At 67.3% G+C, this 56,083-nt stretch carries 56 protein-coding genes (2 of these 56 only partly in view); 22 read left to right on the top strand and 34 right to left on the bottom strand.

Going from position 1 to position 56,083, the window contains the following annotated elements; genetic code table 11:
* Window positions 1-973, top strand: partial view of a N(5)-(carboxyethyl)ornithine synthase gene (locus tag QN239_RS03345; protein WP_499008171.1) — the 3' portion only. Its footprint begins 158 nt before the window's first position; only the last 973 of its 1,131 coding nucleotides appear in the window; the start codon falls outside the window, past its left edge; its stop codon occupies window positions 971-973.
* Between the two features lie 7 nt (window positions 974-980).
* Here QN239_RS03345 and QN239_RS03340 read toward each other — a convergent pair whose 3' ends face one another.
* A complete protein-coding gene (locus QN239_RS03340; RefSeq protein WP_499008170.1) occupies window positions 981-2,321 on the bottom strand; it encodes an FAD-dependent oxidoreductase in 1,341 nt (446 codons plus the stop codon).
* An 87-nt stretch (window positions 2,322-2,408) separates the two neighbouring features.
* Here QN239_RS03340 and ygiD point away from each other — a divergent pair, with 87 nt between their 5' ends.
* Both ygiD and QN239_RS03330 read left to right on the top strand, forming a co-directional pair.
* A complete protein-coding gene (ygiD, locus tag QN239_RS03335; protein ID WP_499016542.1) occupies window positions 2,409-3,176 on the top strand; it encodes a 4,5-DOPA-extradiol-dioxygenase in 768 nt (255 codons plus the stop codon).
* A gap of 67 nt (window positions 3,177-3,243) precedes the next feature.
* Entirely contained in the window at window positions 3,244-3,993 is a 750-nt protein-coding gene (locus QN239_RS03330; RefSeq protein WP_499016541.1) for a serine hydrolase, read from the top strand.
* Here QN239_RS03330 and QN239_RS03325 read toward each other — a convergent pair.
* The 3 genes from QN239_RS03325 to QN239_RS03315 are packed head-to-tail and all read right to left on the bottom strand — an operon-like array spanning window position 3,986 to window position 7,214.
* The gene (locus QN239_RS03325) at window positions 3,986-5,266 is read right to left on the bottom strand and encodes a GAF domain-containing protein (protein WP_499008169.1); all 1,281 of its coding nucleotides are present in this window, start codon (window positions 5,264-5,266) and stop codon (window positions 3,986-3,988) included. The two genes, QN239_RS03330 and QN239_RS03325, sit on opposite strands and share 8 nt — an antisense overlap.
* A gap of 53 nt (window positions 5,267-5,319) precedes the next feature.
* Window positions 5,320-6,132 carry an acetoin reductase gene (locus tag QN239_RS03320; RefSeq protein ID WP_499008168.1) on the bottom strand — a complete coding sequence of 271 codons (813 nt, stop codon included), beginning with the start codon at window positions 6,130-6,132 and terminating at the stop codon, window positions 5,320-5,322.
* A gap of 35 nt (window positions 6,133-6,167) precedes the next feature.
* The gene (locus tag QN239_RS03315) at window positions 6,168-7,214 is read right to left on the bottom strand and encodes a 2,3-butanediol dehydrogenase (RefSeq protein ID WP_499008167.1); all 1,047 of its coding nucleotides are present in this window, start codon (window positions 7,212-7,214) and stop codon (window positions 6,168-6,170) included.
* A 148-nt stretch (window positions 7,215-7,362) separates the two neighbouring features.
* On the opposite strand from QN239_RS03315, the gene QN239_RS03310 reads away from it, so the two are divergent.
* Complete coding sequence (locus QN239_RS03310; RefSeq protein WP_499008166.1) at window positions 7,363-9,186, top strand: NAD(P)-binding domain-containing protein; 1,824 nt, start codon at window positions 7,363-7,365, stop codon at window positions 9,184-9,186.
* A gap of 1 nt (window position 9,187) precedes the next feature.
* On the opposite strand, the gene QN239_RS03305 is transcribed toward QN239_RS03310, so the two are convergent.
* From QN239_RS03305 to QN239_RS03280, 6 genes are all read right to left on the bottom strand, one after another.
* Entirely contained in the window at window positions 9,188-9,772 is a 585-nt protein-coding gene (locus tag QN239_RS03305; RefSeq protein ID WP_499008165.1) for a hypothetical protein, read from the bottom strand.
* A 26-nt stretch (window positions 9,773-9,798) separates the two neighbouring features.
* The gene (locus QN239_RS03300) at window positions 9,799-11,046 is read right to left on the bottom strand and encodes an MCE family protein (RefSeq protein WP_499008164.1); all 1,248 of its coding nucleotides are present in this window, start codon (window positions 11,044-11,046) and stop codon (window positions 9,799-9,801) included.
* Between the two features lie 101 nt (window positions 11,047-11,147).
* Window positions 11,148-11,618, bottom strand: coding sequence for a DUF5078 domain-containing protein (locus QN239_RS03295; RefSeq protein ID WP_499016539.1), 471 nt, complete (start codon window positions 11,616-11,618; stop codon window positions 11,148-11,150).
* 16 nt (window positions 11,619-11,634) lie between these two features.
* Complete coding sequence (locus QN239_RS03290; RefSeq protein ID WP_187097641.1) at window positions 11,635-11,976, bottom strand: DUF732 domain-containing protein; 342 nt, start codon at window positions 11,974-11,976, stop codon at window positions 11,635-11,637.
* A complete protein-coding gene (locus tag QN239_RS03285) occupies window positions 11,973-14,876 on the bottom strand; it encodes an MMPL/RND family transporter (protein ID WP_499016537.1) in 2,904 nt (967 codons plus the stop codon). The genes QN239_RS03290 and QN239_RS03285 overlap by 4 nt, the downstream gene beginning before the upstream one ends.
* Window positions 14,877-14,893: 17 nt before the next feature.
* Complete coding sequence (locus QN239_RS03280; RefSeq protein ID WP_499008163.1) at window positions 14,894-15,325, bottom strand: MmpS family transport accessory protein; 432 nt, start codon at window positions 15,323-15,325, stop codon at window positions 14,894-14,896.
* Between the two features lie 187 nt (window positions 15,326-15,512).
* Here QN239_RS03280 and QN239_RS03275 point away from each other — a divergent pair, with 187 nt between their 5' ends.
* Complete coding sequence (locus QN239_RS03275; RefSeq protein WP_499008162.1) at window positions 15,513-16,103, top strand: TetR/AcrR family transcriptional regulator; 591 nt, start codon at window positions 15,513-15,515, stop codon at window positions 16,101-16,103.
* Window positions 16,104-16,111: 8 nt separating this feature from the next.
* A complete protein-coding gene (locus QN239_RS03270; RefSeq protein ID WP_499016535.1) occupies window positions 16,112-16,669 on the top strand; it encodes a chorismate mutase in 558 nt (185 codons plus the stop codon).
* Here the strand turns inward: QN239_RS03270 and QN239_RS03265 are convergent.
* The 3 genes from QN239_RS03265 to QN239_RS03255 all read right to left on the bottom strand — a co-directional run bounded on the left by QN239_RS03265 (window position 16,655) and on the right by QN239_RS03255 (window position 18,398).
* A complete protein-coding gene (locus tag QN239_RS03265; RefSeq protein WP_499008161.1) occupies window positions 16,655-17,071 on the bottom strand; it encodes a hypothetical protein in 417 nt (138 codons plus the stop codon). The genes QN239_RS03270 and QN239_RS03265 overlap by 15 nt on opposite strands.
* Window positions 17,072-17,116: 45 nt before the next feature.
* Window positions 17,117-17,659 (bottom strand): hypothetical protein, encoded by a 543-nt coding sequence (locus tag QN239_RS03260; RefSeq protein ID WP_499008160.1) that lies wholly within the window; start codon window positions 17,657-17,659, stop codon window positions 17,117-17,119.
* A gap of 121 nt (window positions 17,660-17,780) precedes the next feature.
* Entirely contained in the window at window positions 17,781-18,398 is a 618-nt protein-coding gene (locus QN239_RS03255) for a DUF3159 domain-containing protein (RefSeq protein ID WP_499008159.1), read from the bottom strand.
* 97 nt (window positions 18,399-18,495) lie between these two features.
* Here QN239_RS03255 and QN239_RS03250 point away from each other — a divergent pair, with 97 nt between their 5' ends.
* Genes QN239_RS03250 through QN239_RS03240 form a run of 3 tightly spaced genes read left to right on the top strand, consistent with a single transcriptional unit; the run spans window position 18,496 to window position 21,052 of the window.
* The gene (locus QN239_RS03250) at window positions 18,496-19,080 is read left to right on the top strand and encodes a TetR/AcrR family transcriptional regulator (protein WP_499016534.1); all 585 of its coding nucleotides are present in this window, start codon (window positions 18,496-18,498) and stop codon (window positions 19,078-19,080) included.
* A gap of 25 nt (window positions 19,081-19,105) precedes the next feature.
* Window positions 19,106-20,317 carry an acyl-CoA dehydrogenase family protein gene (locus QN239_RS03245; protein ID WP_499008158.1) on the top strand — a complete coding sequence of 404 codons (1,212 nt, stop codon included), beginning with the start codon at window positions 19,106-19,108 and terminating at the stop codon, window positions 20,315-20,317.
* Between the two features lie 48 nt (window positions 20,318-20,365).
* On the top strand, window positions 20,366-21,052 hold the full coding sequence (locus QN239_RS03240) for a phytanoyl-CoA dioxygenase family protein (RefSeq protein ID WP_499008157.1): 687 nt from the start codon (window positions 20,366-20,368) through the stop codon (window positions 21,050-21,052).
* Here the strand turns inward: QN239_RS03240 and QN239_RS03235 are convergent.
* Together QN239_RS03235 and QN239_RS03230 are read right to left on the bottom strand one after the other, a co-directional pair.
* Entirely contained in the window at window positions 21,039-22,259 is a 1,221-nt protein-coding gene (locus QN239_RS03235; RefSeq protein ID WP_499008156.1) for a DUF7373 family lipoprotein, read from the bottom strand. The genes QN239_RS03240 and QN239_RS03235 overlap by 14 nt on opposite strands.
* Window positions 22,260-22,279: 20 nt before the next feature.
* Window positions 22,280-24,172 carry a serine/threonine-protein kinase gene (locus tag QN239_RS03230; RefSeq protein ID WP_499008155.1) on the bottom strand — a complete coding sequence of 631 codons (1,893 nt, stop codon included), beginning with the start codon at window positions 24,170-24,172 and terminating at the stop codon, window positions 22,280-22,282.
* 63 nt (window positions 24,173-24,235) lie between these two features.
* On the opposite strand from QN239_RS03230, the gene QN239_RS03225 reads away from it, so the two are divergent.
* A complete protein-coding gene (locus QN239_RS03225) occupies window positions 24,236-26,776 on the top strand; it encodes a DEAD/DEAH box helicase (RefSeq protein WP_499008154.1) in 2,541 nt (846 codons plus the stop codon).
* A gap of 157 nt (window positions 26,777-26,933) precedes the next feature.
* A complete protein-coding gene (locus QN239_RS03220) occupies window positions 26,934-27,626 on the top strand; it encodes a cutinase family protein (protein ID WP_499016532.1) in 693 nt (230 codons plus the stop codon).
* Here the strand turns inward: QN239_RS03220 and QN239_RS03215 are convergent.
* Window positions 27,623-28,660 (bottom strand): LLM class F420-dependent oxidoreductase, encoded by a 1,038-nt coding sequence (locus QN239_RS03215; protein WP_499008153.1) that lies wholly within the window; start codon window positions 28,658-28,660, stop codon window positions 27,623-27,625. The two genes, QN239_RS03220 and QN239_RS03215, sit on opposite strands and share 4 nt — an antisense overlap.
* Entirely contained in the window at window positions 28,657-29,055 is a 399-nt protein-coding gene (locus tag QN239_RS03210; protein WP_499008152.1) for a nuclear transport factor 2 family protein, read from the bottom strand. Before QN239_RS03210 ends, QN239_RS03215 begins: the two co-directional genes overlap by 4 nt.
* Before the next feature lie 57 nt (window positions 29,056-29,112).
* Here QN239_RS03210 and QN239_RS03205 point away from each other — a divergent pair, with 57 nt between their 5' ends.
* Window positions 29,113-29,688 carry a PadR family transcriptional regulator gene (locus tag QN239_RS03205; RefSeq protein WP_499008151.1) on the top strand — a complete coding sequence of 192 codons (576 nt, stop codon included), beginning with the start codon at window positions 29,113-29,115 and terminating at the stop codon, window positions 29,686-29,688.
* Here the strand turns inward: QN239_RS03205 and QN239_RS03200 are convergent.
* The gene (locus QN239_RS03200; protein WP_090359297.1) at window positions 29,665-29,886 is read right to left on the bottom strand and encodes a hypothetical protein; all 222 of its coding nucleotides are present in this window, start codon (window positions 29,884-29,886) and stop codon (window positions 29,665-29,667) included. The two genes, QN239_RS03205 and QN239_RS03200, sit on opposite strands and share 24 nt — an antisense overlap.
* A 112-nt stretch (window positions 29,887-29,998) precedes the next feature.
* Here QN239_RS03200 and QN239_RS03195 point away from each other — a divergent pair, with 112 nt between their 5' ends.
* Both QN239_RS03195 and helR read left to right on the top strand, forming a co-directional pair.
* Window positions 29,999-30,682: an HxlR-like winged helix-turn-helix transcriptional regulator gene (locus QN239_RS03195; RefSeq protein ID WP_499008150.1), complete on the top strand. Its 684-nt coding sequence runs from the start codon at window positions 29,999-30,001 to the stop codon at window positions 30,680-30,682.
* 48 nt (window positions 30,683-30,730) lie between these two features.
* Window positions 30,731-32,905 (top strand): RNA polymerase recycling motor ATPase HelR, encoded by a 2,175-nt coding sequence (gene helR / locus QN239_RS03190; protein WP_499008149.1) that lies wholly within the window; start codon window positions 30,731-30,733, stop codon window positions 32,903-32,905.
* Here the strand turns inward: helR and QN239_RS03185 are convergent.
* The gene (locus tag QN239_RS03185) at window positions 32,879-33,688 is read right to left on the bottom strand and encodes a cutinase family protein (RefSeq protein WP_499008148.1); all 810 of its coding nucleotides are present in this window, start codon (window positions 33,686-33,688) and stop codon (window positions 32,879-32,881) included. The two genes, helR and QN239_RS03185, sit on opposite strands and share 27 nt — an antisense overlap.
* 583 nt (window positions 33,689-34,271) lie before the next feature.
* Here QN239_RS03185 and QN239_RS03180 point away from each other — a divergent pair.
* Both QN239_RS03180 and QN239_RS03175 read left to right on the top strand, forming a co-directional pair.
* Window positions 34,272-36,251, top strand: a complete 1,980-nt coding sequence (locus QN239_RS03180) for an MFS transporter (protein ID WP_499008147.1) — start codon at window positions 34,272-34,274, stop codon at window positions 36,249-36,251.
* A 13-nt stretch (window positions 36,252-36,264) separates the two neighbouring features.
* Window positions 36,265-37,080 carry a glycoside hydrolase family 16 protein gene (locus QN239_RS03175; protein ID WP_499008146.1) on the top strand — a complete coding sequence of 272 codons (816 nt, stop codon included), beginning with the start codon at window positions 36,265-36,267 and terminating at the stop codon, window positions 37,078-37,080.
* A 1-nt stretch (window position 37,081) separates the two neighbouring features.
* Here the strand turns inward: QN239_RS03175 and QN239_RS03170 are convergent, their stop codons facing one another.
* A complete protein-coding gene (locus tag QN239_RS03170) occupies window positions 37,082-37,921 on the bottom strand; it encodes an SDR family oxidoreductase (protein WP_499008145.1) in 840 nt (279 codons plus the stop codon).
* Window positions 37,922-38,055: 134 nt separating this feature from the next.
* On the opposite strand from QN239_RS03170, the gene QN239_RS03165 reads away from it, so the two are divergent.
* Window positions 38,056-38,799, top strand: a complete 744-nt coding sequence (locus QN239_RS03165; protein WP_499008144.1) for an SDR family oxidoreductase — start codon at window positions 38,056-38,058, stop codon at window positions 38,797-38,799.
* Between the two features lie 3 nt (window positions 38,800-38,802).
* Here QN239_RS03165 and QN239_RS03160 read toward each other — a convergent pair whose 3' ends face one another.
* Window positions 38,803-39,657, bottom strand: a complete 855-nt coding sequence (locus tag QN239_RS03160; RefSeq protein WP_499008143.1) for an SDR family NAD(P)-dependent oxidoreductase — start codon at window positions 39,655-39,657, stop codon at window positions 38,803-38,805.
* 54 nt (window positions 39,658-39,711) lie between these two features.
* Here QN239_RS03160 and QN239_RS03155 point away from each other — a divergent pair, with 54 nt between their 5' ends.
* Complete coding sequence (locus QN239_RS03155; RefSeq protein ID WP_499008142.1) at window positions 39,712-40,335, top strand: TetR/AcrR family transcriptional regulator; 624 nt, start codon at window positions 39,712-39,714, stop codon at window positions 40,333-40,335.
* On the opposite strand, the gene QN239_RS03150 is transcribed toward QN239_RS03155, so the two are convergent.
* From QN239_RS03150 to QN239_RS03115, 8 genes are all read right to left on the bottom strand, one after another.
* On the bottom strand, window positions 40,280-41,437 hold the full coding sequence (locus QN239_RS03150; RefSeq protein WP_499008141.1) for an RNA polymerase sigma factor: 1,158 nt from the start codon (window positions 41,435-41,437) through the stop codon (window positions 40,280-40,282). The two genes, QN239_RS03155 and QN239_RS03150, sit on opposite strands and share 56 nt — an antisense overlap.
* A complete protein-coding gene (locus tag QN239_RS03145) occupies window positions 41,437-41,844 on the bottom strand; it encodes a YciI family protein (protein ID WP_090359315.1) in 408 nt (135 codons plus the stop codon). Before QN239_RS03145 ends, QN239_RS03150 begins: the two co-directional genes overlap by 1 nt.
* Before the next feature lie 79 nt (window positions 41,845-41,923).
* Complete coding sequence (locus tag QN239_RS03140; RefSeq protein ID WP_499008140.1) at window positions 41,924-42,289, bottom strand: VOC family protein; 366 nt, start codon at window positions 42,287-42,289, stop codon at window positions 41,924-41,926.
* A 91-nt stretch (window positions 42,290-42,380) separates the two neighbouring features.
* Complete coding sequence (locus QN239_RS03135) at window positions 42,381-43,211, bottom strand: LLM class F420-dependent oxidoreductase (protein WP_499008139.1); 831 nt, start codon at window positions 43,209-43,211, stop codon at window positions 42,381-42,383.
* A gap of 3 nt (window positions 43,212-43,214) precedes the next feature.
* Window positions 43,215-43,382: a hypothetical protein gene (locus QN239_RS03130; RefSeq protein WP_090359320.1), complete on the bottom strand. Its 168-nt coding sequence runs from the start codon at window positions 43,380-43,382 to the stop codon at window positions 43,215-43,217.
* 113 nt (window positions 43,383-43,495) lie between these two features.
* Entirely contained in the window at window positions 43,496-44,941 is a 1,446-nt protein-coding gene (locus QN239_RS03125) for a phospholipase D-like domain-containing protein (RefSeq protein ID WP_499008138.1), read from the bottom strand.
* A gap of 49 nt (window positions 44,942-44,990) precedes the next feature.
* On the bottom strand, window positions 44,991-45,485 hold the full coding sequence (locus tag QN239_RS03120; protein ID WP_499008137.1) for a GNAT family N-acetyltransferase: 495 nt from the start codon (window positions 45,483-45,485) through the stop codon (window positions 44,991-44,993).
* A gap of 21 nt (window positions 45,486-45,506) precedes the next feature.
* Window positions 45,507-45,674 carry a hypothetical protein gene (locus tag QN239_RS03115; RefSeq protein ID WP_499008136.1) on the bottom strand — a complete coding sequence of 56 codons (168 nt, stop codon included), beginning with the start codon at window positions 45,672-45,674 and terminating at the stop codon, window positions 45,507-45,509.
* 343 nt (window positions 45,675-46,017) lie between these two features.
* Between QN239_RS03115 and QN239_RS03110 the strand changes: the two genes are divergently transcribed.
* From QN239_RS03110 to QN239_RS03100, 3 genes are all read left to right on the top strand, one after another.
* Window positions 46,018-46,482 carry a hypothetical protein gene (locus QN239_RS03110; protein ID WP_499008135.1) on the top strand — a complete coding sequence of 155 codons (465 nt, stop codon included), beginning with the start codon at window positions 46,018-46,020 and terminating at the stop codon, window positions 46,480-46,482.
* A gap of 161 nt (window positions 46,483-46,643) precedes the next feature.
* The gene (locus QN239_RS03105) at window positions 46,644-48,758 is read left to right on the top strand and encodes an MDR family MFS transporter (RefSeq protein ID WP_499008134.1); all 2,115 of its coding nucleotides are present in this window, start codon (window positions 46,644-46,646) and stop codon (window positions 48,756-48,758) included.
* Between the two features lie 50 nt (window positions 48,759-48,808).
* Window positions 48,809-49,033 (top strand): hypothetical protein, encoded by a 225-nt coding sequence (locus tag QN239_RS03100; protein ID WP_090359329.1) that lies wholly within the window; start codon window positions 48,809-48,811, stop codon window positions 49,031-49,033.
* Window positions 49,034-49,037: 4 nt separating this feature from the next.
* Here QN239_RS03100 and abc-f read toward each other — a convergent pair whose 3' ends face one another.
* Together abc-f and QN239_RS03090 are read right to left on the bottom strand one after the other, a co-directional pair.
* Window positions 49,038-50,684 carry a ribosomal protection-like ABC-F family protein gene (gene abc-f / locus QN239_RS03095; RefSeq protein WP_499008133.1) on the bottom strand — a complete coding sequence of 549 codons (1,647 nt, stop codon included), beginning with the start codon at window positions 50,682-50,684 and terminating at the stop codon, window positions 49,038-49,040.
* The gene (locus QN239_RS03090; protein WP_499016529.1) at window positions 50,681-51,667 is read right to left on the bottom strand and encodes a glycoside hydrolase family 6 protein; all 987 of its coding nucleotides are present in this window, start codon (window positions 51,665-51,667) and stop codon (window positions 50,681-50,683) included. Before QN239_RS03090 ends, abc-f begins: the two co-directional genes overlap by 4 nt.
* A gap of 476 nt (window positions 51,668-52,143) precedes the next feature.
* Between QN239_RS03090 and QN239_RS03085 the strand changes: the two genes are divergently transcribed.
* Window positions 52,144-52,512 carry a hypothetical protein gene (locus QN239_RS03085; RefSeq protein WP_499008132.1) on the top strand — a complete coding sequence of 123 codons (369 nt, stop codon included), beginning with the start codon at window positions 52,144-52,146 and terminating at the stop codon, window positions 52,510-52,512.
* 12 nt (window positions 52,513-52,524) lie between these two features.
* Here the strand turns inward: QN239_RS03085 and QN239_RS03080 are convergent, their stop codons facing one another.
* The 3 genes from QN239_RS03080 to QN239_RS03070 all read right to left on the bottom strand — a co-directional run.
* Window positions 52,525-53,763 (bottom strand): fatty acid desaturase family protein, encoded by a 1,239-nt coding sequence (locus QN239_RS03080; protein ID WP_499008131.1) that lies wholly within the window; start codon window positions 53,761-53,763, stop codon window positions 52,525-52,527.
* Window positions 53,764-53,775: 12 nt separating this feature from the next.
* On the bottom strand, window positions 53,776-54,906 hold the full coding sequence (locus tag QN239_RS03075; RefSeq protein WP_499008130.1) for a ferredoxin reductase: 1,131 nt from the start codon (window positions 54,904-54,906) through the stop codon (window positions 53,776-53,778).
* Between the two features lie 69 nt (window positions 54,907-54,975).
* On the bottom strand, window positions 54,976-56,083 hold the 3' portion of the coding sequence (locus tag QN239_RS03070) for a metallophosphoesterase (RefSeq protein ID WP_499008129.1). The gene runs 596 nt beyond the window's last position; only the last 1,108 of its 1,704 coding nucleotides appear in the window; the start codon falls outside the window, past its right edge; its stop codon occupies window positions 54,976-54,978.

Genomic DNA, 56,083 nt, shown 5'->3' with positions numbered 1-56,083 from the left:
AGAGTTGTCGGAGTCGGTCGCCGGGGTGCGCTCACGCGACCAGTTGATCGCCGAATGCGACGTCATCCTGTTGATCAAGCCGGAAGCCGACGATCTGGACCAACTTCGGGTCGGGCAGGTCCTGTGGGGCTGGCCGCACTGCGTGCAGAACGCGAAGCTGACTCAGCGCGCCGTCGAACGCCGCCACACGCTCATCGCTTTCGAGTCGATGCAGCACTGGAGCGCCGACGGTTCGTTCACGCTGCATGTCTTTCACAAGAACAACGAGATGGCCGGCTATTGCTCGGTGCTGCACGCGCTACAGCTCATCGGCTCCACGGGCACCTACGGCCGTCGGCTGCGTGCCGCGGTGATCGGTTTCGGCGCGACCGCGCGAGGTGCGGTGACGGCACTGACCGCGCACGGCGTCACGGATGTCAACATCCTGACCCACCGCGGCGTCACCGCGGTGGCCTCGCCGATCCACTCCGCCGACATCGTGCAATTCGACGAGCAGGCGACGGGCCCGGACGGCCGATCGCAGTGCTACGCACTCATCGACGGCGGGCGGACTCCCCTGTCGGAGTATCTCGCCGAGCACGATGTCATCGTCAACTGCGTCCTTCAGGACACCGATGCGCCGTTGACCTTCCTGGTCGAGGACGATCTCGCGGCGTTCCAGCCGGGCAGCGTGATCATCGATGTGTCCTGCGATGAAGGGATGGCCTTCAGTTGGGCGACGCCCACCTCGTTCGACCATCCGACATTCACCGTCGGCACCAACATCACGTACTACGCCGTCGACCACAGCCCGTCCTACCTGTGGAACTCCGCCACGTGGGAGATCAGCGAGGCGCTGCTTCCGTACTTGCGATCCGTGCTCGCCGGGCCCGAGGGCTGGAACGCCGACCCCACCATCCGCCGCGCGATCGAGATCCAGGACGGAAAGATCCTGAACCCGAACATCATCTCGTTCCAACGCCGGCAGGGGTGAGCACACGCTAACCGCGCCCGGCGCGGATCATCTCCTCGCGCGGAACCACCTTGACCCGCTCCCGGCCCTGCTGTTCACCGAGGGCGACCTCGTGGGCATCGAGCCGTTCCCATTCCGCCCACGTGGTGTAGTCGACGCCCTTGCCGGAAAGATACGCCAGGATGGCGTCGGGGTCGCCGACCTCGGGTGACCGCAGGCCCGGCAGGTCGGCCAGCAGACTGCTGACCGTCTCGGCCGCATCGGATTTCGTGTGGCCGATCAGTCCGATCGGGCCGCGCTTGATCCAGCCGGTGACATAGGTGGCGTCCACCACCATCCAGTCCGCGTCGAGTACCCGTCCCGCGTCGTGCGGGACCACTCCGGAGTGGTGGTCGAACGGCAGATCAGCCAGATGGGTGGATTGGTACCCGACCGCGCGATACACGGCCTGCACCGGCCAGTCGAGGAATTCTCCTGTGCCACGCACCGTTCCGTCACCGATCAGCTCGGTGCGCTCCGTTCGCAGCCCTTCGACGCGGTCCTCGCCGAGCACTGCCACCGGCGCCTGGCAGAGGTGGAGGTGGATGCGGTGCGGCGCCCCGGTGGGCTCTTTGTCCATATAGCGCATCATCGTGTCGACGACCAGCTTGACCGATTTCGTCGAGTTGATCGCCTTCTGACTGGCCTCGTCGATCTCGAAGCCCTCCGGGTGCACGATCACATCCACACTCGGCGAGTGCGACAACTCGCGGAACTCCATGGGCGAGAACTTGATCTGGGCCGGGCCACGCCTGGCGAACACGTGCACGTCGGTGGCCCGGTTGAGCAGCAAGCCCTGGTACACGTTGCCCGGGATCTCGGTGCTCAGCTGTTCGTCGGCGGGTTTGGCGAGCATCCGCGCGATATCGAGCGCGACATTGCCCGCGCCCAGGACCGCCACGCTCTGGGCCTCCAGCGGCCAGGAGCGGGGCACGTCCGGGTGACCGTCGTACCACGACACGAAGTCCGCGGCGCCGTAGCTGCCGGGCAGGTCGATTCCGGGGATGTCCAGTGGACGGTCCCCGCGGGCGCCGGTGGAGAAGATCACCGCGTCGTAGTGGCGGCGCAGGTCGGCGAGGGTGATATCGCTGCCGTAGTGCACATTGCCGAGGAAGCGAATCTCGTCCCGGGACAGCACCCGGCGCAGCGCCTTGACGATCTCCTTGATCCGCGGGTGATCAGGCGCCACGCCGTAGCGCACCAGGCCGTAGGGGGCGGGCAGTCGGTCGAACAGGTCGACCCGGGCACCGGGATGTTCGCTGGTCAGGATGTCGGACGCATAGATCCCGGCCGGACCGGCCCCGACCACCGCCACACGGATGTCACGCACTCAGCACCTCACTCAAGTAAATAAGGCGAGCCTAATTTGATATGTCGGCGCCGCAAGGCCTACGTCGGAGACAATGGCGGGATGAGAATGCCCGCCGCCTTCTTCGGACACGGCAGCCCGATGAACGCGCTCGAGACCAACCGCTACACCCTCGCCTGGCAGCAGTTCGGCCAATCCGTGCCACGGCCACGGGCCATCCTGGTCATCAGCGCACACTGGTACATCAACGCCACCGCGGTGACGGCGATGCCCCGGCCCCGGACCATCCACGACTTCTACGGCTTCCCGCGCGAGCTCTACGACATGCGTTACCCCGCACCGGGTTTACCGGATCTGGCCGGCGAGATCGCCGATATCGTCGAACCCACCTGGGTGGGCTCCGACGTCGACAGCTGGGGTATCGACCACGGCACCTGGTCGGTGCTGGTGCATGCCTTCCCCGACGCCGACATCCCCGTCGTCCAGTTGTCGATCAATGCCGAGAAGTCGCTCGACTACCACCTCGATCTGGGGGCCCGGCTGGCCCCGCTGCGCGACAGCGGCATCCTCATCGTCGGCAGCGGAAACATCGTGCACAATCTGCGCGCCATGGATCCGGGCACCCCGGATACCGGATTCGATTGGGCCGCACGATTCGACGAATCCGCCCGCGAGCTGCTCACCGCTTCCCCGGCGGATATGGCGCGACTCACCGAACACCCCGACTACGCCGCGGCGGTGCCCACCCCCGACCATTTCATCCCGTCGCTGTACTTCGCCGGGTTGCTCGCGGCGGCGGGACCGTCCGCCGCCCCCGACACGCTGATCGACGGATATACCTACGGTTCGTTGTCGATGACGTCGTACGCCGCCTGACCGGGATACTGTGTGCGGCGTGGGTGCACGCATGGGTCGCTTGGCGCTGGTCGTGGCCACCCTGCTGATGCTCACCGGATTCGTCGCCCCGGCGGCCCGCGCGGACCTGCAGTCCCGTATCGCCGCGGCCGACAGCTATCTGGCCTCCCGACCGGGTGTGATCGGTTATGTCCTGCGGGACCGCAGCACCGGGCAGAGATACGCCAACGCGGCCGCCGACACCATGATCTGGACCGCCTCCACCATCAAGCTCGCGATGGTGGTCGATCTGCTGACCCGTGAACGCGCCGGGGCGCTGCGGCTTTCCGCTGCGGACCGTCAGCTGATGATCGCCATGCTGCGCGACTCGGACAACGACGCCGCCGATACGCTGTGGTCGCGCTACGGCGGGCCCGACCATCGGGCGTTCAACACCGACTTCCCGAGCTACGGATTGACATCCCTGCAGCCACAACCGGGGTTCGGAGATGTGTTCCCCTATTGGGGCTTTCAGAAGGCCACGGCCAACGACCTCGACCGCCTGATGAATTACGTGCTGACCCAGATGAATTCCGCCGATGCCGCGGCGATCGCCAGTGAGATGCAGCGGGTCAGTCCGGATCAACAGTGGGGCGTCTGGGGCGCCGGACCGGCGATGGCCCCCGGAAACAAGAACGGCTGGTCCCAGGAACAGGGCGGCTGGGTGATCAACTCGGTGGGATTCGCCGGGGCCGGCGCGCGTTTCACGCTCGCCGTCATGAATGCCCTCGGCGGCGAGGGCGGCTATGACGACGGCGTCGCGACGACCACCAGGTTGAGCCAGATCCTGCTCAGTTGATGCGCGCCGCCCGGATCGCCGGCGCACTCGACGCCGCCAGGAAGCCGCGCATATCGTCGGGATACCGCACATCCAGTTCCACCGATTCGGTGAAGCGGTAGGGCTGTGCGGCGATCACACCCGCCAATTGCTTTCTGATCCGCGACATCTCGGCCCGTACGGTGACCACCCGGGACCGGTCTCCGTAGAGGTCCTCCGCCAGTTCCGGTGCCGAGCGACCCGAGGGACAGGTCGCCAGCACATACAGGATCTCGGCATGACGCTGCGAGATGTCCCGCCGCCACGACCCGAACTGTCCGGCCACCTCGAGCGTCGGGGCATTCTGATCGCGGAGGTCCAGGGTCGCCCGCGTCGACGCCGCCACGGCGTCATCCTCGCCGACCGGTCGCACCAGCCACCCGCCACTCAACGGTTCCAGATCGCAGGACCCCAGCGCGGGAACCCAGGCCCTACCGGGTGTGATGTTCTGCGGCAGCAGGATCCGGTGATGCGGTGGGAGTGCGCCGACGGCGGCGACCCAGCCATCCACATCGACGGCCAGTGCGGGCCCGGCCATCCGGGCCAGGATCGGGGCGGCGACGGCCCGCAACTGGTTGAGCGTGCGGTCATGCGCCTCACGCAACTGGGATTCGGCCAGCCGGGACACGAGGTCGACCAGCGCGATGGTGGTGGGATGGACCGTTGCCGCCGGTCCCGACACGTCGACGGCACCGATCACCTGACCGGTGCGCGGATCCCGAATCGGGGCACCGGCGCACGTCCAGGCGTGGTGGCTGCGCAGAAAATGCTCGGCCGAGAAGATCTGCACCGCGCGCCGGGACACCAGTGCGGTGCCGATGGCGTTGGTGCCGACCGCCGCCTCACCCCAGTTGGCGCCCTCGATGAAACCCAACCGGTCCGCTTTCATCAGCACCCGGGGCGCCCCGGAACGCCACAGCACCCGCCCCCGCGCATCCGCGATCACCAGGATGTTGTTCCCGTCGGCCAGCACCGATTCCAGACCGCGGGCGATGTCGTCGAGTACGGCCATCAGCCCCGAGGACTGCCGCAGCGCATCGAGCCCACTGCGGTCCACATCCGGCGGGCAGTGATGTTCCGGGTCAATACCCCTACCCAGCAACCTGTTCCAGGATTCTTCGATGACCAGGCGTGGTTTCGCGGGGGAACGCCCACCGGCCATCGTCGCGTCGTACACCTCGGACAGCAGCAGCGCGTAGCTCCGCGGGTCATCGCCGAGCGCGACCGCGGGTTCGGGTATCGACGAACCGGGCATTGCCTCGATTGTGCTCCCCATCACACCGGCTGTCACGCGCGGGCGCCCGGGCCTCAGCGGTACACCATGCCACCGTCGATGAGACCGGCCTGGCCCGTCATGTAGTCCGCGCCGGGACCTGCGAGATAGGCGACGAAACCCGCCACGTCCTCGGGCGTCTCGGGCCTGCCCAGCGCGATCGTCGCGGCGAACTTCTCGAACGTCTCCCCCTCCGCCGCACCGGTCAGCTCGGCGAACCTCTTGTCGATCGCCACCCACATATCGGTGCCGACCACACCGGGGCAGTAGGCGTTGACCGTGATGCCGTCGGCGGCGTGCTCCTTCGCCGCGGCCTGCGTCAGCGCCCGCACCGCGAACTTGGTGGCACTGTACGGGCCCAGCATCGCGAACCCCTCGTGTCCCGCAATGGACGACGCATTGATGATCTTGCTGATCTTTCCCTTGTCCCGGTTCCCGAGCTCCTTGAACTTGGCGACCGCGGCCTGGATACCCCAGAGCACTCCGTCGACGTTGACGGCCCACAGCCGGGCAACTTCCTGCGGTGTCACCTCCGCCAGCGGTCCCACCAGGGCGATACCGGCGTTGTTCACCATCACGTCGAACCCGCCCAGTGCCGACGCCGCGTGCGCCACGGCGGCGAACACCGCATCGCGGTCCGACACATCCGCCACGAATGTGGTTGATTTCGAACCGATCTGCGCGATCTCGTCGGCGACGGCGGCGATACCGTCGTGCTGGGTGTCGACGAGCGCGATATCGGCGCCCTGGCGGGCCAGCTCAAGGGCGATACCCCGGCCGATTCCGCGCCCCGCGCCGGTCACCAGTGCGACCTTGTCCAGTAGCGGAGCGTCGATGGTGCGTGTCATGTGCTGTGCCTTTCGGTGTGTGGTTGTCGTACCGGTCAGCGGGACGGGTCGACGAGGACCTTCATCTTGGTGCCGGCGTGTAGGGCGTCGAACCCCTCGTCGACCACCTCGTCGATACCGATGGAGGTCACCCATCCGGTGGTGTCGTAGGCGCCCTGGGCCATCAGCCCGATCACGGCCTCGAAGTCGGCCGAGGTGTAGCACAGCGATCCCTGGATGCGGGACTCGTTCATCACCAGCCTCAACAGCGGTGTCGTCAAAGGCTTCTCGTAGATCGCCACGCTGACCATCGGCCGTCGGGCACCCACACAGGCCAGTGCGGTTTCCACCGCAGGCGCCACCCCGGCCGCGTCGTAGACGGCGTCGGCGCCGCGGCCCGAGGTGTGTTCGGCGATGAACGCCGGCACATCCACAGCGGTCGGGTCCAGGGTGCGGGCGCCCAGCGCTTCGATCGCCGCCCGCCGGGTGGGTGTCGGCTCGACCACGTAGATGTCCTCAAGGCCCTTGCCCCGCAAGGCGAACCACAGCCCGATACCGATCGGTCCGGCACCGAACACCATCGCTGTGCCGTCCGAGGGTGGCTCACCGAGGGTCGCCGCGTGGTAGGCCACCGACATCGGTTCGACCAGTGCACCCAGTTCCAGGGAGACGTTGTCGGGCAGCTTGTGCAACATGTCTGTGGGCACCACGGTGTACTCGGCCATCCCACCGTCGGACATCAGTCCGTGGAACCCGATCTGCGCGCAGATGTTGTAGTTGCCGGCCTGACAGGCGGGGCAGTGTCTACACCGGTAGATCGGCTCGACCGCCACCCGGTCACCCTCGGCCCAACCCTTGACCCCCGCGCCGACGGCGGTGATCGTGCCGGCGAACTCGTGCCCCATGACCAGTGGCAGCTGCTGACCGGTCAGCGGATGGGGTGCGGTGGGGATGAAGATGGGCCCGGCGAAGTATTCGTGCAGGTCGGTCCCGCAGATGCCGTTGAAGCCGACCTGGATCTGAACGGTGCCCGGCCCGGGCTCGGGCCTGGCCACCTCGGTGACATCGAGCTTGTTGGGTCCGTAGTACACAGCTGCTTTCATGCCTGGAGTCTGATGTGATGCGGGGCACACCCGAAAGGGTTGCAGGGGGTTGCAGTGCGGAACCGCCACCCGTCGGCTTCGCCCACCCGGGCGCTGCAACCCCCTGCAACCCTTGTGACGTGCGCCGGGCCGGCGTGTGCTGCATCACATGACCCAGACCGTTGAACTTCCCGATGCACCGCCCACACTGTCGCCCCAGGAGCGGGTCGACGCCTGGCTCGCAGATTTCGAACATGCCCTGGCCACCCGCGATATCGAGCGCGCCGTCGGCAAGTTCGCCGTCGACAGCTTCTGGCGCGACCTGGTGTCCTTCACCTGGAATCTCAAGACCCTGGAGGGTCGCGACGCCATCGGCGAGATGCTGGAGAACCGACTGGCCGGCACCGACCCCTCCGGGTTCCGGACCCGCGAGACCCCCACTCAGGACGGGGAGGTGACGACTGCCTTCATCGAGTTCGAGACCGCCGTCGGGCGCGGGGTGGGGCATCTGCGCCTGAAGGGGGATCAAGGCTGGACCCTGCTGACCACCCTCCAGGAGCTCAAGGGCCACGAGGAGCACAAGGGCGCCACCCGGACCCTCGGCGCCGTGCACGGCTCCGACCCCGACACCCGGTCGTGGGCGGAGAAGCGGCTCGACGAGGAGCGCACCCTCGGCTACTCCGAGCAGCCGTACGTGGTGGTCGTCGGCGGCGGGCAGGGCGGGATCGCGCTGGGTGCGCGGCTGCGCCAGCTCGGCGTGCCGGCCATCGTCATCGACAAGCACGAGCGGCCCGGCGACCAGTGGCGCAAGCGCTACAAGTCGCTGTGCCTGCACGATCCGGTGTGGTACGACCACCTGCCCTACCTGCCGTTCCCGCAGAACTGGCCGGTGTTCGCGCCCAAGGACAAGATCGGCGACTGGCTGGAGTTCTACACCAGGGTGATGGAGGTGCCGTACTGGTCGAAGACGTCCTGCGTGGCAGCCACCTACAACGAGGCGGACAAGCGGTGGACCGTGGAGGTCGACCGCGACGGCGAGAAGGTGACGCTTCGCCCGGCCCACCTGGTGCTGGCCACCGGAATGTCGGGCAAGCCGAATGTGCCCTCATTCCCGGGGCAGGACGTCTTCCTCGGCGATCAGCATCACTCCAGTCACCACCCCGGTCCCGACCGTTACGCGGGCAAGCGGGCGGTGGTGATCGGCTCCAACAACTCCGCGCACGATATCTGCAAGGCCCTGTTCGAGAACGGTGCCGATGTCACCATGGTGCAGCGGTCCTCCACACATATCGTGAAATCGGATTCGCTGATGGATCTCGGTCTGGGCGACCTGTACTCGGAGCGGGCGCTGGCCGCGGGGATGACGACGGAGAAGGCCGATCTGACCTTCGCGTCGCTGCCGTACCGGATCATGCACGAGTTCCAGATCCCGATCTATGACGCAATCCGCGAGCGGGACAAGGATTTCTACGCGCGGCTGGAGGCTGCCGGCTTCGACCTGGACTGGGGTGACGACGGTTCCGGCCTGTTCATGAAGTACCTGCGCCGTGGCTCCGGGTATTACATCGACGTCGGCGCCTGCGATCTGATCGCCGACGGCAGCGTCAAGCTGGCCCACGGCGGCGTATCGCACCTGACGCCGAATTCCGTTGTGCTGTCCGACGGAACGGAGCTGCCCGCCGATGTGGTGGTGTACGCCACCGGGTTCGGCTCGATGAACGGCTGGGCCGCCGATCTGATCGGCCAGGAGGTGGCCGACAAGGTCGGCAAGGTGTGGGGCCTGGGTTCGGAGACCACCAAGGATCCCGGACCGTGGGAGGGCGAGCAACGCAACATGTGGAAACCGACCCAGCAGGAGAACCTCTGGTTCCACGGCGGGAATCTGCATCAGTCCCGGCACTACTCGCTGTACCTGGCGCTACAGCTCAAGGCGCGCCATGCGGGCTTGCCCACTCCGGTGTACGGACTGCAGGAAGTGCACCACCTGTCCTGAGTCAGCAGCCTCCGTTGACGGTGCGGTCGGGCCTGCCCTGGTCGTCGACAACGATGTCGACCATTCCACCCCGGGACAGGCCCACCCGCACCGTGTGGGCGTCGATCCACTGAACGAGGTTCAGCGACAGGGCATCCGAATTCACGCAGCCCAGGCTGCTCTCCCGCGACAACAGGCCGCGCCGGGTGTGCAACCGTAGTTCCCACGTCATATCCGGCGCGTAGCCCGCAGTGCTCTGGTACACCACCACGTCCGCGCGACCGTCCGGCGAGGGGAAGGCGGACGGGGTGTTCATCGGACTGGCGAACGCGGCCGCGAACCAGCCGATGAATCCCACGGCCACCGCGGCCAGTGCGCACACCGCCACGCCCGCCCACTTCAGCGCTGTGCGGGCGAAGCCCAGCCAGCAGGCCAGGGCCAGAAGCAGGAAGCCCGGCACGCCGAACAGCACCGGGTGGTAGAGCCACGGCCGCAGGACGAAATACGGGTAGAGCAGGAATCCCCCGACCGCCAGGGTGCACAACAGCGCACCGACCAGGGTCAGGATCGCCACCACCGTGGCGCTCGAGCGTTTGGGACGAGCCACCCGGTCAAACTAGTCGATACCGGGCGTCAAGGGTTGATGGTGTGTTCGCCGATCTGGCGACCCCAGACGTACTCGGCGGCCAGCGGCTGGCCGAGTTCGAAGTGGTTGTAGGGCGCGATGCTGGCACCGGTATCCATCACCAGGTACGGCATCGGCCACAGGTCGCGGGTGATCGGCTGCCAGCAACCCGGCCGTCCCTCCGGACCTCCACGCGCATTGACCCGCGGCAGATTGTCCGGATACACGTAACCGTTTCCGGCGCCGACCAGTTCGTCGGCCAGCACCAGTGAGTAGCCGTTGCCGCCGAGCATATCGGCGAATTTGGGTGCGACATTGTGGAAGTTACGCAACGTGCACAACAGCTCGGGGCTGTAGTAGTCCAGCAGCTTGCTCGTCGGCAGCAGGTCCTGCGCACCACGGACCAGATACGGCCCACCACGCTCGAAGATGTCCCCGGCGTTGTTGCCGAACCCGACCGCCGACATCAACGCCTTGTCGACATCACCGCGCTGCGCATTGAGCGTCCTCGCGGTGACCACCGCATGGTCGAGCCCGTCGAACAGATCCGGAGCCGCATCGGCATACACCCCGGACAGATCCGCCAACCCCCTGGTGTCCCTGCGGATCTGCGGCATCCGGGCATTGAGCTCACCCAGAATGTCATTTCCGTTGACCAGCGACTGACCGAACTTGTCCCCCAACCCGTCCAGCGCCTGCGCCGCCGCGGTCAACGTCTGGTTCAGCTTCACCGGATCGACCTGCTGGGCGATCCCCATGATCGTCTCGAACAACGTGTTGAACTCCGTGGTGGTGCTCGTCGCATTGATCACCGCACCCGGCTTGAGCTTGTCCGACGACGGATCGGCCGGGGACAGGAACGAGATGTACTTGTTGCCGAACACCGTCGTGGCGCGCAATTCTGCGTCCACATTGGCCGGGATCATGTTCAGATACCGCGGTTCCACATCCAGCACCAACCTGGCCCGCGACTGACCCCCGTCGGTCACCACGCCCGCAGATTTCAGCCGCCCGATCGGCACCCCGTTGAAGGTAACCTTGGATCCCTGGTCCATCGACAACCCGGCCCGCTCGGCCATCACCACCAGGGCGGCCTTGTCCTCGAAATAGCCGCGGAACTGCGCCCACGTCAGACCGAAGACCAACACCACGACAGCGAGCAGCACCACGCCGGCGATCCGGTACGGGGGTTCCTTCGCGTCGTTGAAAGGACCTTCATCGACGAGCTCCGGACCACCGGTATCGGGTACTGACACCTGTCGATTTCACCATGTCACAACAGTTTTCCGCATACGCGGACAGCTGTGATACTCACCGCCCGGGGCGGCACGTTGTGACTGCGGTAACAGTTGTAAGGCTAGTGCCAGTCCCAGACGGACATGTCGTTGGCCGGGTAGTTCTGGCAGATGTCGGTGGTGTGGGCGGCGACGCCTTTGTTGTTGAAGAACAGTTTTGCCCAGTTGGGCCAGCGCCAGGACATTTGTTCGTAGAAGGCGTTGGTGGCGGTGTCTTCGGAGTATTGGCGCCGTCCTGCGTAGTCCATGGAGAAGAACCAGTGGATGCGGTCTTGGGTGCCTTGTTGGTCGGCGGCGGGTTTGTTGTTGTAGTCGATCATGTAGCGCTCGTAGTAGACGGGTTCGACGTCGCGGGCGGCGGCCATGATCTGTTCGGCGGTGCAGGGGGTGCGCAGGATGCGGTTGGGGATGGGGTAGTCGTCGGTGGCGTCGGCGGAGGCGATACCGGAGGTGGCGATGCCTGTGGTGAAGGCGCCGGCCAAGGCGGCGGCGGCCAGGCCTACCCGGGCGGCGTTCCGAAAGTTGGTGCGCATCATGGTGATTTCCCTCCTAGGCAGCGTGGTCGATGACGCCGCGTTTTTCGGGGCAGTAGTAGTCGACGGCCAGCCCCACGAACTGCCACACCTGCTCGGTGCTGCTGTCGCGGTCCAGCTGATTGCGTACGAACGTCGCCGTCTGCGCCGCATCGGTGTCGACGTTGTTGTACATCCGCTTGCACATGATCTTGCCGATCCAGGCGTTGTAGTCCTTCTGCCCGTAGATCCCCACGGTGTGCAGCTGATGGGCGAAGTTGGTGTCGGGATCCCGGTCGAACGACGGATCGGCACTCGCGACCCCTGCGGTCGCGAAAGCGATTGCCGCACCAGCCATCACCATGGCTACGCGTTTCATGACAGGACCTCCTGGGGGTTCTTCTGGATGGGTGCCGGCCAGTTCTCCGGGACCGGGCGCTGACGCACCCGCTGCGGCCACCAGAACCACTTGCCCAGCAGCGCCGCGATCGCGGGTGTCATGAACGACCGGATGATCAACGTGTCGAACAGCAGACCCAGGCCGATGGTCGTTCCGACCTGCCCGATCACGGTCAGCTCGCTGACCGCCATCGAGATCATGGTGAAGGCGAACACCAGACCGGCCGAGGTGACCACCGATCCGGTACCGCCCATCGACCGGATGATCCCGGTGTTCAGGCCGGCGTGGATCTCCTCCTTGAACCGGGAGACCAAGAGCAGGTTGTAGTCCGCGCCCACCGCCAACAGGATGATCACCGACATCGCCAGGACCATCCAGTGCAGCGGGGTGCCCAGCAGGTGTTGCCACAACAGCACCGAGAGCCCGAAGGACGCACCGAGTGACACCAGGACCGTGCCGACGATCACCGCGGAGGCGACGATCGCGCGGGTGATGATCAACATGATGATGAAGATCAGGCACAGCGAGGCGATCCCGGCGATGATCAGATCCCAGTTCGCCCCCTCCTGCATGTCCTTGAAGGTGGCGGCGGTACCGGCCAGGTAGATCTTGGAGCCCTCCAGCGGAGTGCCCTTGATGGCTTCCTTGGCGGCCTGCTTGATGGCCTCGATGTGCGAGATGCCTTCCGGGCTCATCGGATCGCCGTCATGGCTGATGATGAAGCGCACCGACTTGCCGTCGGGGGAGATGAAGTTCTTCATGCCCGTTTTGAATTCGGGATTGTCGAACGTCTCGGGCGGCAGATAGAAGGAGTCGTCGTTGCGGGCCGCGTCGAACGCTTCGCCCATCGCCGACGAGTTGTCCTGCATCGCCGACATCTGATCCTGTATGCCCTTCTGGGTCTGATACATGGTCAGCATGTAGGTCTTCATATTCTTCATCGTCGCGATCATCGACGGCATGAGCGCCACCATCTGCGGCATCAGCGTGTCCAGACGCTCCATATCGGGCATCAGCTTCTGGATGTCGTCGGTCATGGTGTCGATACCGTCGAGGGTGTCGAAGATCGACCTGATAGCCCAGCACGACGGGATGTCGTAGCAGTGCGGTTCCCAGTACAGGTAATTGCGGATGGGCCGGAAGAAATCGTCGAAATCGGCGATATGGTCCCGCAATTCGGCGATATCGACGGTCATGTTCTTCATCTTGGTGACCATCGAATGCGTGGTGGCCGCCATCTGGGCCGTGATATTGGACATCTTGGTCATGTTGTCGATCGTGACCTGCATGTCATCGGCCTGCTTGAGCATGTTGGCCATCATGTCCTGCTGGTATTTCTCGTTCATCTTCTGCGACGTGCCCTGCATGCTGATCTGGAACGGGATCGAGGTGTGCTCGATCGGGGTTCCCTGCGGCCGGGTGATGGCCTGCACCCGCCCGATGCCCGGCGTGCGGAACACCGCCTTGGCGATCTTGTCGATCACCAGGAAGTCCGCCGAGTTCCGCAGATCGTGATCGCTCTCGATGAGCAGCAGTTCCGGGTTCATCCGGGCCTGGTTGAAATGCCGATCCGCCGCCGCGTACCCCTCGGCCGCAGGCAGATTGCCAGGCAGATAGTTTCGGTCGTTGTAGTTGGTCTTGTAGCCGGGCAGTGCGACCAGGCCGATGAGGCACAGCGCCAGCGTCGCCACCAGGATCGGCCCGGGCCAGCGCACGACCACGGCACCGATCTTGCGCCAGCCGCGGATACGCGCACTGCGCTTGGGCTCCAACGTCTTTCCGAATCGGGTCGCCACCGAGATGATGGCCGGGCCGAGGGTCAAGGCACAGAACACCAGGGTGACCATGCCGACGGCCAGCGGGATACCGAGCGATTGGAAGTACGGCAGTTTGGTGAAGTGCAGGCAGAACGTCGCGCCGGCAATCGTCATACCCGAGCCCAGGATCACGTGCGCGGTGCCGTGATACATGTCGTAGTAAGCGGCTTCCCGGTCCATACCCCGGGTGCGCGCCTCCTGATAGCGGCCGATCAGGAAGATCGCGTAGTCCGTCGCGGCGGCAATGGCCAGCGTCACCAACAGGTTCGTCGCGAACGTCGAGAGCCCGATGATGTCGTAGTAACCGAGGAACGCGACCGCACCGCGGGTGGCGGCCAGGCCCAGCACCACCATCACCAAGGTCAGCAGCACCGAGACCACCGATCGGTAGATCAGCAGCATCATCACGATGATCACCGCGAACGTCAGCGCCTCGATCACCTTGAGGCTGCGGTCGCTGGCGATCTGCTGATCCGCCGTCATCGCGGCCGGACCGGTGACGTAGACCTTCACCCCCGGTGGCGGCGTCAGACTGTCGACGGCGCCCTTCACCGCGTCGATGGACTCGTTAGCCAGTGACTCGCCCTGGTTACCGGCCGTGTAGACCTGCACGTAGGTGGCCTTGCCGTCCGCGCTCTGCGCGCCGGCCGCCGTCAGCGGATCACCCCACATGTCCTGGATGTGCTCGACATGCTTGGTGTCGGCTTCCAGCTTCTTGATCATCTCGTCGTAGAACTTGTGCGCGGCGTCATCGAGCTGGTGATCGCTCTCCAGCACCACCATCGCCGAACTGTTCGACTTGAACTCGTGGAAGTTCTCGCCGACCCGCTTCATCGAGATCATCGACGGTGCGGCGTCGGGGGTCATCGACACCGCCTTCATCTGCCCCACCACTTCGAGCTGCGGGACGATGACGTTGAGCAGCGCGACGACCGCCACCCAGCCGATGATGATCGGGACGGCAAGCGTGCGTACCCATTTCGCGATGCCGCCACGGTCGTGCCCGGCGGCTCGCGGGGTGGCCGCGAAGGCGTCGGTGGGCGGCTCGTGCGGAGCACTCATGTCGTCGTGGGGTGCACTCATGCGGATTTCACCAAGCAGTAGGTGTGGGCGCCGACACCGTCGACAGTACGTTCGTCTTTGACTTCGTCGTCGACGGTGATGCGGCAGGAAAGGCTGGAGCCGTCACCCTGGCCGGAGATCGTGGGGAAGACCGAGGGCGCTGTGGTGCTCAGCGTCAGCGTCCAGGGCAGCGCGACATTGTCGGCACGCTGCGGTTTGGCGTCCAGGTCCATGTAGTTGACGTTCGCCGTCGCACCCGGCTCGCCCCAGATCTCGTACTTCACCACCTTGGGGTCGAACGGCTTGGTGTCGTCGCCGGCGCTGTTCTCCGTGGAGATATAGCCCGGGCCGGTACCGAAGAACGTGCGGACCCGCATCACCGTGAACGACGCGACGGCCACCACCACGACGATGACCAGGGGTATCCACACCCGCTTCAATACGTTCATCGCCCGACTCCGTCCGATCCCTGAACAGCCTCACTTAGCCTGGCTACTCGACTGGACGAGATTAGCCAATCGGCTAAGTTAGGACAAGACGAACGTCAAAGTCTGTGACGGCGGATACTGTCCGTGCGAAGATGCGCAGCAGGTCACAGCCAGATCAGGGACCAGATCCGGGAAAGGAGGCGGTCGGATGGCCAAGCCAGTGGCTCAGCGCGGCTTCGCGCGTGAACGCGTCCTCGACGCCGCCCTCGATCTGTTCGCCGAGCGTGGCGTCAACGGCACCTCGCTGCAGATGATCGCCGACCACCTCGGCGTCAGCAAGGCCGCGATCTACTACCAGTTCCACACCAAGGACGACATCGTGCTGTCCGTGGTCCGCCCGGTGTTCGACGATATGGACCGGCTGGTCCGGATCGCCGAGACCATCTCCAATCCCGACTCCCGCCGCGACGCCACCATCAGCGGTTTCGTCGAGATGGCGATCCGGCACCGGCGCATCGGCACCCTGTTCTACGGCGATCCCGCGGTGCTCGAGCTCGTCCGGGCGCACAAGGAGTTCGAGGATTGCGGTGATCGCCTGCGCGAGCTGCTGATCGGCCCGACCGTCGACGTCGAGACCCGGGTCACGATCGGGATGATCACCGCGGGCATCTTCGGCAGCACCACCGAACCGCACCTGAGCGATATCTCCGACGGCGATCTGCACCGCATCCTGCTCGACCGCGCCCAGCGCCTGCTGGCGGTCGCCGCCGAACCCGGCACCGCCGCACTGCGCGGGTGAGCCCGGTGATGCTGCGACGTATGGGCCTTGCCGCGCTGGCCGCCGTCAGCGTCGCGTCCGCGACACCGGGGGTGGCGCACGCTATGCCCAGTCCGCTGGACGCCCTGGTCTCCGCGGCCGCGCAACGGCTGCAGGTCGCCGACCCTGTCGCCGCGGTCAAGTGGATCACCCACGGGGACATCGAGGATCCGGTGCGCGTCCAACAGGTGCTCGACGCCGTCGCCACGACGGCGAACAACCGCGGTATCGACGCCGGTTACGTCAGGCGGATTTTCACCGACCAGATCCACGCCACCGAGGCGGTCGAGTACCGCCGGTTCGCGGAATGGAAACTCGACCCCGCCGCCGCGCCGCCGTCGGCGCCCGACCTGTCCGCGTCCCGGTCCCGCATCGACGCGCTGAACACGACGATCGTCGACGAGCTTGCCGCACAATGGGACCTGTTGCATTCGCCGGCCTGCGTCCCGGCCCTGCGCGATGCAGCCGACAACGCGGCAACGGCTTACGGCCTGGACCCGGACTACCGGGACGCGTTGGCTTTCGCGACCCACTCATACTGCGGCTGAGGTCGGCGCGCCTCGCTCACCCCGGCGCTGCTTGGCCACACCGAAAGTGGCCACCGTCCGCACCAGTCGCTCCAGATCTGCCACCCGCCCGACCGGGACACCACCGGGCACCAGCCACACCGCGGGACCGACCCGGGTGAGCTGCAGTTGGGGCACGGGTTCCCGCAGCACGGTGATCCGCGCACCGTCGCGCACGATCTGCGCCTGCAGCGGGGCGCCGTCAGTTCGGATCACGGTGAGCGCAGCGCGGCTCTTGCACACCTCGATGGCGCCTGTGCGGTACTGGCCGCCCAGGCCGATCTGGATCATATCGTCGACCAGCGGAACGGTGAGATACATGGTGCCGCTACGGATCTCATCCAGATCAGGTACGCGAAGCAGCCAACGGGTGACAACAGGCATACCTTAATGGTAACGATTTTCAGTAATACCGCGCCCGAGGACCCCTCAGCGGGCGCCCACCTCCGCGGGCAACGGCGGCGGCAGCGGCGTGGTGGACGTCGGTGTGGTGGAAGAAGGTGTCGTGGACGTCGTGGAGGTCACCGTGGTGGTCACGGTCGTCGCGGTGCCACTTGTGGTGGTCCCCTGCGGTTCGTGCACATCGGTGAGCGGCTCGTTGCGGATGACGGTGCCGCTGGTGCTCACCTTCAGCCCGTTCGGGGTGACGGTGTAGGTGACGCCGTCGCTCTCGGCGACGTACCCGCCGTTCGAGGCGGTGGCGTTCAGAACCAGCTTGGCACCGTCGCGCACCCGCACGCCGCGATACTCGTAGCCACCGCTGGAGGTCTTGCAGATGGCGATGCGCGAGCTGGAGGTGCTGCCGAACAGGACCGCGACCGCGGGGGCGCTGCACCGGGCCGTGGAGTCGACGTAGCCCTGACTGTCACTGTCCGGAGCGGCACCGGCCAGCCCCGCCGCGGTCGCGAGCAGCGTCAGGCCCGCCGCAGCGGATGCGGCCAGGCGGACAACGGAGAGCGTGGAAGTAGACATCACCTTCCACCTGACCACGACCCGAGTAATTGCGCGAGCGTCAACGCCGAGACACCACCGAATCGTTAAGTTTCCGCAACACGCTCGCGCTTGTGTCGGCCGCAGCGCGGGCCACCGAAACTCAGCCCGGCCGCGGCACCGCCCTGATCGCGGTGCGGATCGCCAGGTAGATCAGCGAGGACGTGACGGCGAAGACGGGCCAGCCCATCGCGACCCGGGCGATCGCCAGCAACTCGGCCTGATTCGACTCGTACAGGTGGTACTGCACGAAGAACCTGGTCCAGGACACCAGTGCCATCACGACGGTGACGGCGTCGAAGGCCAGCCGCGCCCGCCGGATGGCGCGCCAGCTGTCGTCGCGGCCGGTGACACGCGCCCAGACCACACCGACGAGTGGCCGCCGGATGAGCACCGACACCGTGAAGGCGATGGCCATGCCGAGATACATCCAGATGCCGGGGAGATAGAAGTCCCGGGCCTGACCGGTGACGAAAGCCAGGCCGGCGCATACCAGGACCCCGGCGAACCCGAACAGCGCGGGACGGGTGGAGGCACGGCGCACCAGTTGCCACACCAGGATCAGCACCGCGACGCCGACCGCGGCGGCGACGGCGGGCACCAGGCCGGCAACGGCGGAGGTCGCCGCGAACACGGTGACCGGAAGGGCGGTGTGGATGAGCCCGCGAATGCCACCCGCGTGGGCCAGCAGCGTGGCGACCGGCGGCCGCGTCTCCGTCATGTCCACCGAGGGTACGTGGGCGTGCATCAGGATTTGCTGGCTCGCGCGTGAGTGAGTACTCTCTCACCTCGTGACCGTCTCCCGTCGCGATCAACTCATGGCCACCGCGCTGGCACTGTTCGCGGCCAAAGGTTATGCGGCGACGTCGGTGGCCGATATCCAGCAGGCTGCCGGTCTGGCCCCAGGGTCCGGCGCTCTGTACAAGCACTTCAGCTCGAAGCGTGCCCTGCTGGAAGCGGCGATCACCAGCCGTATCGAGAAGATCGTGACCGCTCGAGAGGAATACGACTCGGGCGAACCGCAGGGCATGGTGGCCTCGGTCCGGATGGCGGGCCGGCTGATCTGGAGCAACCTGACCGAGAGCGAAGAGTTGCTGCGCGTCATGCTGCGCGAACCCGACGAGCTCGGCGACCTCGACGAGAAGACGTGGCAGATCATCACCGACAACGCCTATCAACGTTTCGCCGACGAGCTCACCCGGTTGAACACGTCGGGCCGCACCCGCATCCCCGATCCCGAGGCCGCCGCCGCGGTGGCCATCGCCTCGCTGAGCTACTTCGCCACGCTCCGCGCCCTGACCACCCGAACCCCGGGCAATGTCGACGACGACCGCTATTTCGAAGCCTGGGTCGACCAGACCACCGCCGTGCTGGAACGACACACCATCCCCAAGAATCCTTGAGCAGCAATCGAATTCAGGAGCGAGCATGACTTTCTCACTTCAACTGTCCGATGACGTCGTCGAGGTGCGCGACTGGGTGCACCAGTTCGCCGCCGAAATCGTCCGCCCCGCCGCGTCCGAATGGGATGAGCGGGAGGAGACACCGTGGCCCATCATCGCCGAGGCGGCCAAGGTCGGCCTGTACTCCCCCGAATTCTTCGGGACGCAGGCCGCCGAGCCGAGCGGGCTGGGCTTCCTCACCGTGTTCGAGGAACTGTTCTGGGGTGACGCCGGTATCGCGCTGTCCATCCTGGGCACCGGCCTGGCCGCAGCGGCATTGGCCGGCAACGGAACTCCCGAGCAGATCGGCCAGTGGCTGCCGGCGATGTTCGGCACCCCGGGCGAACCCCAACTCGGCGCGTTCTGCTCATCCGAGCCCGACGCCGGCTCCGACGTCGGCGCCATCCGCACCCGGGCCCGCTACGACGAGGCCACCCGCGAGTGGGTGCTCAACGGCACCAAGACCTGGGCCACCAACGGCGGGATCGCCAACGTGCACATCGTGGTCGCCTCGGTGTATCCAGAACTGGGATCCCGCGGGCAGGCCACCTTCATCATCCCGCCCGACACCCACGGTCTGACCCAGGGCCAGAAGTTCAAGAAGCACGGCATCCGCGCCTCGCACACCGCCGAGGTCGTCCTCGACAACGTCCGGCTGCCGGAAGACCTGATCCTCGGCGGCCGAGAGAAGTTCGAGGAGCGGGTGGCCCGGGTGAAATCGGGCGCCTCCGCCGGCGGTCAGGCGGCCATGAAAACCTTCGAGCGCACCCGCCCGACCGTCGGTGCGATGGCCGTGGGGGTGGCGCGCGCCGCCTACGAGTACGCGCTCGAATACGCCAGCCAGCGTGAGCAGTTCGGCCGCAAGATCGGCGAGTTCCAGGCGGTCGCGTTCAAACTGGCGGATATGAAGTGCCGGATCGACGCCGCCCGGCTGCTGGTGTGGCGGGCCGGCTGGATGGCACGCAACAACCAGAGCTTCGACAGCGCCGAGGGCTCGATGGCCAAGCTGGTGGCCAGCGAGACCGCGGTCTACGTCACCGACGAGGCCATCCAGATCCTCGGCGGCAACGGCTACACCCGTGACTATCCGGTGGAACGCATGCACCGTGACGCAAAGATCTTCACCATCTTCGAAGGCACGAGTGAGATTCAGCGCCTGGTGATCTCACGCGCGATCACCGGTCTGGCGATCCGCTGACCCGAAAACCGTTGGCGTCGGTCACACCCAGCAGGCATCCTGGCGGGTGTGACCGACGCTGACGCGTTCCATCGCGACGGGTACCTTCGCATCGACGGCACCGCGGTACGCGCCGCCGCCCGCGCCGCGCAGACCCTGCTGTGGCAGCGGATCGGGCTGTCCGCGAACCGGCCCGAGCAGTGGACGCAGCCGGTGGTGTGGACCTCGGACCTGTCGGGCGCCGGGCCGTTTCGCGAGCTGGCCGGACACCCGGGGCTGTCGTCCGCGCTCGACGCGGTGCTGGGCGCCGGGCGCTGGATTCCGCGGGGATCGCTGGGCAACATCGTTATCCGGTTTCCGCTGCCGTCAGACGAAGACGACCGGGGCTGGCATATCGACCTGAACACCCCACTGCCCGACGGTTCGTGGGCGGTATCGGCGCATCCACATACGGTTCTGGTGCTCACCCTGCTGTCCGAGGTGGGCCCGGACGACGCACCGACCCGGGTCCGAGTGGGCTCACACCGGGACGTGGCGAGCGTGCTCGGTGATGAACCGTTGGACGCCGTCACGGCGGGCCAACACGTCGACGCCGTCAGCGCCGACCGGCCGCTGGCCCACGCCACCGGTCATCCGGGCGACATGTATCTGCTGCACCCGTTCACCGTGCATGCTGCCGACCAGCACCGCGGTCACACGCCGCGCTTCATGGCGCAAGCGCCGGTGATGCTGACCGAGCCGCTCATTTCTGGGTGAGCAACACGTACTGGGCAGCCACCAACTGCTGGGTTTCGGGCAGCCCGACACCGTTCGCCTCGATCGCGTACTGGCCGGCCGGTGCCACGCAGTAGAAGCCCTTGGGGCGAGCCGCGCAATGACTCTGCGGCAGCGCCGGAACCTGGTCGGCCGGCTTCGCCCCCTGCAACAACACCTCGTTGTCGAAGCCCTTGGTGATGGCCTGCGCCGTCTGCGAATCGCGGGACTGGTAGACATTGGCCTGGGCCATCGCCACCGCCGTGACACCGGTGTCGGCGAACAACTTCTTCGACGCGACGGGGTCGCTCTGGAAGTGCATGGCCGCCCGGGCCGGGTACACGGAGTTCTTGGTCGGCTTGACCTCACCGGTGACCAGCACTGTGCGGGCCAGCAGTCCGGTCGGGTCCAGCGGAATCTGGGCCAATGCCGCCACATCCGTCGGCGTGAATCCTTCGATGACCGGGCCCTGCGTCGCGATCGCCTTGGCGACCAGCCCGGTGGCGGCATCCGGGCCGGCCGAGGTCTGCGTCAACTGGGTGAGCACGAAGGTCCCGTGCGGATTGAACGACCGCACCACGGTCCAGGGGTGATCCGATCCCTCCGGGGTGAAGGGATAGGAGACGGCCGTGGCTTCGGGGTGGCCGGGTATCGGCGTGCGCTCCGGCCGAACCCCACGGATCGGACTGGCTGCGGCGGCGTCGGCCATCGCGCCCGCCGCTGCGGCGGCGGCCGCCGGATCCGGAAACCGCAACACCGCGTTGACCAGTACGGCCTGGTCCGATTTGCGGGCGGACGCGAAGCCGCCGACGAAGCCGTGGCTCTGGGCTGCCTCGGCAATGGCCTCCGGGCCCAGTTGGGCCAACACGGCCGGGGTGTCCATGACGTAGTACGTGCCCAGGTAAGGGTCGATCAACGAGGCGTCGACATCCCACGGCCCGATCACGTACTCGGCCATGCGGCGCGCCTCGGCCGCGGCGCCCGCTTCCACAGATCCGGCCGCGCCCAACACCGGACGCGGTGCACTCAGGTAGTTGCCCACATTGAGCTGGTCGGGACTGATGACGGGCAGCGCCGAAGCCGTCGGTGCCGCAACCGAACTCGACGCTACCGGACCCTCGTTGGCGTGCGAACATGCGGCCAGCAGTACGACGGTGGCAAGCGTGAGGCCGTGTTTCGTGAGGCGGCGCAACGCATCTGGTGTAGTCATTGCGTCCCGACCCTAGCGCGTCAATCGCCGGTTCGGACGAACTTGTCGGTGAAATCGCCGCCCTTGCACTCACCACCGGTCGACACGTTCTGACCCTTTCCGCTGAGCACGGGGATCGGATCCTGGCCATCGCCCGGCAACGGGTATTCGGCGGTGATCTTGGTGTGGGTCGTGCCGCCCATCGCGCAGGGCACGGTGCCCTCCTCGTCCCGCACCCATTTGCCGTCGGCGAAGACCAGCGTCACCACACCGTCCATGGCGTGGAACGTGCTGATGCACCGATCGCCGGTGCGCAGGCAGTGGGTGCGGACCTGCAGGTCCGGCGCTCCGGGCGCGAAACCGCCCGTGGCGTAGACGGTGGACTCGTGGTAGCGCCCGTGCAACCCCGATGCCGGGGACGTCGTCCGCGGCGGCAGGGTCGCCGGGTCGGGCAGTGTGCTGCGCGCGTTCTCACCGGTGCGGGTGAACGTGACCGTCCGCTTGCCGCTACCGCAGTTGTTCGCGGTGGCTCTGGTGGTCTCCCCGGTCAGGGTGCCGTCGGGCTGCGGGGTGAGGGTGTACACGACCCAGACCTCGGTGGGAACGTCGGGGCACTGCACCGACGCGGTGGCCACGGCGACCCAGGCGCCGGCGATCTGGTCGAAGGTCATATCCGAGACGAGCACGATGCCGCTGTCCCCGACATAGGACGCGGTGGCGATGCAGCCGTTCGAACCGCATGCGGACCGGACGTCGTAGGTGCCCGTCGTGGCTGCCGCCCCCGGAACCGGGTTGCCCTCCAGGTCGGTGCCCGGCCCGAAATCGGCCCGGTACAAGCCGGTGAATCCCGATCCGGAGGCCACCTGCGCGGTGGGGGCGGCCGGCGTGGCCGCCGGCTTGCCGTCGCGTGACGACAACCGCACACCCGCGAAGACGGCGCCGGCGACCAGTACCAGGGCGAGCACCGACAGCACCGCCACCAGTGGCTTGGAGATGCGCCTGGATCCCGGTTCCGGTTCCTGTTCCGCGGGCGGCTGAGCCGGCGGCGGTGGAGGTGGCGGAGTCGCGGGCAAGGTGGGATGACTTCGGGGCTCCGGCACCGGCGCCCCGAGCTGATACTGCAGCGCATGCGCGAACTCGCCGCAGGTGGGGTATCGGCCTTCCTTGGACTTGGCCATCGCCCGGGCCAACACCGGATCCAGCCCGCGCAGTTCCGGCCTGCGCTCACCCAGGGACGGCGCGGGCGCGGTGACGTGTTTGGTGATCACCACCGCAGGATTGCTGTCGGCATACGGCGTGGTGCCGGTGAGTAGGTGAAACGCGGTGCACGCCAACGCATATTGATCGGTCCGGCCGTCCATCGGGTCGCCGCGCAGCTGCTCGGGTGCGGCATAGGCCACCGTGCCCACCGCCATGTTGGTCGCGGTCAGCTTGGTCGAGTCGTCCATCGGACGGGCGATGCCGAAATCCGCCAGATAGATGCGCGAGGTCTCGGATTCCAGCAAGATGTTGGCCGGCTTGATATCTCGGTGCAGTAGGCCACGCTGATGCGCATAGTCCAAGGCCGAGGCGACGCCGGCGATGATCGGCAACGCCACGTGGGCGGGCATCCCGTTCGGGTAGTGGTCGCGCAACAACCGGGCCGCATCGGTGCCCGCCACGTAGACCATGGAGATCCAGAGTTGCCCGTCAACCTCACCGCGGTCGTACACGCCGAGGATGTTGGGATGCGACAGGGTGGACACCAGGTCCGCCTCGCGCCGGAACCGCGGTGCGTACTCCGGATCGACGGTAAGGGTCGCCGCCAGCACTTTCACCGCATCCTGGCGCGGCAACCTCGGATGGTCCGCGAGGTACACGCTGCCCATACCGCCCGCGCCGAGCAACCGCCGGATGGTGTATCCGGCGAAAATCTGACCCTCGGTGAGCGACACGGGCAAATCGTATTCGACCCGTCGGATGAAAGCGTCAGGTCTGTCAGGCAGGCTGGACAGGACATGACCACCACTGCCGCCCTGCTCGAAGACCCCGCTGACCTGACCGCGCTGCGCGCACTGGGTGCCGATCCCGACGAATTGTTCGTCTCGTTCGCCGATTGGGCGCAGCGCTGCGGGACCACGCTCTACCCGGCGCAGGAAGAGGCGCTGATCGAATTGGTCAGCGGCGCCAATGTCGTGCTGGCCACCCCGACCGGGTCCGGGAAGTCGTTGGTGGCCACCGGTGCGCAGTACGCGGCGCTGGCCGGCGGCCGGCGCAGCTATTACACGGCGCCGATCAAAGCCTTGGTCAGTGAGAAGTTCTTCGCACTGTGCGACGTGTTCGGGGCGGCCAATGTCGGCATGCTCACCGGCGACGCGGCCGTCAACGCGAGTGCGCCCATCATCGCGTGCACCGCCGAGATCCTGGCCAATGTCGCGCTGCGCGAGGGCGGTCCGGAAAGCACGGCCACCGACCTCATCGTGATGGACGAGTTCCACTTCTACGGTGACCCCGACCGCGGCTGGGCCTGGCAGGTGCCGCTGCTGGAGTTGCCCCGTGCGCAGTTCCTGCTGATGTCGGCCACCCTGGGCGACGTCACCTTCCTCCGCGAAGACCTGACCCGGCGCACCGGCCGGCCCACGGCACTGGTGGCCGGCGCGCAGCGCCCCGTGCCGCTGTTCTACTCCTACGCCACCACACCGATGCACGAGACCATCGGCGACCTGCTGAACACCAAGCAGGTGCCCATCTACGTGGTGCATTTCACCCAGGCCTCCGCCCTGGAGCGGGCCCAGGCGCTGATGAGCGTGAACGTCTGCACCAAGGAGGAGAAGGCCGCGATCGCCGAGGCCATCGGCAACTTCCGATTTTCGACGGCGTTCGGCACCACGCTGTCCCGGCTGGTGCGCCACGGTATCGGGGTGCACCACGCGGGCATGCTGCCCAAGTACCGGCGGTTGGTCGAACAGCTGGCGCAGGCCGGCCTGCTCAAGATCATCTGCGGCACCGACACGCTCGGCGTCGGCATCAACGTGCCCATCCGGACGGTGGTGTTCACCGCACTGTCGAAGTACGACGGCACCCGCACCCGACTGCTCAAGGCCCGGGAGTTCCATCAGATCGCCGGCCGGGCCGGCCGGGCCGGTTACGACACCGCGGGCACCGTCGTCGTGCAGGCCCCCGACCACGAGGTGGAGAACCTCAAACAGTTCGCCAAAGTGGCCGACGACCCCAAGAAGCGGCGAAAACTGGTGCGCCGCAAGGTACCCGAAGGCATGGTGCCGTGGAGCGAGGCGACCATGACACGGCTGGTCGAAGCCGCACCCGAGCCGTTGACCAGCAATATGCGGGTGTCCACGGCCATGATCCTGGACGTCGTCGACCGGCCCGGGAACCCGTTCGAGTCCATGCGCCGGCTGCTCACCGACAACCACGAACCGCGCAAACGCCAGCTCAAGCTCATTCTGGAAGCGGTGGGCATCGCCCGCTCGCTGCTGCAGGCCGGGATCCTGGAACGGCTGCCCGAACCCGAGCCCGACGGCAGAAGGTACCGGCTGACCGTCGACCTACCGCCCGACTTCGCCCTCAACCAACCGCTGTCGACCTTCGCGCTGGCTGCCGTCGACGTGCTCGACACCGAAGCGCAAACCTATGCGCGCGACGTGGTTTCGGTGATCGAGGCCACGCTGGAGGATCCGCGCCAGATCCTGGCCGCGCAGTTGAACAAGGCCCGCGGCGAGGCCGTGGCGCAGATGAAGGCCGACGGCATCGAGTACGACGAGCGTATCGAGCTGCTCGATGAGGTGACCTATCCCAAACCGCTGCAGGAGATGCTCGAGTACACCTTCGGGGTGTACCTGCGCACCAATCCGTGGGCCGCCGACGGGAAACTCGCACCGAAGTCGATCGTGCGCGAGATGTGGGAGCGGGCGCAGACCTTCCGGGAGTTCGTCAGCGAGTATGGCTTGACCAGGTCGGAGGGAGCGGTGCTGCGCTACCTCTCCGACGCGTTCAAGGCGCTGCGGTCCGGGGTGGCCGCCACCGCACGTACCGAGGAGCTCATCGATATCGTCGAGTGGCTCGGTGAGCTTGTGCGTCAGGTCGATTCGAGCCTGCTCGACGAATGGGAGCAGCTCACCAGCGGTGACCAACCCGATGCTGCGCCGGTGACCGTGCCGGTGCGTGCGCTGACCGCCAACGAACGTGCGTTCACGGCGATGGTGCGTAACGCGCTGTTCCGGCGGGTCGAGTTGTTCGCGCGCCGGCGCTGGGCAGATCTGGGCGCGCTGGATGCCGGTTCGGGCTGGCCGGCACACCGTTGGGAAGAGGTCGGGGCGGCGTATGCCCAAGAACACGACGACGTGGGCACCGGCGCCGACGCCCGGGGGCCCGCCCTGCTGATCTTCGACCGCCAACCCGAGGTGTGGCGGGTGCGGCAGATCCTCGACGACCCCGCCGGTGATCATGACTGGGGATTCGAAATGGAGGTGGACCTGGCCGCCTCGGATGAGGAAGGATTTCCGGTGGTGCGGATGACCGGTGCCGGGCGGCTCGACTGATCGTCACCGGGCAGCACTTGGGGGTTCAGATGAGGATTTCCTGGGTATTCCGTTCGTGCTTAGCGCGGGGCACTGGCGCCACCGCGGGTCGGGGACAAAGTGTGGAGCAGTTGTGAAAAATCGGATTGATCATTGGTTGGGCGCCGCGGCAGCGGCGGTGTGCGCGGCGGCGGGCTCACTCGCCGGCGCTGGTCAGGCTGTGGCAGATCCGGCCGGCGCGTGTCCGGACGTGCAGGTCGTCTTCGCGCGCGGGACGTTTGAGCCGGCAGGTATCGGCGGTACCGGCGGGGCGTTCGTGGATTCTCTCCGGGCCAAGACCCCGGGTAAGACGGTGGACGTCTACGCCGTGAACTACCCTGCCTCCCTCGATTTCTCGACGGCGGCCGACGGGGTGATCGACGCCAGCAACAAGGTGAAGGCCACCGCGTCCGCCTGCCCGGACACCAAGATCGTGCTCGGTGGTTTCTCGCAGGGTGCGGCGGTGGCCGCCTACATCACGGCCGATGCCGTGCCGGCGGGCTTCGCGCTGCCCTCGGGTCTCACCGGACCGATGCCGCCGTCGGTGGCCGATCACGTTGCCGCGGTGGCGCTGTTCGGCAAACCGTCCAGCGGCTTCCTGCAGATGATCTACACCGGCGCGCCACCGATCACCGTCGGCTCCCGGTATGCGGGCAAGACCGACGACCTGTGCATCCCGGAAGATCCGGTGTGCTCGCCGACCGGTCATGACCAGGGCGCCCACGGTTCGTACGCCGCCAGCGGCCTCACCGACCAGGCGGCCGACTACGTGGTCAGCCGGCTGGGCGGCCGTACCGCGGCCCAGCCCATCGACCAGGCCGGCCAGCGTTAAACCAGTTCGCGCAGCGTCTCGATCAGCTTGATCCGGGCGGCGGGCGTCTCGGCGATCGGCACGACGTTGAGTGCCGTCACACCCGCCTCCCGGAACGCGGCGACCCGCTCCTTGACGAATCCCGCTGAGCCGATGAGCGAGACATCGCGTACCAGCTCGTCGGGCACCGCCTTGGCGGCGGCCTCCTTCTCGCCGGCCAGGTAGAGCTCCTGGATGCGGTCGGCCCGCGGTCCGTAGCCGTAGCTGGTGGCCAGCGAGTGGTAGAAGTTCTTGCCCTTCGCGCCCATCCCGCCGATATACAGCGCCAGATGGGGTTTGACGAACTCGCGGAGCGGTTCGACGTCATCGCCGATGGCGAGCACCGGCCCGGCGTAGATGTCCAGTTCGCCCAGCGCCGGATCGCGCTTGGCACGCCCGGCCGCCAGCGCCCGGCCCCAGACGTCACCGGCCTTCTCCGGCAGGAAGAAGATGGGCTGCCAACCTTCGGCGATCTCGGCGGTCAGCTCAACGTTCTTGGGCCCCAGGGCGGCCAGCAGGATCGGGACCCGTTCCCGGACCGGCTCGTTGATCAGCTTGAGCGGTTTGCCCAGTCCGGTGCCGCGGTCCTTGGGCAGCGGGATGGTGTAGTGCTCACCGTCGAACTGCAGCCGTTCGCGACGCCAGACCTGCCGGCAGATCTGCACCACCTCGCGGGTCCGGGCGATCGGTGCGTCGTACGGCACCCCGTGGAAGCCCTCGATGACCTGCGGCCCGGAGGCTCCCAGGCCGAGGATGAACCGGCCGTCGGACACGTAATCCAGTCCGGCGGCCGTCATCGCGGTCAGGGTGGGGGTGCGGGTGTAGAGCTGCATGATGCCCGAGGCCAGTTGCACCCGTTCGGTGCTGGCCGCCAGATAGCCCAGTGCGCTCACCGCATCGAACGAGTACGCCTCCGGGACGAACACGATGTCCAAGCCGGCGCGTTCGAGGTCGGCGACCTCGGCCGCGACCTCTTTGAATCCGCCGGCGTAGTTGATACCCAGCCCGATCTTCATCGGTTCTGCACCTCCGCCAGCGCCTCGCGCTGGATCTGTTCGAACTGGGCGGCCATCGCCTCGGACAGCGCCTGCGCCCCGGAGAGCGGTCGGACCATCACCATGAAGTCGTCGATGAGGCCGGCGTCGTTGGTGTGGATGAAGTCGCAACCGGTGATCCGCTTACCGGACACCGTCGCCTCGAAGACCAGCGCGTGATCGTGTCCGTCGTTGATCTCGCGGATGTAGCGGAAGTCCTCGAAGACCCGCAGCACCCCGCGCAGGATGGCCGCGGTGATCGGTTTACCCGGATACGGCTTGAAGGCCACCGGGCTGGTGAACACCACATCGTCGGCCAGCTGGGCGGCCATCGCGTCGGGATCGCGGACTTCGACGGCTTGACGGAAGGGATGCATCCGGCACCTCACATAGTCACATTGTTGAATAGGTGTGGATGACAGTACAGTAGCCGGGTGGCACTACGCGACGCGGTGCTGGCCGCCCTGCTCGACGGTGAATCGTCGGGCTACGACCTGGCCAAGTCCTTCCACGCCTCGGTGGCCAACTTCTGGACCGCCACCCCACAACAGCTGTACCGAGAATTGGATCGACTGGCCGCCGATGGCCTCATCGAAGCCCGGGTCGTCCAGCAGGAACGCCGGCCCAACAAGCGGATCTTCTCGCTGACACCGGCCGGGCACGCGGCCATCATGGCGTTCACCGCCGCACCGCCGAAACCCTCGACCTTCCGCGACGAGTTGCTCATCAAGGTCAACGCCCTCGACGGCGGTGACGCTACCGCCGTCCGCGGCCTGGTGGCCGAGCAGCTCGCATGGTCACAGACCAAACTCGAACGCTACGAACGGATGCGGGTGCGCCTGCTCGCCGGCCGGGACGAGGACGACCATCTCGCCAACGGCACACGGATCGGCCCCTACCTGACCCTGCTGCGCGGCATCGCCTTCGAAGAGGAGAACATCCGCTGGGCGCAGCGCACGCTGTCGGTGCTCGACAGGCGCGCGGGGTCAGAGCCGATACATCTCGCGTGACATCGCAGCCTCTTCGATGACGCGGTCCCGCCTGGGCGGGTAGTACCGCCGCCGTCGCGCCCCGGGGTCCGGCTGCCCGGACTCGGCGATCCATTCGCGCGCCAGCACGTGCCCCAACCTCATCACCAGGGTCATCACCAGCCGGCGAGCCGGCCCAGCTGTGCCGGCATGGGTTCCGGCACCGATCGATGCAGCCATGACATCTCCTCGTCGTCTCTCCTGCCGGAAATCTAACATAAGAAATTGAAGTGAACACTATCTTATTTCAGTTCGCACAAGCATTAAGGAGCTCTGCGGTAGGCTTCTCGGCATGTCCCGGCGCAATTACGGTCAGTTCTGCGGTCTCGCCCACGCCCTCGATGTGGTGGGCGAACGCTGGACGCTGCTGATAGTCCGGGAGCTGGCATCCGGGCCGAAGCGGTACACGCAGCTCGCGGACGCGCTGACCGGTATCGGCACCAGCCTGCTGGCCACCCGGGTCCGGCAGCTGGAGGCCGACGGCGTGGTCGCACGCAAGCTCATCCTCGACCAGCCCAATGCGGCAGTGGCCTACGAACTCACCCCGTCGGGCATCGAACTCGCGCAGGCCACGGTCCCGCTCGCACTCTGGGGCGCGCGGCACCAGATGGCCGGCGTCGAGTCCGTCGAGGAGACCTTCCGCGCCGAGTGGGCGCTCGGCTTCCTGGCCGCCGCCGACGACGACGAGATACCCGCCGATTTCGCCGCGGTCTACCAGTTCCACATCGACGGCAGCACCGCCTGTCTGCACGTCCGCGACGGCCGGCTGCGGGTCAAGGCCGGCGCCGCCCCCGCGTCCGACGTCACCGTCCGGACCACCGCTGCGACGTTCCTCGCGATCGCCGGGCGACACCTCACCTTGGGTGAGGCCATCGCCAGGGGTGATCTGGAGGTCACCGGCGACGCCGACGCGATGGCCCAGCTGACCGGTATCGTCGAGCGGCGCCTGCCGGGCGGTGCGCCCCTGCGTGCCTGACTCCCCTGGCCTGGAACTCACGGACGCTCGGGCGCGTTGGGGGAAACTGTGACTAGCGGAGATTACGACGACGAACTGCGGTCGGAACGGCAGTACGTGGACCGCCTGTATACCCGGCTGGACACCGAGCGCTCGGCGGCCAAACAACGTTACGACGCCGCGCTGCGCGGTGATATCGACGCCCAGGACGGCGCCACACTGCTGGAACGCGATGTCGGCGTGCGGGCTCTCGCGCGGGAGATGAATCGCCTCGATGTCGCGGACAGCGGGCTGTGCTTCGGGCGGCTGGACTCCGATTCCGGCGAGCGGATGTACATCGGGCGGCTCGGCCTGTTCGATCCGGAGGACGGCTACGAGCCACTGCTGCAGGACTGGCGCGCCCCGGCATCGCGGGCGTTCTACACGGCCACCGCGGCGAACCCGGAGAGTATGCGGCTGCGGCGCCAATTCCGCACGCTCGGAAGGCGATTGGTCAGCTTCACCGACGAGGTGCTGGGCCGCCCCGATGCCGCCACCGGTGGGGACGCCGCGCTGCTGGCGGCGGTCAACGCCCCGCGCGGTGACGGGATGCGGGACATCGTCGCGACCATCCAGGCCGAACAGGACGAGATCATCCGGCTGGACCATCCCGGAGTGCTGGTGATCGAGGGTGGACCCGGCACCGGAAAGACCGTGGTGGCCCTGCACCGGGTGGCCTATCTGCTCTACACCCGCCGGGAGCAGATCGAGCGTCACGGCGCGCTGGTCGTCGGGCCGAGCCCGGCCTTCCTGGAGCACATCGGCCGGGTGCTGCCCTCCCTCGGCGAGACCGACGTGGTGTTCACCACCACCGGCGACCTGGTGCCCGGCCTGCGGGTCACCGCCGAGGACGCCCCCACCGTGGCGCGGATCAAGGGCTCGCTGCGCATGCTCGATGTGCTCGCCGCGGCGGTCGCCGACCGCCAACGCCTGCCCGAGGAGCCGCTGACCATCGAGCTCTCGGATGTCACGGTGCGCATCGACGCGGAGACGGCGCAGTGGGCCCGGGAAGAGGCGCGTGGCAGCGGCCATCCGCACAATCAGGCCCGCGCGGTCTTCATCGATATCGTCACCTACGTCCTGACCGAGCGGGCCATCGCCCGTATCGGCCGGGGCTGGCTGTCCCGGTCGGACAAGAACGCCTGGGAGCAGATGCGTACCGACCTGCTCGAGGATCTCGCCGAGAACACCGCGTTCCACGCCGCCATCGACGAGCTGTGGCCGCTGCTGACGCCGGAATCCGTTCTTTCGCAGCTGTATTCGTCGAAGGAGCGGTTGCGTGCCGCGGGTGCCGACGAGGCGCTCTGGCGGGCGGACGGACAGGCGTGGACGGTGTCGGACGTACCGCTGCTCGACGAACTGGTCGACCTGCTCGGCCGGGACAAGGCCGCCGACCGGGCCGCCGCCCGCGAACGCAAGAAGCAGGAGGCCTACGCCAAGGGCGTCCTGGACCTGATGGTCGCCCGCGAGGAACTGATGGACGATGAGGACCGGTTGCTCGCCCAGGACATCCTGGCGGCCGAGGACCTCGCCGACAGGTTCTCCGAACGCGATACCCGCGATCTCGTCGAACGCGCTGCCGCCGACCGGGATTGGACGTACCGGCATGTGGTGGTCGACGAGGCGCAGGAACTGTCCGAGATGGACTGGCGGGTGCTGATGCGGCGCTGCCCCGCACGGTCGTTCACCATCGTCGGCGATCTGGCCCAGCGCCGTTCCGAAGCCGGTGCGCGGTCCTGGGATGCCATGCTGGCACCGTACGTCCCGGGCCGGTGGGTGTACCGCTCGCTGTCGGTGAACTACCGAACCCCCGCGGAGATCATGGCCGTCGCGGCAGCCCTGCTCGCGGAGTTCGCACCCGAGGTGACCCCGCCGGAATCGGTGCGGGCATCAGGCTTCGCACCGTGGGCACGGCAGGTCGACGCGGGTGAACTACCTTCGGCGATAGCGCAGTTCGTGGCCGAGGAGGACCGCCTGCCCGGCACCTGCGTGGTGATCGGACCGCCCGGCGTGCCGGGCACCGTGCCCGCGTCACAGACCAAAGGCCTGGAGTACGACGCCGTACTGGTGGTCGAACCGCAACGGATCCTGGCCGAGGGCGGTACACGCGGATCCGCCGACCTCTACGTCGCGCTGACGCGTGCCACCCAGCGTCTCGGCGTGCTGCACACCGGTCCGCTACCGGAGGCTCTGCGCGGGCTGTAGTTCGGTGTCGGTTTGGTCGGCCAGCACCAGGTTGTACAGCGGCGCGCCCCAGGCGTGCAGACCGTCGGTGGCCGGCGCGTAGCCGGTGTGCACGGCGATACCGGCGGGGGACATGGCGTCCTGATCGGGGACGGCATCGCAGACCGGGTCGCCCACATCGCACACGCTGACGGTCCGCGCGCCGATCCGCGCCGGCAGCGTCGAGGTGTCCGTCGACGCCAGGAACGAATGCTCTTGTGCGACACCTTTACCCACACTTGGCGCCAGCGCCGCCGAACCCATGTTGATGGTGGTGTCGCCGGGCAGCCGGTCACCGTCGGCGACCAGCAGGGCAGCCACCACCTGGGGATCGTCGGCGAGGTCGTGCAGGTTGCGATGAATCACCATGGCGCCCTGCGAGTATCCCGCCAGGATCACCTTGGTCGTGGGGCACCGTGCGGTGAAGGCCGTCAGCTGATGGGCGGTGGCATCGGTGCCCGCATGCACGCTGTCCATGAAGTTCATCCACCCGCGTAGCCCGCCGTCGGCCGGGACGGGGGCGGCCGGGTACTGCACGGCTTCGGCGGTGAGGGTCCGCCCGCCGGCGGCCAGCGCCGAGCGCATCTGCAGATAGGACTGGTAGACCACATCGCCCATCCCGGCGTTGGCAGCCAGGGCGGCACCATCACGCTGGCCGGAGCCGGCGGCGCCGATCCAGTGGTAGTCCCCGCATCCGGGGGCTGCCGAGGCCGGGCCGGCGGACAGACCGATGAGACCGGGCGCGAGAAGCGCCCCCGCAACCACTGCTAACACCCGACGAATCACGAATACATGATCGTCACCAGCGGCTGCAGCGTTACGTGAGGTGCGGCACGCCGCCGTTGGCTACGGTGGCCACATGGCATCTGATGCGCTGGTCAGCTGGCTTGCCGACGCCGATCCTGCGCTGCGCGCTGGCAGGTCGAGCGCGACCTGATCAGGATGCCCGCCGGTGAACCCTCGAAGTGGCTGACGTTCTTCGGGACCAGGGTGCTCGACTGGTGGGCCGACCCCGATTCCCGCAGCTAATTAGTGTCCGTGAACGAAATACGCGGTTTGCTCGGCATCCCGAACTCGACCTGAGTCCGCCCAGGCGCGCGAAGACCGATAGCATTGACCTGTCTGCGCGGTTGACGATGCCGTTACCGCGATCGTCCCACCGATGAAAATGATTCTCGGCGTGGGTAATAGAACCGAGCTATCGACCATGGGGCAATCCCGGGCAACGCCCGGGAACAAATGCCCGCCCGAAGGAGTTGCAGCGACACGTGGCCGACCCGAACCGGATGTCCAGCCGGCCGCTTACCGTGCCGAGTTGCCAGCAAATTCACAGTTTCGGGCTGTTCTGATGCGCCAAGGACCTCTGGCCGGACGGTATCCGGCCGTGGCCGCCATGGTCACGCTGGCGCTCATCCCCTATCTCGCGCTGTCGGCGGCACTCGATCCGCTGGTGCCGATCATCTCCGCAGATCTGCACATGACCGCCCAGCAGATGAGCCTGTCCGCCGGGCTGGGCAACGCTGCCTATGCCGTGGGCACGGTGCTCGCGGTCCAGTTCGCCCAGCACCTGCCCCAGCGCCGGATGCTGCTCGGCTACGCCGTGCTGCTCGTCGTGGGTTCGGTGCTGGCCGCCTCGGCGCAAAACGCGGGGATGTTCATCGGCGGTCACGTCCTGCAGGGGCTGGCCACCAGCATGCTGCTCATCGCGGCCGCGCCGCCGCTCACCATCGGCTTCCCCCGCGACAAGCTGCGCAACACCGCCGTCATCATGAACATGTGCGTGTTCGGGGCCGTCGCACTCGGTCCGTTCGTCGGCGGTGTGCAGGCCGAATCGCATGCCTGGCGACCGCTGTTCTGGATCGTCGCCGCGATCGCATTGACGGCGCTCATCCTGGCCGCCCTCACCTTCGACGACGCGCCGCCCGCCGACCCGAACGCACCGCGCGACCTGTGGGCGATCGCCCTGGCCACCGCCGGCTGCACCGCGGCATTCGTCGGCGCCGCACAACTGACCACCCACGGTTTCGGCGATATGGCCGTGACGGGCCCCATGCTCGGCGGCCTGGCGCTGATCGTCGCGCTGATCGTCTACCAGTTCCGGGCCCGCCGCCCGCTGCTGACCATCCGCACCATGCTCACCAGTTCCATCCCGGTCGCCGGCGTCGGCGTCGCCTTGTTCGCCGCAGCCGCATCGGTGGCCGCCACCGCGCTGACCGCCAACGTCTTCCTGCTGAGCTTCAGCCCCGTACAGGTCGGGCTGATCTATCTGCCCGAGCTGGGCGGCGCGGTGGTGATGGCCGTGGTGTTCGGCATCGTGATCTCCCGGCGTGCGATGCACTACCTGCCGCTGGTCGGGATGGCGCTGCTGGCCGCCGGGATCCTGGTGTTCCGGCTGTCGTTACCGGGCAATCAGCCGCTGGCCCTGCTCGGCTCGGCGCTGACCGGTCTGGCACTGGGGGCCACAGTGGCGCCGGCCTTGTTCGTGGCCGGTTTCTCGCTTCAGTCCAACAGCCTGCAGCGGGTGTTCGCCATCATCGAGTTGCTGCGCGCCGTCGCGGCGTTCATGGTGGCGCCGATCTTCGCCCACTTCGCGGCGACCGCCGCGGACGACCTGGTCACCGGCACCGGTATCGCCCTGTGGATCGGGTTCGGGCTGTCGATCGCCGGCGCCGTCTTCGGTGTCGCCGTCTACGCACTGAGCGGAGCCCGCCCGCAGACCCCCGACCTGGACCTGTTCTTGGACGGTGAATCCCCGGCCTGGTACTCGCCGCCGCTGCTGGCGCGCCTGCGCGGCCTTCCGGCGCCGGCGCCGGAGGCCGAACCGGCACCGGCCGTGGCACCACCGCCACCCTCCTTCGCCACCGACTCCCCCGGCCCCGTGGTCATCGCCTACGACGGCACCGAGCGGGCCGCCGCCGCCATCACCGCAGCCGCGGCGGCGCTGCCACCCGGCCGCCAGGCCCTCGTGCTGTGCGTCTGGCAGCCCGTCGACGTCGGATTCACCCCCGCCGACGGCCGCCATCTGGATGCCGACAAAGCCGCTGAGGTGCGCCGATCCGCCGAGCAGACCGCCGCCTATGGCGCAACGCTGGCCGCCGAGGCAGGATTTGCGGTGTGCAGTAAGGCAGTCGAGGCGTCGCCGACCTGGCATGGCATCGTCGCGACGGCCAAGGAACACCACGCAAGCCTGATCGTGCTCGGACCGCACCGTCGCAACGGATTACTGGGCCACCTGCAGGGCAGCGTCGCGGCGGCGGTCGTCGCGCACACCGATATCCCGGTGCTGATCGTCCCGCAGGCCTCGAATCTCGTTGCGGTCGGCGACTGAACGGAGTCCCCAGATGAATCGTCGCGACATGATGTTGCTGACCGGTATCGGCGCGCTGACCGCCGCCATGCCCACGCCCTTGGCGCAGGCCGCCCCTGTCGCTCCCCCGCCCGCCGCGCCGGCTGGCGGCTACCTGTTCGCCGACGAGTTCGACGGGCCAGCCGGTTCGGCGCCCGACGCGTCGAAATGGGAAGTGGCGCTGGCCCGCGAGTCGATGGAGGATCCGACGTTCTGGGAGCTGCCCGGCAATGTCGGTCAGTACCGCGATGATCGCCGCAATGTTTTCGTCGACGGCAAGTCCAACCTGGTGTTCCGCGCCGCGAAAGACGGCAACACCTTCTACAGCGGCAAGCTGTTCGGGAAGTGGCGGGGCGGCATCGGGCACAACTGGGAAGCCCGGATCAAGCTGAACTGCCTCACCCCGGGCAGCTGGCCGGCCTGGTACCTGGCCAACAACGACCCCACCATCGGTGGGGAGGTCGACATCATGGAGTGGTACGGCAACGGCAAATGGGCCCCCGGTACCGCGGTGCACGCCAAGCTCAACGGCGGCGAGCACGTCAGCCAGACGATCAGCGTCGACAGTGCGTGGCACACGTGGCGGGTGCAGTGGGATGACGCGGGTATGCGGTTCTGGCGGGACTACACCGACGGTGCCCAGCCGTATTTCAACGTGCCCGCGCATGCGCTACCGGACTGGCAGTTCAATCAGCCTGGCTACCAACTGTTTCCGGTGCTGGATCTGGCGGTGGCCGGGTCCGGCGGTGGCGACCCGGGCGCCGGGACCTATCCGGCCGACATGCTCGTCGATTACGTGCGAGTCTGGTGACTCAGGCTTTTTCGGCTGCGACCCGGACACGTTCGCGCATGGACGCGACCACTCCGCCGTCGTTGAGGATGTCGGTGCCGGTCAGGTAGCCCGCCCGGTCGCTGGCGCAGAAGGCGAACAGTTCGGCCATCTCCTCGGCCTTGCCCCAGCGGGGCACGGCGAAGTCGGCCACCATGGCCCCGGCCCCCGCGTCCGCTTCCAGCTTCCCCATCTCGGTGTCCACCGACCCCGGGGACACCGAGACGATCCGCAGCCCGCGGGTGTTGAAACGTTCGGCCTGAGATGACGTGTACCACTTCACGAAGCCCTTGCTCACCGCGTAGGACATCCCGGAGCGAGCCTCCTCCGGGGCGATCGCGTACGCCGCCCGCATCGCGTCGGCGAAGGCGGGAGCGTCGGTCAGCGCCAGGGGGAACTGTGCTGCCGGAATGAGTTCCTCGGGCATCAGATAGGCCGCCATCGACGCGACATTGACGATCACCGAGCCCTCGCCCGCGATGGCGAAAAAGGCCTCGTTGACGTTGACGGTGCCCAGGGCGTTGGTCCGCATCACGTAATCGGCGTCGCCCATGCTGGGGCTCACACCCGCGGTGTGGATCACCGAGGCGATCGCCCCCAGCCTCGCCGCGGTCTCGAACAATGCCCCCACCGCCGCCCGGTCGGTGACATCGCAGTGCACCGCGGTGGCCGGCACTCCGAGATTGGACAATTCGGCGGTCGCGGCGGCCAGCCGGTCTGCCCTGTTGTCGGCCAGCACCACGGTGTGGTCCCGCCCGACGATCTTGGCCGTGGCCCGTCCCATACCGCCCGCGCCACCTGTGATCACCGACACTCCACTCATAGTTAGACCGTATACGTAATTCGCGGGCACGTGTAGACCTCATCGCGGACTACCACGGATTTTCAAGGGCTCGGCCGAGTGCCACCCGGGGGCAGGCTGATACCAGGTACACACCTCTGGCAAGGAGAACAATCATGAGGATCACGGTGTTCGGAGCATCCGGGCTCATCGGCTCGCAGGTCGTCGAACTGCTCACCGTGGCCGGCCATGACGTGGTGGGCGCATCGTTGCGTACCGGCGCAAACGTGCTGACCGGCGAAGGCCTCGCCGAGGCGTCCAACGGTGCCGACGTCCTCATCGACGTCACCAACTCGCCGTCCTTCGAGGACGAGCCCGTGCTCGCGTTCTTCACCGCCTCGTCGACGAATCTGGTTCAGACGGCCCGGGGCGCCGGCGTCGGGCATTATGTGGCGCTGTCCATCGTGGGCACCGACGGCCTGCCCGACAGCGGCTACCTGCGGGCGAAGGTGGCTCAGGAGCGGATCATCACCGACTCCGGCCTACCGCACACCATCGTGCGGGCGACGCAATTCCACGAATTCGGCGGCGCGATCACCGATTCCCTGCGTTCCGGTGACGTGATCCACGCTCCGGACGCCCGGATCCAGCCGATCGCGTCGGCCGAGGTCGCCGCCGAACTTGCCCGGGTGGCCCAACGGCCGCCGATCAACGGCATCGTCAACATCGGTGGGCCGGAGAAGCTCAGCTTCGCCGAACTGGTCCGCGCGGTACTTGCGCAGCGCGGTGAGGACACCCCGCTGGTCATCGATCCGGCGGCCACGTACTTCGGCACGGTCGTCGACCAGGACAGCCTGGTGACCGGGCCTGCAGCGGTGCTCGCCCAGACCCGGTTCACCGATTGGCTGGCCACCCAGTAGCGGTCAGGCCGGGAAATCGACCGGATAGGGCTCGGCGAAATCCGCCGACCGCCCCACGGCGGCCCATTTGCGGTCCTCGGCGAGGAGGAGTTCGTCCTGGCGGATCGAGCCCTCCACGGCGTTCACCCCCAGCGGCAGGTGATACGGAAGGTCGTCCCGGCGTGACAGCCGGACCAGGATCTCGGCGGCGCGGACCGGATCACCCGCGGTGACCGCCCCCGTCCTTCGCACGGTGTTCATGGCGCCCACCGTGCTCGCGTACCGCTCGGGGATGTCGGCCACCTCCATCGAGGCACCGGCCCAATCGGTCGCGAACCCGCTCGGTTCGACGACGAGCAGCTTGATACCGAACGGGGCCGTCTCGGTCTGCAGCACCCGCGAGAATCCGTCGATCGCGAATTTCGCGGCCTGATACGACGCGATACCCGCCGATCCGCCGACCCGGCCGCCCATCGAGGAGAACTGGATGATCAGCCCGCCGCCCTGGGCGCGCAGTACCGGGATGGCGGCCTTCGACACGTGCACGACACCCCAGAAGTTCGTCTCGAACTGGGCGCGGAAGTCGGCGTCGTCGCCGGTCTCGATGGGTGCCACGTTGGCGTAGCCGGCGTTGTTGACCACGACGTCGAGGCGGCCGAACCGTTCGCGCGCGGACGCGATCGCCGCGCGAGCCGCGTCCGGGTCGGTGACATCCAGTGGCAGCGCGGCGATCCGATCGCCGTAGCCGCCCACCAGGTCGTCGAGTTGTTCGGGTCGGCGTGCGGTGGCCGCGACACGGTCACCGGCGGCCAGTGCGGCACGCACCAGCTCGCGACCGAACCCGCGGGAGGACCCTGTGACGAACCAGACCTTGCTCATGTCTTCTCTCCTGTCCCTCACAAGTGAGAGTTTGACTATCACATAGTCTGGAACATGTCGGCGCGGAATCTATTCCCGTATGACCAGACCAGGGAGGTGCACGTGCGCCGGGATGCCACCAGCAACCGTGAGAAGCTCGTCACGGCGGCCGAGCAGGTATTCGCCGAACACGGCCCGGACGCCACGCTCGACGACATCGCCACCGCGGCCGGCGTGGGCCCGGCGACGCTGTACCGCCGGTTCGCCAACAAGGAGGCCCTGGTACGGGAGGTGCTCGCAGGATTCTTTCAGCGGCTCATCGATGCCGCGGGCGTCGCCGAGCAGGCGCCCGCGGAAGAGGGCGTGGAATTGTTCCTGCGGACCGTCGGGGTGGAATTGGCCGAGAAGTCGGGACTGTCGGCGCCGGTGTGGGGCGACCTGGCGCCGCGCACGCTGGTGGACGAGCTGCGTCGGCGCGCCACCGGACTGCTCACCCGCGCCCAACAAGCCGGCGCCGTGCGCGCCGACCTCACCCCCGACGACATCACCATCGCCGTGTGGGCGCTGCGCGGCGTGATCCAGTCCGAGCGCATCGACCCGGCCCACCGTGGGCGGCAGCGCTGGGAACGCCACCTCGACACGATCATGCGGGGTTTCCGTCCCCCAGCCGCTGCCGCAGGGTCGCCGCGCGGATCGTGAGATGGTGGCGTTCGGCAAGGTTGTCCGCCTCGGCCGCCGCACGCGCGTAAAGATCTGCCGCCGTTGCGGTTTCACCCGCCCGCTCGTGCAGGTGCGCCGCCGCGGCGGTGTAACGGGGCAGCGCGGGATCCAGCTCGACCAGTGCGGCCAGCCCGGCGTGCGGCCCATCGGCCTCACCCACCGCCACCGCGCGGTTGAGTCGCACCACCGGGCTGTCGGTGAGCCCGACCAGTTCGTCGTACCACTCGACAATCTGCACCCAGTCGGTCTCACCTACGGTCTGCGCGTCGGCGTGCAGGGCAGCAATGGCAGCCTGAGCCTGATACTCCCCCAATCGGTCCCGGGCCAGCGCCGTCTGCAGGATGTCGACGCCCTCGGCGATCAGGTCGCGCCGCCACAGCCCACGGTCCTGTTCCGCCAGCGGGATGAGAGTCCCGTCGGGCCTCGTGCGGGCCGGCCGTCGCGCATGATGCAGCAGGAACAGCGCCAGCAGTCCGGCCACCTCCTCGTCGGGCGTGGCGGCGGCCAGCTGCCGGGCCAGCCGGATGCCCTCCTCGGCGAGATCCAGCTCGCCGCTGTAGCCCTCGTTGAAGACCAGGTAGAGCACCTTGAGCACCGTGTGCAGATCGCCGCGCCGGACCAGGCCGGCGGCGCCGACGGTGCGCTTGGCCCGGCTGATCCGCTGTGCCATGGTCGATTCCGGAACCAGGTAGGCCGCCGCGATCTGACGGCTGGTCAGCCCGCCCACCGCGCGCAGCGTCAGCGCGACGGCGGAGGCGGGAGTCAGGTCCGGATGGGCACACAGGAAGTACAGGTCCAGCGTGTCGTCCACCGCGACGGCCGGACCGGACGAAGGCTGTTCCGCGACAAGAACTTCGCGATTCTGTCGGGCCGCGTCGGAGCGGGCCAGGTCCAGGAAGCGGCGCCACGCCGTGGTGATCAGCCAGCCCTTGGGATCGTCCGGCGGACGCTCCTGCCACGTCTTCAGCGCCCGGATCAGCGCCTCCTGGACCGCATCCTCGGCTGCCGCGAAATCCGCACCCCGGTGGACCAGCGCCGCCAGCACACCGGGGATCAGATCGCGCAACCGCGCCTCGTCCACTAGTCAGCGACGCACGGCGTGTGATTGAGCAACGGCCGAAGTTCCAGCCATTCGTGAATCGCCGCACCACCCGCGCCGGGTGCGGCCGACAATTCCGCGGCCAGCTCGACTGCCCGCTCGTAGCTGTCGACGTCGATCATCATCCAGCCGGCGATGAGATCCTTGGTCTCGGCGAAAGGGCCATCGGTGACCGGTGGTTTTCCTTCACCGCCGGAGCGCACCCAGGTCCCTCCCGGGGCCAACGCCTGGCTGTCGACGTATTCGCCGGTGCCCTGTAGCCGCCCGGCGAATTCGTTCATGTACGCGATGTGCGCCTCGACCTCGGCGGGCGTCCACTGGTCCATCGGCACGTTGTTGACCGACGCCGGCGCCCCCCGGTAGTGCTTCAGCAGTAGGTACTTGGCCATGACATTCTCCCTCCGGTTCGCGACCCTAGCGGTCGCCTCACCATGGAGACGGAGCTGCCGCGCGTTTCACGACATCACTTCACGGCCGGAACAGCACCGTGATGCAGAACGGGTGGCCCGCCGGGTCGATCAGTACCCGCCACTTCTCCGGGTTGGGCTGGATTTCGGCCTTGGTGGCCCCCAACGCCAGGATTCGGGTCTCCTCCACGTCGAGGTTGGCGACGGCCAGGTCCAGGTGCACCTGCTTGGGCACCTGCCCGCCGGGCCAGGTCGGCGGGCGATGGTCCTCGACACGCTCGAAGCTCAACAGGAACCCCGCTCCCTCCAGCGCGACGACGTCCGCGGTGGACAGCACCACTTTGAGCCCCAGCACCTCCCGATAGAAATCACCGAGTGCCGCCGGGTCCGGGCAATCCACCGCCACCGCGCCCAACCGAATGCTCACGACCACCCCCGTCAGTACGTCAGACCGGACGCGCACCCGCACGCCCGGTTACCTGACAACAACCTGACAGTAATTGCTCTTCCGGGCCCTGCTACCCGCGGTACTTCGCCACCGTGCCGGCGTAGTCGTCGAGGAGGCGCAGCGCCTCGTCGCGCGGCAGGCTCGGCAGCAACAGGTTCAGTTGCCCGAAGCCGAGGCGCTCCAAGGCGGACCAGTACTCGGGGTCGAGCGGGATGCCGAACGTGCTCAGCGGCACATCGTGGCCGGCGCCCTCGCGCAGCTGCTCGACACGTCGGGTCAGGTGCTCCACGGGCGCCTGAGTGGTGATCCACCCCGCACCGTGCCGGATCACCCGCTTGACGGTGGCATCCGAGTCGCCACCGATGAGGATCGGCGGGTGCGGCGTCTGTACCGGCTTGGGCCGCAGGTAGGACGCATCGAAGTCCACGTACTTACCGTGGTACTCGGCGGGCTCGGTGGTCCACAGCGCCTTGATGGCTTCGATCCGCTCGTCCAGCAGCGCGCCGCGGGTCTTCGGGTCGGTGCCGTGATGGCGCAGCTCCTCCAGATTCCACCCGGCGCCGACGCCGAAGACGAAGCGGCCGTGGGAGATCAGGTCGATGCTGGCGGCTTCTTTCGCGGTGATGATCGGGTCGCGCTGGATGAGCAGCGCAATACCGGTGATCAGCTGGATCCGGGAGGTGACAGCCGCGGCCGCCGCGAGCGTGACGAACGGGTCCAGGGTCCGGTAATAGATATCGGGCAGCTCGCCGCCCAACGGGTACGCCGATTCCCGGCTGGCCGGGATATGCGTGTGTTCGGCGATGGCCAGCGCGTCGAAACCCCGTTCCTCGATGGCCTGGGCCAGCGTGACGGTGTCGATGGTGTCATCGGTCACGAAGGTCGAGATTCCGAACTTCATCGATCAGCGACCGTTGCCGAAGGTCGCGGTCACCTGACCGGTGGTGGCACGCTGCTGGTTGTCGTGCACCCACTCGTGATGGGCGATATCGGCCTGCGCGGGCGCAGCCAGTCCGACGACGGCGGCGGCGAACGCGGTGGCAATGACTCCGGCGAATCCAAACTTCTTCATTTCCAATCCCTTTCATGGGAGGCTCGGGTTGCTTCTGGCCTGGATAACGCCCTGCCCGGCCCGGTAATTCCGATGGCAGAAATTGACCGCCGAGTGGCAGTCGCACCGGCCGTTCACCAGCGCGAGTTGCCCAGCCTGGTGAGGAGTCGCCGCAGGCTGGTGGCCAGTGAGCTGGGCACGTGGTCGGGATCCATCAGCTCGTTCTCCGCGAGCGGACTGCCTTCGCCGGCGACCGTGTCCGCGGTGAACCGGCGCAGCGTCCTGCCCTCGCCGATCAGTGCCTCGGCGGCCTGCAGGAAGGTCGCGCCGTCCTCCAGTGCTGCGTCGAAGTCGCCGGCGTCGACACCCAGATGTTCGCTGATCAGCCGGTTCCGGAAAGCGGTGACCGTCTGCCGGAGGGCGCCCTCTGCCGGGCCCGACTCGATGGCCACATCGCACTCGCTGTCGAAGCCCATCGATCGGTTGTTCAGGTTGGACGAGCCGATACGCAGCAACCTGTCATCGACAACCAGGATCTTGGAATGGACATAGATCGGCGCGCCGGCTTCGGTCACCGGCCAGTAGACGCCCAGCCGGTGCTGGTTGTCGGCAGCCCAGAGCTTTTCGAGCAGCAGCTTGCGCGCGCTGTCCATCGATTCCTGCTCCAACCGGCTCTCGGACCGGCGGGGCAGCACGATGACGATCTCCGGCCCGTCCGGGTCCCGTAGCCGCTCGGCGAGCGCTTCGGCGAGACGCCGGGAAGCCAGGTATTGATTCTCCAGATAGACGGTCCGCCGGGCCGCCGCGATGGCCGCCAGGTTCAGCGCCTCCACCTCGCGTACCTCGTCGCGGCCCGGGAGGTCCGGGATGGTCCGCGCGATACCCACCCCGACATCGGTCGCGTCGGGGTCCAGACCGCGCGGCCACGCCTGGTTCGTCACCTCCAGCCGGTCCAGAGACTGACCGGTGGCCGCCTCCCATCGGTCCCGGGCGAGATCACCCAGCCCGCTCGCGGCCGCACCGTCGACCGCCGCGGCGATCTCGTGCCGAGGGCCGTAGTCCCGGCGGAACACGCTGTCATCCAAGTGTTCTGAGGTATCCCAGCGTCCCAACGTGAGGTCGATACCACCACAGAAGGCCAGCACGTCGTCGATGACCACGATCTTCTGGTGGTGGACCGCACCGGTGGGATGCCGGCCGTCCACCGCGAATCGGATTCGCCTGCCGCTGAGCCGATTCAACACCGTCACCGGCGTCAGCCCGTACCAGAGATCGTCGAACACCGGAAGCAGCCGCAGATTGGACTTCAGGACGTGGATCTCCAGGCCGGGCCGCTTCCACAACAGCCAGTAGAGAAGAGCCCCCAACTGATTGGGCCCGGGCAGCGTGATCTCGCCCTGCTCCATGGTGGTCCTGCCGTCGAAATCCCAGCCGATCAGCATGATCCGATGGCGGGCACGCAGCATCGCGGCCTTGACGTGCCGTAAGTAGTCCGCGCCGTCGACGATGAAGGCGACCTTGTCGGCGTGTTCCACCCGCCAGCACGTCCGGCCCGGCTGGAGCACGAAATCGCCAGACACAGCCGCTGTCTACCACACGAGCGCAGGTGGCGCTGGGGTGTGACGGCGCCTACCCGGCTGCGCCGAGCTGCTTCTCGAAAGCGTGCACACCGATCTGCTCGGCGGGCAACGCCCGGTCGTACAGCGCGGTGTAACCGGTCGACAGATACAGCGCCACCGCCTCGGGTTGGCGGGGTCCGGTGGTCAGGTACACCCGGCGATAGCCGCGTTCACGCGCAATGCGCTCCAGCTCGGCCACCACCAGCTTGCCGTATCCGCGACCACGGTACTCCGACGATGTCCAAATCCGTTTCAGCTCGGCCGTCGATGCGTCCAGACGGCGAAAGGCGCCCCCGGCCACCGGTATTCCACCGGACAGCCCCACCACCAGCACCCCGCCCGGCGGCGCGAACTGCTCGGCCGGATAGCGGCGCATATCGGCGTATTCCGTGCCACTCAGGTCGCCGTAGCGTGCCTGGTACTCCCGGCCGAGCTCCGCCAGCAGCGGCGCCGCCAGCGGATCGTCCTGCCGCACCACCACGAACTCGACCTGCCCCACGCACATCCACGACACGCTACAAGCCGGTCACCGGCCGTTGCCGAAGGTCGAGGTCACCTGGCCGGTGCTCGCGTGCTGCTGGATTTCGTGCACCCAGTCGTGGTGAGTGATATCGGCCTGAGCCGGCGCGGCCAACCCGACCAGGGCGGCGGCGAATCCGGTGGCTACGATGCTGGCAAATCCGAACTTCTTCATTTTCATCAGTCCTTCGGTATGGAATCCACTTACCGGTTCGGGGTTCTCCTGGCCGGTCTGACTTCCACAACACGCAGGTCAGTGCGGTTAATTCCGCTGGCAGAAATTGGCGCACGGTTGGCAGAATGTGGTGCCGGGACGCCGCCACCGGCCAGCCGTCGAACGCGCGTCGGCTAAACACCGTGCAGGTTCACGGAGATACAAGAAGTGCGCGGTCCGCTTCGCGGGAATTATCCGAACCGTTATCGACGTTTACCCCAATTGTCACACGGGTATCTCTGGTAACAGCGCCGGGGCGCCGGCGCAACCCGTCCACAGAGAAAGAGCCGAATGGGTCATCATCATGAACACCGTCCTCTACTTCAGCGCCACCGGCGCCGTATATGAAACCCGCGCCTACACCCAGGCCGATATCACCCAGCTCATCCACGACCAGGGGCTGCAGTGCCTGACCAGTGCTGATCGGCAGTTCGACTTCTGGTTCAGCCCGACATCGCGGCGGTGCCAGCGCCGCGTCAATCGCCGGGCCTCCGAATTACTCTTGGCGACCACATCTTTCACCGCGAAAACGGTCCCGCTGCTGCGTGGCAGCATCGTCGTGGCGACCCATGACGCCGACGGCGACCTGGACGGTCTCAGCTGGGAGCAGCTGGATCTGCTGGCCCGCCAGAACCGCACCGTGACCCCCAGGGACGAGCGGATTCTCAACCGGCGGATCATGCGCGACCAGCGCCGTCAGCGCCGCGCCACCCAAGCCGCCCCGGCCTTCCACATCCCCGCAGCGCGTAGCGCGAGCCCGGCCAGATGACCTGCCGGCCGCCGAGCGGGAACTCATCGGCCGCGCTCAGCTGACTCATATCGCGTTCCCATCCCACTGAGATGTGATGGCCCCTGCGACACACGTGTCATCACCGGCCAACAGGGGTATGCCGACCACGGTCACCACCAGCGCACAGGAGGAACGCAGCGATGTCCGTGAGCACACCACCACGGGCCGCCGACCCGGTACCACCCGTCCACCCCGCGAACCACCGCCAGCGCAATCTCACCTTTCTGGCGGTGGTGCTCGGCATGCTGCTGGCCGCCCTGGACCAGACCATCGTCGCGACGGCGCTGCCGACCGTCGTCGCGGATCTCGGTGGCGCCGGCCACCAGGCCTGGGTGGTCACCAGTTATCTGCTCGCGTCGACGATCGTCACCGCGGTGGTCGGCAAGCTCGGCGACATCTTCGGCCGCAAGAAGGTGTTCCAACTGGCGGTCCTGCTGTTTCTGGCGGGTTCGATCCTCTGCGGCCTGGCTCAGTCGATGGAGATGCTGGTCGCCTCGCGGGCTCTGCAGGGACTCGGGGGTGGCGCCATCACCGTGACGGCGGTCGCGGTGATCGGCGAGGTGATCCCGCTCCGGGAACGCGGCCGCTATCAGGGGGCGCTCGGCGCGGTCTTCGGTGTCACCACCGTCATCGGCCCGTTGCTCGGCGGACTGTTCACCGACCACCTCACCTGGCGATGGGCCTTCTGGGTGAATGTGCCGGTAGCCGTCGCGGTGATCGCGATCGCGGCCGTGGCCATCCCGGAGTTGAACCGCACCGCGCGGCCGGTCCTCGACTATGCGGGCATCGTGCTCATCGGCCTCGGCGCCGCCGGGCTGACACTGGCCACCAGCTGGGGCGGCACCACCTACGCCTGGGGCTCGCCGACCATCCTCGCGCTCTTCGTCGGATCCGCCGCCGCGCTCATCGCCTTCGTCGCCGCCGAGCGGCGCGCCGTCGAACCGATCCTGCCCATCCGGTTGTTCGCCAACCCCGTCTTCACCGTCTGTTGTGTGCTGTCGTTCGTGGTGGGCTTCGCGATGCTCGGCGCGCTGACGTTCCTGCCGACCTATATGCAGTTCGTCGACGGCGTCTCGGCCACCGCCTCCGGGTTACGCACCCTGCCCATGGTGGCGGGGCTGCTGGTGACATCCCTGGGTAGCGGGGTGATCGTCGGCCGTACCGGGCGTTACAAGATCTTCCCCATCGCGGGCACCGCCATCATGGCGCTCGGCTTCGTGCTGCTCTCCCGGATGGATGCCGGTACCTCCACCCTGGTTCAGTCGCTGTACCTGCTGGTGCTGGGCACCGGGATCGGCCTGAGCATGCAGGTGCTGGTCCTGGTCGTGCAGAACACCGTCGACTTCACCGACCTCGGCGTCGCGACCTCCGGGGTCACGTTCTTCCGCACGATCGGCAGCTCCTTCGGGGCCGCCATCTTCGGATCGATGTTCTCGAACTTCCTCGACGACCGTCTTCCCGCGGCGATGGCCCGAAGCGGCGCCCCGGCCCAGGCGGCCACCTCACCGCAGGTATTGCACCAGCTGTCCCACGAGGCGGCCGCCCCCATCATCGACGCCTACGCCGACTCACTCAGCCGCGTGTTCCTGTTCGCGGCACCGGTCGCCGTCATCGGTTTCATCCTGGCGTGGTTCCTCAAGCAGGTTCCGCTGCGCGACACGGCCGCGAGCGGCAGCACCGATATGGGCGAGGGCTTCGGCATGCCGACCGCCGAATCTCCGGAGAAGCTGCTCGAAGTCGCGATCGGGCGGCTGCTGCAACGCAGCCACGGCGTCGACCTGGAGGCGCTCGCACGTTCCCCGCGCAGCCGGGTCGATACCGCGGCCCTGTGGGCGCTGATGCAGATCTACCGGCACGCATCGGTCACCGGGACCGCGGATATCGTCGACATCGCCGAGGAGCGCCGGGTGCCGCGCCAGATCCTGGAGCCCACCTTCGACCGGCTGGTCGCCACCCGGTACGCGACGCGGGTCGCCGACCAGTTCTCGCTGACCCCCGCCGGCGCCGCCGAGATCAACAAGGCCCGCGACCTCATCTCCAGCTGGATCACCGAATCACTTTCGCAGTCAGAGGCTTTCAGCGCTGGTCTGGGCGGTCGGGCGGATCGCATGCAGGTGCAGGGCGCGCTCGACCGTATTGCGCGCGGCGTGCTGCTGGAACGGATCGCGGAGCGTGAGGAACCCCGGCCGCTGAAACTGGGGGCTCCGGCAGGCGAGCCGCCGACTCAGCCGTTCCGGTTCAATCGATCGCCGTAGGAGAACACCCCGCGGTTTTCCGCGCCGCCGGAGTGGGTACATGGATCGCCATGAGCACACCAGTCACCCCGCCGGGACGCGATGATGCACCCGCCACCATCGGGCTCCTCCTGAACTTTGCGGCATTGATCGCGATCACCGGGTCACTCGCACTTGCGCTCGGCGGACACACCGCCGTGGCGGTGTTGCTCGCCGTCGTCGCTGCCACCGGATTCGTCGCCAGCCTGGTCCTCTTCGCGTTCGACAGCCGCCGCGCCGAGCAACCGGCCGACTGACGCGCTACCGCTGGTCGACCTGACCGTCTGCCACCCGCCACGTCCGGTCCAGCCGCACGTTCTCCAGCATCCGGCGGTCGTGCGTCACCAACAGCAATGCGCCGTCATAGGTTTCGAGTGCCTGCTCGAGTTGTTCGATGGCGGGCAGGTCCAGATGGTTCGTCGGCTCGTCGAGCACCAGCACGTTCACGCCGCGGGCCTGAAGCAATGCCATACCGGCTCGGGTGCGCTCACCGGGAGAGAGCCCGTCGACCGCGCGCTCGACATGATCGGCACCCAGCCCGAACTTCGCGAGCAGGGTGCGCACGTCGGCGGTCGACCACGACGGCATCTGCTGTTCGAAACGGTCGAGAAGCCGCCCCGGACCGGAGAACTCGGCCCGGGCCTGGTCGATCTCGCCAATGGCGACATTCGCACCGAGGGTGGCCCGGCCGTCATCGGGCTTTCGTTGCCCCAGCAGCAGCCTCAACAAGGTCGACTTGCCCGCCCCGTTGGGGCCGGTGATACCGATCCGCTCGCCGGCCGCCACCTGTAACGACACCGGGCCGAGCACGAAATCGTCCTGGCGGACAACGGCTTTGTCGAGTGTCGCGACGACCGCGCTGGATCGCGGTGCGGCGCCGATGGTGAACTGCAGCGTCCACTCCTTGCGCGGCTCCTCGACTTCCTCGAGGCGGGCGATCCGGCTCTCCATCTGACGCACCTTCTGCGCCTGCTTCTCACTGGATTCGCTCTGCGCACGGCGCCGGTTCTTGTCGTTGTCGGGAGCCTTGCGCATCGCGTTGCGCACGCCCTGACTGGACCACTCCCGTTGGACGCGTGCGCGTGCCACCAGATCGGCCTTCTTGTCGGCGAATTCGTCGTACTGTTCGCGCCGGTGCCGCCGCCCCACCTCCCGCTCTTCCAGATAGCTTTCGTAGCCGCCGCCGAAGACCGTCGTGGTGTTCTGCGCCAGATCGAGTTCCAGAATTCGGGTGACGCTGCGGGCCAGGAACTCTCGGTCATGGCTCACCAGCACCACACCGCCGCGCAGGTCGGAGATGAAGCGCTCCAGCCGGTCGAGGCCGTCGAGATCGAGATCGTTGGTCGGCTCGTCGAGCAACACGATGTCGAATCTCGAGAGCACCAGCGCCGCCAGACCCACCCGGGCCGCCTGTCCGCCCGACAGCGACGTCATCTCGGTCGACTCCGGCGGTACGGCCTGCGGGTCGAATCCCAGGTCTGCCAGCACCGCGGGCAGCCTCTCGTCGAGATCTGCTGCGCTGGTGGCGAGCCAGTGATCCAGCGCGCGGGAGTAGGTGTCCGCAGCGGTATCCGACTCGGCCAGCGCCGCCGCCGCAGTCTCCATGGCCAGGGTCGCCTCCGCGCAGCCCGTCCGGCGTGCGATGTAGGCGGCGACGGTCTCACCGGGCACCCGTTCGTGTTCCTGCGGCAGCCATCCGATGAACGCGTCGGCCGGCGCGACGCTGACCGTCCCCTCCAGCGGGGCGAGATCGCCGGCCAGGATGCGCAGCAGCGTGCTCTTGCCTGCACCGTTGGCGCCGACGACACCGATCACATCGCCCGGCGCGACCGTCACGTCGAGGCCCTCGAAGAGGGTGCGGTGGGCGTAACCGCCTGCCACGTTCGAAGCGACGAGGGTTGCGGTCACAGACCCGCTTTGCTCGCAAGGTCGATCGCGTACTGGTTCATGAAGCGGCCCGCTCCGGGGTCGCCCCGCCCGCACGACCCGTCCGATTCGCCGGGACGCTTGATCCACAGGTAGGCATCCGCGTGTGCGCCGGCGGTGGCGGTCGTGGGCGGCGTGCCGAGGGCCCGGCCGGCGGGATTGCACCACGAATCGCTGTCGACCGGTCCGACGCCGTTGCGCGAGGTGTCGATGACGTAGTGCGCGCCGTTGGTCAGTCCGGAGATCGCCTCGCCGTAGCCGATCTCCTCCTCTGTGGTGAAGAAGTTCGCGGTGTTGAGGCTGAAGCCCCTCGCCTTGGCCACGCCGACCTCGTTGAGCATGGCCGCCATCTTGTCGACGCTGGTCCAGCGGGAATGACCCGCGTCGACGTAGACAGCGGTGGCCGGGTTCCGGGTCAGGGTGTCGACGCCGTACCGAATCAGGTCGAGACGCTCCTGACGCTGGTCGGCCGACAGGCAGTCGGCCATGGCCAGCGCATCGGGTTCGAGGATGACCGCGGCCGGTCCGGAACCGATGGCCGCCGCGACTCCGTCGATCCAGCCTCGGTAGGCGTCCGCCGAGGAGAATCCGCCGGCGGAGAAGTTGCCGCAGTCGCGGTGCGGGATTCCGTAGAGCGCCAGCACCGGTCTGGTGCCCGCGGCCTGCGCGGCGGCGATGTAGGCCGCGTCGACCGCCGGGGTGGACAACCGGTCCATCCAGTACCCCTGCGGGGTGTTGGCGATGGCTGTCAACTGCGGACTGGGTGGATCCGCACTCTGCGCCGCCCGCATGGCGGCCGACCCGGGGTTGACATAGAACGGCATTCCCGCGAGCGGGTTGGCATCATCGACCAGGCGGATGGCGGGGGTCTGCACCGGACCGGCGACGAGGCCCACGCCCGCCATGGCCGCCACGGTCAACAACGGAGCGACCCACCGAGCGACCACGCCGGCAGCTGAGGACATCACGCCCAAAAACATAGTGTCGCAACACAATGAGTGCCAATTAAGGCGGCCCGCTGCGCCGATCCCGAACGATGCTGGGGCCGCTGGTCGGCAAATCTCGAGGCGACGCGTCAAAAGCGTTCATACAGCACCCTTACCGAGGAGTGGCCACGACAGCAAGCTCGCTGGGTTCCGCAGACTGTTCGCTGCGTGCGGCCGGCAACCCTCGACTTCAACCCGAGGGTCGACGTGCCGAATACAAACGGCACCGACCCCACCGTCGGTGAGATAGAGTGCCCACCGGACCTGCCCCGACTCGAAAAAGTATGTGAGCACGCACAGTGAAACGCTCCCACCGGCTCGCGGTAATCTTGGCGCTGGCACTTGGCGTGGTCGGCGCCGACGGCGCGCTCCAGTCCAACCGAGGCGTAGTACACACCACGACCGTATCGGCCCCTGCGCTGGCCGCCAGTACGCAGAGCGCTGAACGAGTTCGGTTGTACAGCAGCAAACCCGTCAGTGCCTGGCGGCGGGAGCAGGGTCAACCGCTGAGCTCACTGGCGGCGGCATCCGACCGGTTGATGGCGACCATCACCCGCGGCGACTTCGCCGGTATGCACGCCGTGTGTCGCGATGTGACCGCCATCAACCAACGCATCCGCGCCTCCCTGCCGACGCCCGATCGTGCCCTCACCGCTGCCCTGCGGCAGCTGACGGTCCACCTCGACGACTTGACCACGCACTGCTCGACCTTGAGCCTGACCTCACCCTTCAGCGAGTTCGGTCGGCTGAACGACGATTTCAAAGGCGCCGCACGGTCCTTCGCGGCGGCCAAGTTCCTTCTGAAAGGCACCGAACCGAGCTGATCGCCGACCGGCCTAGCCGGTGGCCATCGCCGCGGTCTCCAATTCGCGGATCGCCGTGCGCAGCCCGCGCCGCCTCCCGGTGGCCGGATCGACGCCGAAGCTCTCCCGCATACCGGCCCGGATCCGGAATTTCAGTTCGGAGTTCGTCTCCGGCGCGTCGTCGGACGTCGCCGTGAGGAGCTTGTCCGGGAGCGCGAGCTTGACGATGGTCCAGAACGACTGGAAGTACTGGCGCGGAAGCGATCCCGTCGTATACGGCAGATCGTACTTCTCGCACAGCGCCCGCACCCGCTCACTTATCTCCGCGTAGCGATTGCTTGGCAGGTCGGGGAAGAGATGGTGCTCGATCTGGTAGCACAGGTTCCCGCTCATGAACGCCATCAGCGGACCCGCGCGAAAGTTCGCCGAACCCAGCAGCTGGCGCAGATACCATTCCGCCGGCGTCTCGTCCTCGAACTCCTGGCGAGTGAATTTCTCTGCGCCGTCGGGAAAGTGCCCGCAGAAGATGACCATATAAGACCAGTAGTTGCGGATCAGGTTCGCCACCGCATTCGCCTTGAGCGTGCTCTTCCAGTTCTTGGCCGACAGTGCGGGAAAGACGAGGTAGTCCTTGCCGACCTGTTTACCCACCTTCTTACCGATCACCCGGAGGTCTTTGCGGACCTCGGCCCAGGACTTCTCCTTGGCACGCACCTTCGCGGTCTCCAGACCGTGTGCGGCGACGCCCCATTCGAAGAATGTGCCCAGCAGCAGGTTGTACACCGGGTTGCCGATCATCCAGCGTTCCCACCGCTGATCTCGCGTCAGCCGCATGATGCCGTAGCCGATATCGTCGTCGAGACCGACGACATTGGTGTACTTGTGGTGGATGAAGTTGTGCGACTTCTTCCAGTGTTCGGTGGGGGAGGTGGTGTCCCATTCCCACTCGGTCGAATGGATCTCCGGATCGTTCATCCAGTCCCACTGACCACGGGTGATGTTGTGCCCCAACTCCATGTTCTCGATGATCTTCGCCGTCGCCAGCATCACGATACCGGCCCGGCGGGCCACCTTGTGGTGACTGGCGAACAGCAGGACGCGGGCACCGACGGCCAGACCGCGCTGGAGCTGGATGGCTCGCCGGATGTAGCGGGCATCGCGCTCGCCCCGCGACTCTTCGATATCTGATCTGATCGTATCCAGTTCGCGGGCAAGCGCTTCCACATCGGCCGGCGTCAGATGTGCGTACCGCTTGATATCGGTGATGGCCATGATCGTTCCCCCTTAGACCATGAGTGTGCAGTTACCGGACGCGGTCGAGACGCAGGTGTTAATCCGATCCCCGGCCCCGTGCTCGGCGCCCGAGCGGAAATCGCGCACGTACCCGTCCTCCAGTGGCAGCACACAGGTCTGACAGATCCCCATCCGGCACCCGAACGGCATCTGGATGCCGACCTTCTCGCCGGCTTCGAGAAGTGAAGTGGCGCCGTCGATCTCGATCGATTTGCCGGATACCGCGAAGGTCACCGTGCCGCCCTCACCGCCTTTGTCGGTCCGTTCGATCGTGAACCGCTCGACGTGCAGGGCATCGTCGAGACCCACCCGGTGAAACGCGTCCTCGACATCGTCGAGCATCTGGACCGGGCCGCATGCCCACGTCGACCGTGCCCGCCAGTCCGGAACCGCACCGTCCAACCTGGTGAAGTCCATATGCCCGGCCGTCTCGGTGAGCTGAAGGTGCAGCCGGTAACTGGGATGCCGTTCTTCGAGTGCACGCAGTTCGTCTCGGAAGATGACGGATGCTTCCGACGGGGCGGAGTGCACGTGCACGATATCGGGCTGCTGTCCGCGGACCGACAGGGACCTCAACATGGCGATCACCGGGGTGATACCGCTGCCCGCGCTGATGAAGAGCAGTTTCTCCGGCGGCGGGTTGGGTAAGGCGAAGTCGCCCTTGGGTTTCGCCAGTCGCACGATGGTTCCCGGCGCGACGCCGTTGACCAGGTGCGACGACAGGAAACCCTCCGGTGTGGCCTTGACGGTGATGGTGATGTGCTTGGCACCGCGCTGCGGAACCGAGGTCAGCGAATAGGACCGCCAGTGCCAGCGGCCGTCGACCCGCAGCCCGATGCCGACGTACTGCCCCGGCTGGTAGTCGGCCGCGAACCCCCAACCCGGTTTGATCGTCACCGTCGCGGTGTCCTCGGTCTCGCGCTGCACATCGACCACCTCGCCGCGCAGCTCCCGTGCCGACCACAGCGGGTTCACCATCTTCAGGTAGTCATCGGGAAGCAACGGGGTGGTGGCGCGAGCAGTCAACCCGCGCAGCACGTTCACCTTCGGGCTGACAGCTGTCTCGACATTCTTGGCGGGCCTGATACTCCACCGGGCCAGCCGGCGCATCGCTGTGACCATGCCGGTGTTATTACCCGCGAGTAAGGTAGTTCACACCTCGAGTCGATCCGAATTCCGTTCCCGGCGTGCTCAGGTGCGCACCGGGCGCCGGTAGGTGAGTGTGTCGAACTCCCGTCCGTATTCGTCGACGGCCGTCACGTCCATCTCACTGACCAGGACGCCGGGCCGCACGTCGACCCGCAGGAACGCGTAGTTGCGGAATCGCACCCGCGACCAGTTGACCGCCTCGGCCTGCTTGCCACCGGCGGCGTTCCAGACATAGCTGTTCGGCACGCTCAGATCGTCGAGCACATGGCCGCGGTAGCTCTCCAGTTCACCGGGCTGGAAGCCGTATCGGGGGCGGCCGCCGCACCCGACGGTGTAATAGACCGTGCCGTCCGTGGCGGGATAGACCACGGAGTTGTCCAGGGCAACCGTCGTCGGTGCCCCACCCCGGATCGGGTCGGTGCGCTCGAACACGTGATTGTGGCCCTGCAGGACGAGGTCGACCTGGTATCGGTCGAACAGGTCGCACCATGCCGCCCGCACGCCGCCGTCGCTGGCGTGTGCGTCGGTGGTGGAGTACGCGCAGTGGTGGAAGAAGCAGACGATGAAATCGATGTCCGAGTTGGCTCGGTGTGCCGCGAGTGTCCTTGCCGCCCAGTTTGTTTGGGCTCCCTCGGAGTATCCGGTGTTGGCGGTGATCTCGTAGCTCACGTCGTTGGCGTCCAGCGACAGCACCGCGACGTTGCCGTAGACGAACGAGTACACCGACGGGCAGTTCGCGGGACCGTTGCCGGGAAAGTCCAGCCTGGCGAGATGGCCCCCGTACCCGTGTGTCCCGTACGCCGCCTCCATATCGTGATTGCCGGTGGCGAACATCCACGGCGTCGTCGAGGCGCTGCCTTCGATGGAGCCCAGGTAGACATCCCAGACGAAGGGGTTGAACTTGTCGAAGCCCGCCGGCGGCGTACCGCCCGGGCCGACGAACGCACCCGGCTTCCCCATGCCCGACGGATCGGCGTACGCGATATCGCCGGCCAGCACGTGGAAGTCGGGGCGCGCCGCGACGATCTGGCGCAGCACGTTGGCCGTGTGCGGCACGTCCGGATCGTTGTCGGGCTTGTAGTAGCGGTCGTCGTATTCACCGGCGGCGAGGCCGGGCGGCAGCGCCGGCGTGTCATCGGTGCCCTGGTCT

It is taken from the genome of Mycolicibacterium sp. Y3 (assembly GCF_051188035.1).
Lineage (GTDB): Bacteria > Actinomycetota > Actinomycetes > Mycobacteriales > Mycobacteriaceae > Mycobacterium > Mycobacterium fluoranthenivorans.
This window is presented reverse-complemented; position numbering and strand designations above follow the sequence as displayed.

What these genes read in the sequence shown, in the direction of transcription:
- ygiD (WP_499016542.1), top strand. Translation starts at nt 2,409, where the DNA reads ATGCCCGCCGCCTTCTTCGGACACGGCAGCCCGATGAACGCGCTCGAG.
- QN239_RS03330 (WP_499016541.1), top strand. Translation starts at nt 3,244, where the DNA reads ATGCTCACCGGATTCGTCGCCCCGGCGGCCCGCGCGGACCTGCAGTCC.
- QN239_RS03315 (WP_499008167.1), bottom strand. Translation starts at nt 7,214, where the DNA reads ATGAAAGCAGCTGTGTACTACGGACCCAACAAGCTCGATGTCACCGAG.
- QN239_RS03270 (WP_499016535.1), top strand. Translation starts at nt 16,112, where the DNA reads ATGCTGCGACGTATGGGCCTTGCCGCGCTGGCCGCCGTCAGCGTCGCG.
- QN239_RS03160 (WP_499008143.1), bottom strand. Translation starts at nt 39,657, where the DNA reads ATGAGCAAGGTCTGGTTCGTCACAGGGTCCTCCCGCGGGTTCGGTCGC.
- QN239_RS03100 (WP_090359329.1), top strand. Translation starts at nt 48,809, where the DNA reads ATGAGCACACCAGTCACCCCGCCGGGACGCGATGATGCACCCGCCACC.
- QN239_RS03110 (WP_499008135.1), top strand. Translation starts at nt 46,018, where the DNA reads ATGAACACCGTCCTCTACTTCAGCGCCACCGGCGCCGTATATGAAACC.
- QN239_RS03180 (WP_499008147.1), top strand. Translation starts at nt 34,272, where the DNA reads ATGCGCCAAGGACCTCTGGCCGGACGGTATCCGGCCGTGGCCGCCATG.
- QN239_RS03245 (WP_499008158.1), top strand. Translation starts at nt 19,106, where the DNA reads ATGACTTTCTCACTTCAACTGTCCGATGACGTCGTCGAGGTGCGCGAC.
- QN239_RS03285 (WP_499016537.1), bottom strand. Translation starts at nt 14,876, where the DNA reads ATGAGTGCTCCGCACGAGCCGCCCACCGACGCCTTCGCGGCCACCCCG.
- QN239_RS03215 (WP_499008153.1), bottom strand. Translation starts at nt 28,660, where the DNA reads ATGAAGATCGGGCTGGGTATCAACTACGCCGGCGGATTCAAAGAGGTC.
- QN239_RS03105 (WP_499008134.1), top strand. Translation starts at nt 46,644, where the DNA reads ATGTCCGTGAGCACACCACCACGGGCCGCCGACCCGGTACCACCCGTC.
- QN239_RS03080 (WP_499008131.1), bottom strand. Translation starts at nt 53,763, where the DNA reads ATGGCCATCACCGATATCAAGCGGTACGCACATCTGACGCCGGCCGAT.
- QN239_RS03290 (WP_187097641.1), bottom strand. Translation starts at nt 11,976, where the DNA reads ATGAAACGCGTAGCCATGGTGATGGCTGGTGCGGCAATCGCTTTCGCG.
- QN239_RS03155 (WP_499008142.1), top strand. Translation starts at nt 39,712, where the DNA reads ATGTCGGCGCGGAATCTATTCCCGTATGACCAGACCAGGGAGGTGCAC.
- QN239_RS03075 (WP_499008130.1), bottom strand. Translation starts at nt 54,906, where the DNA reads ATGGTCACAGCGATGCGCCGGCTGGCCCGGTGGAGTATCAGGCCCGCC.
- QN239_RS03120 (WP_499008137.1), bottom strand. Translation starts at nt 45,485, where the DNA reads ATGTGCGTGGGGCAGGTCGAGTTCGTGGTGGTGCGGCAGGACGATCCG.
- QN239_RS03275 (WP_499008162.1), top strand. Translation starts at nt 15,513, where the DNA reads ATGGCCAAGCCAGTGGCTCAGCGCGGCTTCGCGCGTGAACGCGTCCTC.
- QN239_RS03170 (WP_499008145.1), bottom strand. Translation starts at nt 37,921, where the DNA reads ATGAGTGGAGTGTCGGTGATCACAGGTGGCGCGGGCGGTATGGGACGG.
- QN239_RS03260 (WP_499008160.1), bottom strand. Translation starts at nt 17,659, where the DNA reads ATGTCTACTTCCACGCTCTCCGTTGTCCGCCTGGCCGCATCCGCTGCG.
- QN239_RS03200 (WP_090359297.1), bottom strand. Translation starts at nt 29,886, where the DNA reads ATGGCTGCATCGATCGGTGCCGGAACCCATGCCGGCACAGCTGGGCCG.
- QN239_RS03250 (WP_499016534.1), top strand. Translation starts at nt 18,496, where the DNA reads ATGGCCACCGCGCTGGCACTGTTCGCGGCCAAAGGTTATGCGGCGACG.
- QN239_RS03090 (WP_499016529.1), bottom strand. Translation starts at nt 51,667, where the DNA reads ATGTCCTCAGCTGCCGGCGTGGTCGCTCGGTGGGTCGCTCCGTTGTTG.
- QN239_RS03295 (WP_499016539.1), bottom strand. Translation starts at nt 11,618, where the DNA reads ATGCGCACCAACTTTCGGAACGCCGCCCGGGTAGGCCTGGCCGCCGCC.
- QN239_RS03195 (WP_499008150.1), top strand. Translation starts at nt 29,999, where the DNA reads ATGTCCCGGCGCAATTACGGTCAGTTCTGCGGTCTCGCCCACGCCCTC.
- QN239_RS03165 (WP_499008144.1), top strand. Translation starts at nt 38,056, where the DNA reads ATGAGGATCACGGTGTTCGGAGCATCCGGGCTCATCGGCTCGCAGGTC.
- QN239_RS03175 (WP_499008146.1), top strand. Translation starts at nt 36,265, where the DNA reads ATGAATCGTCGCGACATGATGTTGCTGACCGGTATCGGCGCGCTGACC.
- QN239_RS03115 (WP_499008136.1), bottom strand. Translation starts at nt 45,674, where the DNA reads ATGAAGAAGTTCGGATTTGCCAGCATCGTAGCCACCGGATTCGCCGCC.
- QN239_RS03210 (WP_499008152.1), bottom strand. Translation starts at nt 29,055, where the DNA reads ATGCATCCCTTCCGTCAAGCCGTCGAAGTCCGCGATCCCGACGCGATG.
- QN239_RS03130 (WP_090359320.1), bottom strand. Translation starts at nt 43,382, where the DNA reads ATGAAGAAGTTTGGATTCGCCGGAGTCATTGCCACCGCGTTCGCCGCC.
- QN239_RS03145 (WP_090359315.1), bottom strand. Translation starts at nt 41,844, where the DNA reads ATGGCCAAGTACCTACTGCTGAAGCACTACCGGGGGGCGCCGGCGTCG.
- QN239_RS03325 (WP_499008169.1), bottom strand. Translation starts at nt 5,266, where the DNA reads ATGCCCGGTTCGTCGATACCCGAACCCGCGGTCGCGCTCGGCGATGAC.
- QN239_RS03135 (WP_499008139.1), bottom strand. Translation starts at nt 43,211, where the DNA reads ATGAAGTTCGGAATCTCGACCTTCGTGACCGATGACACCATCGACACC.
- QN239_RS03265 (WP_499008161.1), bottom strand. Translation starts at nt 17,071, where the DNA reads ATGCCTGTTGTCACCCGTTGGCTGCTTCGCGTACCTGATCTGGATGAG.
- QN239_RS03320 (WP_499008168.1), bottom strand. Translation starts at nt 6,132, where the DNA reads ATGACACGCACCATCGACGCTCCGCTACTGGACAAGGTCGCACTGGTG.
- QN239_RS03225 (WP_499008154.1), top strand. Translation starts at nt 24,236, where the DNA reads ATGACCACCACTGCCGCCCTGCTCGAAGACCCCGCTGACCTGACCGCG.
- QN239_RS03280 (WP_499008163.1), bottom strand. Translation starts at nt 15,325, where the DNA reads ATGAACGTATTGAAGCGGGTGTGGATACCCCTGGTCATCGTCGTGGTG.
- QN239_RS03235 (WP_499008156.1), bottom strand. Translation starts at nt 22,259, where the DNA reads ATGACTACACCAGATGCGTTGCGCCGCCTCACGAAACACGGCCTCACG.
- QN239_RS03310 (WP_499008166.1), top strand. Translation starts at nt 7,363, where the DNA reads ATGACCCAGACCGTTGAACTTCCCGATGCACCGCCCACACTGTCGCCC.
- QN239_RS03255 (WP_499008159.1), bottom strand. Translation starts at nt 18,398, where the DNA reads ATGACGGAGACGCGGCCGCCGGTCGCCACGCTGCTGGCCCACGCGGGT.